The organism is Paenibacillus abyssi, from assembly GCF_014640295.1.
In the GTDB taxonomy this organism is placed as follows: domain Bacteria; phylum Bacillota; class Bacilli; order Paenibacillales; family Paenibacillaceae; genus Paenibacillus_D; species Paenibacillus_D abyssi.
Genome location: NZ_BMGR01000018.1, coordinates 1 through 57,671 on the forward strand (window position 1 = coordinate 1; position 57,671 = coordinate 57,671).

Below are 57,671 nucleotides of genomic sequence, written 5' to 3' on the forward strand. Positions count from 1 at the left end.
GCCGCCGCCCAGGCCGCCCGCGGGCGCGGCCGCGGCGAGCCCGCCGCCGCAGCGCCGACGCCAGCGGCGCGGCTGCACGAGCGCGAGCGCCGCGTCGCTGGCGCGCTCGCCGCGCTGTTGCGCCAGCCGCAGGCGGCTTGGGCGGCGCTGCTGGCGCAGCCGCCTGCGGCTGATGCGGCTGACGCGCGCGAGCGGCTGCGCGAAGCAGTCGACGCGCAGCTAGACGCATTCCGCGATGCGCAGGCCCTTGCCTCGCAGCGCGAGGAGCTGGCGCACGAGCTGCAGCGCTTGCGTGCGCTTGAACAGGCACGCGGCGAATCCGAAGCCGCCGCACGCCGGCATGTGCAGCGCCTGGAGGAACAGTGGCGCGCCTGGCTCGCAGATCGCCGGCTTCCCGAGACGTTATCGCCTGAAGCGGCATTGGAAGTATTCGAGCTGGCGGAGCAGGGGATGCAGCAGCTGCAGTCGCTGCGACGCATTACGGGGAAGCTTGCAGAGATCGATCGCGAGCTGGCCGCTTTTGAGGCTGCGGTGTCCAGGCTGTGCGCCGACCATGCGCAATCGCATCGCCAGCTGTCTCCCGATCCGGTAACCGCGCTTCGCATGCTCTTAATCGAGCTTCACAAACAATCGGAAGCGGCTGGTGACGCCGCAAGGCTTCGCAAGCAGTATGTGGAACTGGAGACAGAGCTAAAGGCATGTAACCAGCAGCTGGCAGCACTGTACTCTGCGGCTTCCAACTGGTTTGAGGAGGCGGAGGTGGAAGGCGAGTCTGCGTGGAGAGAGCTGCTCGCCCATGCAGGCAGAGCCAATGAGCTGGATGCGGAACGGATTCGCTTGGAGGTGGAGATCGGTGCCGGCATGCAGCCGGACAAGCGGGAGCGGCTGGAGCAGCTGCTTCAGCAGGCGGATCGTGAAGAACTGCTCGTCCAACGTGAAGCTGCCCAGCGCGAACTGAAACAGGCGGAAGAGGAGCGCAAGCAGCTGCTCGAGCTTAGTGGACGATTGCGCCAATCGCTTGAACAGCTTGCAGGCCGTCAGGATTCCCATCAACTCCTGGCTGAGCGGGAGCGTTTGATGGCGGCACTCGGACAGAATTACGATCGCTATGCGGTGTTAACCCTGGCAAGCGCCCTGATCGAATCGACCAAGAGCAAGCTGGAAGAGGAGAGGGAGCCTGAAGTGATGAAAGCAGCTTCCCGTTATATGTCCATCATGACCGGAGGCCGGTATCAGCGGATTATGACGGCGCTTGGCCAGCCGACGATCCGGCTCGAAACAGCGGACAGGCGACTGGTGGAAGCGGAGTATTTAAGCCGTGGAACGGCTGAACAGCTTTATTTATCGATGCGTTTTGCGCTTGCCGATGCGGTTGCGCCTGCAGTTGCGTTACCCGTTCTGCTTGACGATGTGTTCGTCAACTTTGATATTGATCGCCTGACGGCCGCCTCCCATGTAATCCAGACACTGTCGGAGCGTCATCAAGTCATTCTGCTAACATGCCATGATCATGTGAAAGATACACTGAGCAGGCAGATTCCTGAAGCCCGTATCCTCTCGCTGAGCTAAAGATAGACTGGCGACAGCAGCAGGCAGCGGTTTCACAGCTTTGTCTGCTGCTGTCTGATCATAAGTACCAGCCAGCCGAGGCTGATCAGGCCGAAGATCGGATAGAGGGTGGAGAGCAGAACGCCGAAGCCGACTTGGCTGAGCAGGAAACAGAACAGCAGAATGAGCAGAATGATCAGCTCGCGGGGCCATTTCAACTTTTCCTGCAGCTGGAGGCTCAGTCCATATACATCGGCGATCAGGGTCGTGAATATTTCAGAGAAAATAAGAAAAATATAGATCCACTGCACACTCTGTGCGAGCTGCCTGGCAATGCCGCCCATCGGGATAGCGAACTGTGTAATGCCCGGCATATGTACTGACAGTGCGATATGGCCGACCAACAGCATGAAGCCGATGCCGATCCCGCCGATCCAGGCTCCGACTATAATCGTCTTGCGATCTTTGATCTCCGCGCCCAGCGGTACGAGGACCGCTTGAGCCATCGACAAATTAAAGGCGGTGTAAAGAAACGGAGAAGCCCATGCCGCGAATGGGGAGTAATCGCTTGTCAGCAGCAGCCACCGGTCCGATCCGGGCGTTTTCAGTGTATCGATCATGACTAATACGGTAAAAAACAGCATGATGGGAACGACGATCGCATTGACAGTCAGAATGGCATTTAACCCTTTGCGCAGCAGGAAGAAGCAGGCGAACAAGGTGACGAGCAGTCCGGATTGATAAGAGACACCAAGATGCTCTGAGAAAATAGAGCCTGCGCCGGCCAGCATGACCGCTGTGACGCCAAGCAGCACGACAAGCATAAAATAGCTGATTAATTGTCCATAACGGGGACCGAAGAGGACTTTGTTCAGATCTACATAGGATTTGGCGGAAATTTCATTGGCGATCAGCATCATCTTGGCTCCAAGCCAGATGAACATAGCGGTGGACAGCAGAATTGACAATGCGCCGATAAAACCAAAACGGGTGAAAAACTGCAATATTTCCTGCCCGCTGGCAAACCCGGCGCCAACAACTGTACCCATATACGTTAATGCGACCTGCAACACTCTTCCTGTTCGTTTCATCATCACGTCCGTCCCTTCGTTCATTCCTCTTTAATAAGGTATGTCCGAGTAGGGACAGGCATGACATCTAACAAAAAACCAACGCATCGCCGGCTATACCCTGTAAGGGATACGAAGCGCGGAAGATTGCGTTGGCTGATTAAGTCAAGCTCTTACAAACAATTTGATGGACAATATTTCACCGTTTCTCGGATCCAGATCGAGCTTAAGCAGCGCTCCGCTGGCTCCATAGCTAAGCACATTTGCCGTTTGGCTTGTTGGCTTGCCGATCGATTGTATGGCCGCTTCACCTTTTTGCCCGATACGTAAGCCGTTTAACCCGGTCATCACGGAAGAATCATAGATCTCGATAAATTTTAGCTTGTCTTGTGCGTCAAAGCCGACCGAGAAGCCGTTGTATTCGCTCACATGAATTGTTTCGTTTTCATCTACCAGCTGATAAGCATCCAGCGGCTGTCCGAATCGTTCATTGATCGTTTCCAAACGGTCTCCTATGGCCATTCCATTTAGCTTGGGAAGCGTCCGATCCCATTTTGCCTCCTGCTCGGGTTGTTCGTCAGGTTTGGAACCGGTTTTGACATTCTCGCCCGTGCCCTGCGCCTTTGCGCTTTGATCGGGTGGCGTTATTACTTTTGTGTCATCGGCGATGCCTTCTTTTTGAAGCATATTATAAGACTGTTGAGGGCTTATCTGTTCCCGCAGCCCTGTGGTTTCAGTGATGGATGGAGCGGCGGACGGTCCCGCTGCTTGCCCGGTAAGAGAACTTGGAAGGTCTGAGCAACCTGCGATTGTTAGGATAAATAAAACCGCTGCCGCGGATTGTGACAGCTGTTTGGCCATGTGTCTCATCACATCGGATCCCCACCTTCTGCCGGAAAATGTCGAATTTCTCCGACTCTATATAACTAGACGTTTAAACAAGGGAAAAAGTTGCATCCGCCCATTATATTTTTGGGGTTGCACGCAACCATGAGTTGCGGAAACAGCCTTACCTATGGTAATTTAACGAAAAGGGTCTACGGTGAAGGGAATGTGAGAACGATGGAAAAATTAAAAGAGAGAATATTAAGCGAAGCATCGATTTTGTCAAGCGATGTGTTGAAGCTGGATGGTTTGCTTAACCATCAGGTAGATCCTGAACTGACGATGGAGATGGGAAGGGAATTTGCACGTCTTTATGCGGAAGAGCGAATCACAAAAGTCATTACCGTTGAGTCCTCGGGTATTCCTGTCGCATTTGCGACTGCATTGACCCTCGGGGTGCCGCTGGTGTTTGCCCGCCGCAAGAAAACGCTGATCGCCGATCCGGACGCGCTGACTGAGCGTGTGCCTTCATTTACAAAAGGAATCGTCACTGATATTATGGTGTCCAGGCAATACCTGATGCCGCAGGATCGTGTCTTGTTTATAGACGATATTATTGCCAATGGCGATGCCGCCCGCGGATTGATCAAGATCATTGAACGCTCCGGCGCCCAGCTTGCCGGTCTTGGCATCGTAGTGGAGAAATCATTTCAGGCTGGAGCCCGGACGCTGAGGGAACAGGAGATTCGGGTGGAGTCGCTCGTGCGTATCGCATCGCTTGAAGGCGGAAAAATTACGTTTGCGTAGAAAGTTCCAGTCAACCATCTCTTTTCTCGCGAGGCTTTTTACTTTATAATAGTTATTAAGTGGCTGAGGGGAGGCAGAAGGATATGAATAAATTTGAGATTTCCGTTGATTTTTTTGAGACGAAGTTGACCGATGCCAAAGTGCATTTCGAGCGTGCTCTGGATTGCAAACATACCGAGTTTGATGATCTTTATCCGTATATGATCGAGCACCCGCAGTTTTTTTGGTACAAACGTTATGTCGCGTGGTCTGAGCTGTTGACGGTAGTTAAGCTTTGCGAGGAACTTAATTTCGGGTGGCGTGAACAGTTCACGGAACGTCAGGCCGAGTATATCTCGAATCGTGTCATGTCTTCCCGCGTGTTAGATGAATGGTATGAGACGAACGATTCGAAAGAGCATGTAGGTTAAGCGAGTTAGTCCGCACTCATTGATAGGGATACACAAGGGACCTCTAGCGCCGGATTTTGCGGCGAAGGGGTCTCTTTGCTATAATAAAGAAGTGCAGCAAGAGCTAAAGGAAGGGGATTCGCCTTGATCACCGATGAGCAACTGGATGATTTACGGGTAACGGGAACCAAGGTCCGCGTCGTGCGCGACCATCTTGAAATGAACGACGTTGTCGGCATTGTGGTGGCCTGGGATGATGAGCAGGTTATGGTTCGAAGGCCGAACCGGCGAATCGTAAAGCTTAGCCGCAGTTATCGTTACGAGCTTGCATCGGAAGAACGCGGAGAGCCTGTTGAATGAAACAAGCAATAGAAAGTAACTAAAGATAATGTCGGAGGTGTATCGATATGAAATGTCCGATATGTGAAGATGTAAGAATGCGTGAGGTTGAGAAGGACGGTGTTCTTATTGACGTTTGTCCGGATTGCAAAGGGGTCTGGCTGGACCGTGGAGAGCTGGATAAGCTGATGAAGGGTGTTCGGGAGATGCGTCAGGAACTGGAAGAATGGGAGCAGCAGCCTCCTGTCCAGCCAGGATACGCAATGCCGCCGCAGGGCGGGGTTGGCACGCCGCCTCCACAGCCTGGTTACGGAAACCAGCCTGGATATGGACATCCGCCGGCCAACCAAGGACAGTATGGCACGCCGCCAGCTAATTATGGTAGTTATGATAATCGGGGATATGACCAGCGTACGCATAATCAAGGTCAATACGGCTATGATAAACGCGGCTATCCTTATAAGAAGAAAAAGAAAACGGTACTGGATGTTTTTGGAGACCTCTTCGATTAATAACTTCATAAATAAGCAAATAAAAGACCCGAGCGGGTCTTTTTTTGTTGTTTAGCCAGAAAATTATGCATAACGGTCATCAGCGCGCTATTTTGTTTTATTTTGGCGGAAGTGGGTAATAACATCTAAATGGAATGCATACTCTAGTAGAAATACTAAATTTTGCAGATGAGAGGTTGATATAGATGATGAACCACACTATAATGAACAACACTAAAATGAAAGAATATTTGGAAGAGTTGTTCGAGACGACTGGAGATTTATTATACCGGGTACGAATCTACGATAAGGATTTGCAGAATTCGGAAGAGATTATGGCGATGGACGACGCTTATTCCACGATTGAGAAATCGAAGTGGATGATGCACAATGAAATCTGGCTTGAGAAAACGATCGATAAGCTGAAGAACATGAGATACAGGCTGCTCACGATGATGGAGAATTTATTGTATACTGCTTAAGTCTTGAATGTATGAACAGATAGACGCCACTCATACAAGGAGTGGCGTCTATCTTTGTGTTGGCCGGCTAATTAACCGGCCATGATTTTATTCCATTGTCTTCGATTAACCCAACGTTTACATCCGATATATCCGGATCAGCAAGCAGTTTGCTGCGGACAAGCAATTTAATGTCACTTGCATCTGCAAGCGTCATGTCGGGATGAAGCTCAATGGACGCTTCGACATGATAAGTGCGACCTTCCTGCGTAATGCGCAGCCTGTATATATCCTTAACTTCGGGTTGAGTGAGAATTAAGGAGGCAACCCGCTCCTCAACATCCTTTGGAGCAGCTACACCAATTAAGCCGACCATGTTGTCATATCCGACTTTGAAAGCTACGCCGATCATCAAAAATCCGATCAAGATTGTTGCGATGCCATCCAACGCTTTCACGTCTGAAACTTGGGTGATGATGACTGCGACAAGAGCAAATACCGCGCCGAGTGTTGCAACAATATCCTCATAGAACACAAGTCTTGTCGGCGGCGCAGCCCGCCCGGCGTTACGGAACGCTGCCGGGAGAATGGATAGGCCTTTGGCGGTTACGCGGGTCTCTTTCAAAATTTCTTTCATCGCCTTAAGCAGGATGGCTCCGTCGATTATAATCGCAATCATTAGTACCACGAAGTTAATCCAGAAGTTCGTGGCTTCTTCGGGGTATTGAAGCAATTTGAAGCCTTTGAGTATCGTTTCATAAGCCATGATCGTGACAACGATAACCGCTATCATACAGAACAGATTAATGACTCTTCCGAACCCGGTAGGGAAACGCCGTGATGGCTTTCGTTCCGCCAGCACGCTCCCTATAAAGACAAAACCTTGATTTACCGCATCGGCGACTGAATGCATAGCGGAAGCAAACATCGTACCGCTGCCGCTTACGGATGCGGCGATCGCTTTAATGATAGCCAGCCCCGTGTTTCCTAATGCGGCAGTAGCCGAAGAGGTATTGCCTTTTTTGATTAGCCCGATCCAATTGCCCACATATGCGCCTCCTAATTAACCTGCTATATTAGTATAGAACATTTAATATTTAACCACAATTTCACAATTTAATCTTGTTATTGCAAACATGATGTTTTTATAATAGTGTTGTAACAATGTGTATCATATAAACTGAGGTGAAAGATGGAACAAATTTTATTGGATTTTATCGAGTTTTTTAAACAATTGTCGTACGCCGGAATTATGATTGCCTTAACGTTTGAATTCGTGCCTGCCGAGTTAGTGCTCCCGTTAGTAGGATATTGGGTCTATCTTGGGGATATGAATTTATATTGGGCTATTCTTGCAGGCAGTATCGGAGGCGTGTTAGGTCCTCTTACGTTATATGCTTTGGGCAGATATGGCGGTAGGCCGCTGGTATTAAAATTCGGCAAATACTTCTTCATCCGGGAGAAGGAAATGGATAAGGCGGATCGGTTCTTTCAAAAGTATGGCGCAGGGGTTGCATTTTTCGGCCGTTTCATTCCGGGGGTACGCACCGCGATCTCGATTCCATGCGGCATCGCCAAGATGAATGTATGGAAATTCTCGATTTACACGTTTTGCGCTATGCTGCCAATTACGGCCTTGTATGTAGTGCTCGGCATGAAATTCGGTCCCCAATGGCGTGAGGTAGGGGCGCTCGCAAAATCTTATTTGATGCCTGTCAGTATTGTAGTTATAGCTATTTTGTTAGTCTTTATTGCATATAAAATGTGGACGAATAAGAAAAAGAAAGTACAGTCTTGATTCCAGTCAAACACGAAACAGCCCTATGCGCCGCCGGGTAGAATGGCGTTTAGAGCTGTTTTTTCGTTTGATCGTGGTACAGAAGTGCATCTTATGCCCGCCGGCTGCCTGATAACAGCCCATCCAGGCTAAGTATAAAGTAATGTAATGACAAGCAGCTCGTAGAGAACAAGGGGCAATATCACATTATCATAGTAACCGGAAGGGAAGAAAGGGCTGAAAAAGCGTTGATCGTGAACATGCGGATGTGATGCGGAAACCATCACATACACACACCCGCCTTTAATATCAACGATGTAACCCTCACATATAAATCCGTCAAATGTCTGGATTCGTACACGTTGATTTACGCATTTACTGCACACTTCCTTTATTTTCTCCCTCATCTGCATGAGATTATTTATCATATTCGAATCGGCTTGATGAACCACTTGCTGCTGAACCTGCTTGTTCTCCATGTCAATTAGACCTCCGCATAACATGTATTTCTACAGCATATGCGAATGCCTATTGATGGGTTCTACAAGGTTACGCTTAGTCAACCGGTGTGCGATCATATTTAGGCTTCTTTGCATTTTGCCATTATTATTGCTTATTGCTTTAATTTTTTATAACGATTAAGGCCGATAACGCCAAGCGCAACTCCGATCACTAAAAAGGCGATGCCGACCGCTTTGTTCAAATACATGTAATCTACCACACCAAATACAATAAAAAATAAACCGACAACGGATAGCAAAAGCGGATTTTGTTTCTGTTTCATCAGGCACCTCGAATTGTTTTATACGATTTTAGCATATCGAATGCATGAATGGGAAGTAAATTGACATGATATGCGCATCGTATCGTGTTCAAGCACGAAACAAAAAATCCCCTACAGGCCTTGGCGGCCGGCAGGGGATAAAACTGACGTGTATTATTCCTCAAAACCGGTGATGATCCATTTATCCGACAGCTCGGTTTCGGAAATATCACCGTTTAGGTAGTCGATGTAATCATTCGTTAAAATGGAGATCGTGCCTATCTCCACATACTCGTCACCCTCATAAGATTCATAGATCACCATGGAATAATCGGCCCCGAATCCGACAAGCAGTTCGAAAATCATCTCAATATTAGCCGAGTCAGCTTCGATACCATCGATTTGTGTAAATGATACTCCAGCGGTTGTTTCTCCCGCTTCTTCAACGATCGCCAGGTCTTGGCCGCCATACTCGTTGATTTCCAATACGGTCTCAGCCGCATTGAACGAGTAGCTGTCAACTGTGACTGTATTGGTCTTTTTCGTGTAGCCTACTTCAGCGCCCAGCAATTCAGCCGCAGCCCGCAAAGGAACGTAAGTGACCCCTTTAATCAGGATCGGATCAACCTTGGCAACGCTGCCATTTACAATCAGCGTCATTTTTGTTGCAGCATAACTTCCTGCAGCAACCGACAACAGTAAGGCCAATGAGATGATGGTGGATAAAAAGATTTTTTTTTTCATTTTTCCGCTCCTTAGTGATCTCCATCGGATGAAGGTATGACTTCATTTCATCATTATATGATACATAATGTATCGATTATAAGGCGAAAGATAAATAGATGTCAATTTTTATTCCTGCAAAATGATTAATTTCTTGATTATTCCATACAAAAAAGCCCTTGATATATCAAGGGCTCACTGTGTTTGAAGTTGGTGCGGTCGAGAGGACTCGAACCTCCACGGCTGTTACACCACTAGAACCTGAATCTAGCGCGTCTGCCAATTCCGCCACGACCGCATATGAAGTTGTGTCATGCGATTTCACTGCTTGGGTCTCGCAATCACGTTTTTTATATTAGCATGGGCCAAAGGTGAAGTCAAGCGATCGTTCAATGTTCTTTCAAAGTTGGAATTTTCACGCAATACACATAACTTCAGAGCTCGATAATATGACAAAGCAGGGTTGTGCCGGCCGCATACATATTTTACCGATCTATGTCGCACAATGAGGATACTACGATACACAATAAGAGAAAAGAGGGCCCAATTACATGCAAAGGATAACAATAGGCGTATTGGCCGCTGTTCTTGTCATCAGTACTATGACAGGAGCGGGCATGCCAAAAACAGACAAACAGGAGAAGCTGGTTGCCATCGTCATTGACGATTTCGGCAACCGCATGAGCGGGACGGAGGAAATGCTTAAGCTGCCGATCCCTTTGACAATGGCAATCATGCCATTCATGCCGACGACGAAGCAGGATGCGGAAGCCGCTTTTCAACGAGGACATGATGTCATCGTTCACTTGCCGATGGAACCGAATAAAGGCAAGCGGGAGTGGCTGGGCCCCGGTGCGATTACAACTGATCTTAGCGATGAAGAGATAAGGAAACGGGTCGAAGCGGCGATCGATGATGTTCCGCACGCCGTAGGGATGAATAACCATATGGGCTCCAAAGCTACGGCTGACGTACGGATCATGCGGGTCGTTCTTGGTGTCTGCAAGGAGAGAGGGTTGTTCTTCCTCGACAGCCGCACAACGTACAGAACAGTCGTCCCTCAGGTTGCCGCGGAGCTTGGCGTGCCGCTTTTGTCCAACAGCGTATTTTTGGATGACGTATCCACTTTAACCCACATTACCCGTCAGCTCGGAAAGCTAAGCGATGAATTGGAGTCGAATGCCGTCTGTATTGCGATCGGTCATGTGGGCACGCCCGGCAAAAAAACAGCTGCAGCAATCGAACAATCGATTCCAAAGCTGCAGTCCAAGGCCCGGTTCGCCCATGCAACGGAGCTGCTGCCCTCAGCCGCCCGTAACGATCAAATATTGCCTTAAGCCCGTCGCGATTGCTTCGGCAATATGGGTCTGTCCATGTGGATTCGTAAGCATCTTCAGGTCATCCGGATGGCTGATAAAGCCCATTTCAACGATGACCGCAGGCTGCTCCACCTTACGAAGCAGATAGAACGGTTTTCCGAGCCTTGGCAGCGTGCGGGTGCCCTGCTGGTTATTTAACGCATTTTGAATAAAAAAGGCCAGCAGGGCGCTGCGGCCCTCGCTCTGATGTAATACGACGGGCCCCTTCGCACTGCGGTTGCGGGACCAATTCACATGCAGGCTGACGAGCATACGGAGGTTGATCTCTTGGGACAGCTGGCTGCGCTGGGATAAATCACGTCCGTGCCGTGAGCGGGTAGCGTGCCAGCGATTGTCGTCGCTCAGCGCATAATCTGCGGTGCGGTTCATGACCGTACTGATGCCCTGCGCATTGAGCAGCAGATACAGCTTCTTGGCTACCGCCAGATTGATGTCTTTCTCCAGCACGCCGCCTTCATGGGTACCGCCGTCAATTCCGCCGTGTCCAACATCGATGAGAATCTCCGCCTCGGGAAGCGCCCACTGATCATCAAGCGGCTCCGCTTGGGCTTCGGGACACATATTCTTGCCGCATAAGCTCATTAGAAACATTAAACAACATAGGATTACACCTCTTTGAATCCGATAGCTCTTCAATTGTCTTCCCTCCAGGTGGTCTGGTCTGCTGCGTTGAATCACTTGTATGTTATAGCGTGACTCAATAATGGCAATCTCATGCATGTTTGTCCTTTGCTGTTTCCGGCCACACTAAGGATAGTAAAAGGCGATTGGAAAGGGGGGAATCCAGGATGGCGAAGAATGGAGCGGAATATGTAAAATATGTGACAGAACGCGTTGTTCATTATATGGAAACACCGAAAGAAGAAAGACACCGGCGTAGAGCGGAGGCGAAGGCGCATAAAGAGCCATGGTTAACACAATGGTTTGGCGTAGCGCCGCTCGGCTTAATGATATGGTGGAATGGCCGAAAAGGTCGGCAGCGCAAATAACCGCCTGCAGTATAAAGAGCCGGCCGGCATCCCGTGTCAAGATCCACGTGTGCCGGCCGGCTCATTGTACGCCAGCGGTTCTACTCGTTTAATCGTAAAAACTGCCTGCCCCTGTTAGAACGTGAGATGGAATGAAACGGGCGCCTTCCTGAGCAACGGCAATATATAACCGGCCATCATCCCACTGCTGATATCCGATCACGGGCCATACATATCGGACAGTCTTCCCGTAAGGCTCCGCGCTGTACCACACCTTCTTGCGCTGCTCCAGGAGAAGGGACACCTCATTTATGACATTGCCCTTTATCGGCGGTTTGGTTAACCAAGGAAATCGTTCATAAACATCAAAAGCCGGATTTAACTGTTTGGCAACAATGGTCGAAATTGGTGAAGCCGGCTTTTTTGAAGAAATTTCCGCATGTATCGTTTTCTTGACGGACTGGTCGGCTTTATCCCATTCCTTCTCTGAAATCGGCAAATATTCGCCCGTCTTCGCATCAAAATAATGAACCGTTTTTTGCTCCTGACGCATTGTAACTTTCCACACGGCCAGCAGGGGAGAGAGATACATTTGTTCCAACTCAAATAACGGGTTGTGATTATTATTTTGCGGCAAGCGCTTAGGATAAGTTGAAGGGATCAGTTCGAGCTGTACCATGGAGCTGTACAGCGGCTGCAGCGTAAACAACGGTTCTTTGCCATAACCGTATTCGCCTAATTGGTACCCGCCTTCAGGCTTGGCATGAACAACCATATAACCAAGCGGTGCATTGTCAGCGGTGAACGTAATGAGCCACCCGTGCGTGCCCGGGCCAAGAGCGGATATATGATACTCAGCAGATTTCCAGTCTTCAAAAGGCGGCTGCTTGGACAGCTCGTTCACCCAGAGGTCTACCTGCTGCTTGAGCCCGTTGTCCGCTGATAGGGCTGATTTGATGGCTGGAGGGTGCTCGTTCCGGGCTGCATAGACCGGATGGAGACTCGTAAAGAGCAGCACAGCAGCCGCATAGATCGGAATCCATTTGCGCATGATCGTCGTTTCACCTTCCTTACTAGTCGTTGCAAGCGATTGATTGTGTGAGCGTGTTACGTAATTGTATCGGACAAGCCCCGAAAAGGCTGTTGGAACCTGTCGCGCCCTCGCAGACGAGCAATGTTCTATTTTTGTTGGATTGCTGCGAACATCGTCTGAATAACCCCTAATCGATGCCGGCCAGATGAAAGATACCGCAGTTTATGGCAGATACAGTCACCCGGGGCCGGAACTGCCAGTCGATCTCAGCTTTGCGGTTATTGAATTGCTCCATGATCGCTTCGCGCCGTTCTTCCTCTGCCGATTCCAGGAGCGGTTCATAATAATGATTAACGACCTCCAGCTCTTCCTTAAGACGCGCGGCAGCGTCCTCAGCCCATCTGTAATCGTAGGTGCGAAGCTTTCGCTCCAACGTCGATTCTGCGATTGTAACGGCTTTGCCCAGTGTAATGCCATTACGGGTAAGATGGATGTTTGGCGGGAGCCGGGGCGTCATCTTCAGCGCGTTCAGCCGGTCCTGGAAATTCTCCACACACTGTCCGGTCGCCAGGGAGACGCCAAACGAATGCAGCTCCTCGCGTTTGCGGTCGCACTGAAACTCTACCCTCAGATTCACGCCAAGCCAAGGCGTATAAGCCGTAGACTCAAAAGGAGTGCTTGAGCGCGCGTCGGGCTCCTGAAACAGACAGACGTAGCTGCCGCTCGATTGGGCGGCATCGAACAGCTGCTCGAGCCTTTTTGAGCCGTAATACAAGTCCTCCCGCGGCATCCTGCCGGTAGCCAATGCGCCGCCATGCACAAAGCCGTAGGACCGGCTAAGCGCTGACTTTGCCGCTTCGTCAGTCCGGTTCATGCCGCCGGGATTGGCCGCCGTGCCGCTGGAGGCTGACTGTTCTTTCGCACTGTCGTATTTCTCCTTGTTGGTGACGAATAGATACGACATCGTCTCCGGCTCGGCGCCTGTCCGGTCAACGAAGCTCCAATAATAAGGCCGCCCGGTAAGCACCCGATCGGCTTCCGGAGACAGCTTAACCGTAAAATGATAGGGAGATTTCTCTATAATGCTGCAGTTTGTCGCATCGAGATAATGCTGGACGAACCGATGGATCTGCTTCGAATTCATGGTCTCACCTCCACAGTGCGGCTCACCTTGTCAAGCAGAACTCCGATGGCCGGCGCTTTGCTCTGTGCCTCGTCAGGTTCCGGGAGCGTCTCCATCACCTGTCCGATCGTTTGTCCGAGCTGATTAAAGCGGCTGCGCAGATCCTCCTGTCCGGACGCTTCAAGCATCATCTGCGCGATCTGCTTCTCGATCGGCTTATCCCCTTTTTCGAAACGTTCCAGGATGTGGTCCAGCTGGCCGATAACCAGCTCGAACAGATTGATTTTCTCGTGCAGCAGGCTGACGATATGCTCCTCGATCGTCCCGAGCGTACACAGGTTATAGATTTTGACGTCCTCGGTTTGCCCAAGGCGGTGCACGCGTCCGATCCGCTGCTCGACACGCATCGGGTTCCAAGGCAGATCAAAGTTGATCATATGGTGGCAGAACTGCAGGTTAATGCCTTCGCCGCCGGCTTCCGTTGCGATCAGCACCTGCGCCCGACCCCGGAACAGATCCATCATCCAATCCTTTTTGCCACGGTTCATGCCGCCCCGGTACGGTACGGCTACAAGGTCGTGGCTGCGGAAAAACTGCAGCAAGTACTCCTGTGTCGCCCGGTACTCGGTAAACAGAATGACCTTTTCGTTCATTTCGCGGATTAGCTCAAGGGCTTTCTCGGCTTTCGTATTTTCCTTGATCTGCCTGATGAACTCGACCAGCTCCCATATTTTCGGACGCATCGGAGAGTCCTCGGCTGTTTTCTTGAACAGATTGACCAAGGTGAGAAACACCGCGTCGCGGCTGCTGCACACTTCGCGCTGCAAGGTAACAAGGGAGAGCATGCTCGTCAGGTCACCGCCGCTTTCGTCATAGCGCTCCCGTACAAAGCCCGTCACAGCGTTATAGAGCGCCTGTTCTTCGGGGGAGAGCAGGAGCGGAACATTCTTCACGACACGTTTGGTAAAATGAATGCCGCCGTCGCCGCGCCGGTTGCGGATCATGACAGTGGATAATGCTTCCTGCAACTGGTCTTCATTTTTAGGAAGCCGCTTGTCAACGACAAAGTTCGCTGCGAATTCCCGCTGACCTCCGAGTTGACCGGGCTTTAGCAGGGTAATGAGGTTGTAGAGCTCGTCCAGATCGTTCTGCACCGGCGTGGCGGTGAGCAGCAGGCAGTATTTTTTGCGGAGCTGGGTGACGAACTGGTAGTTTGTTGTCTTCTTATTTTTAAGCTTGTGAGCTTCATCAATAATGATCAGGTCGTAGTCATTGCCCAGCAGAATATCGCGATGTGGATCCCGCTTGGCGGTATCGATCGAAGCGACCACAACGTCGTAGTGCCAGGTATGCTCTTTCTTTTGCGCGACGGCGGATATGCCGAACTTTTGGTTTAGCTCCCGCACCCACTGCAGGACGAGTGAAGCAGGGACAAGAATAAGCGCGCGTTTGACAAGTCCGCGCACCATATATTCTTTGAGCACAAGCCCGGCTTCGATGGTTTTGCCAAGTCCTACCTCATCGGCAAGAATGGCCCGTCCGCCCATCTCATGCAGCACCTTGCACGCTGTGCTGATTTGATGCGGCATCGGTTCGAAGGAAGGAAGACTGCGAATGCATTGTAATTCATCAAAACTTCCCACCAGACGGGACTGCCGGGCTTCAATCGCCAGTTGATAGAGGGTCCAATCGTCCCAAGGGCCGTTGCGCCCCAAGCGGGCTTGAAGTTCATCATGCCAGCCGCGATCGAACTGCAGATCTACCAGCGGGTGCAGCCTGTTCTTTGCATTTTGCTGTAAGGCGCGGCTTGGAATGGAGTTGGAATGTATAGGAGTGTCAGCCATGGATGGCTCCTTTCCAGATCAAGGAATCAGATATACTTAGTATGACCCCAATGCCAGGGAATCATAAGATCATGCTAAAAAAAGAGCAGCAGGAAGAAAACGAAAGCAAAGCGAATGTTGAATGGGGTTGTCTGAGTTATTTCGACAATTTCTTATTAGAATCCCAATATCTAGTGTAGTATAATGATAAATGCACACAATATATTGTATCGGTTACATATACTATATTTGACTTATTGTGGCGTAGATTCGGCAATTGACGGGAGGCGTTTGGTTAGTGGAAACAACTCGGAAGAATCGGTTGGAAGGCTTGAGCGAGAAAATATTCTTGGATCGGTATGCATGGAAGAACGCGGATACGAGCAAGACCAAGGTGGGTGATGTCGTATTGGTCTTGACGAAGGATGACCCGAAATTTCCTGCAAAGGAAGTAGGGGAAGTCATCGCCAGGGAAGGGAACCGGGTAACGGTTCGCACGCGCAGCGGAGAGAATGTCGATTCCACCGTAGAGAAGCTAACCTTAACAATAGAGAAAACACCTGAAGAAATGTGGAACCGCCTTGCAGCTGCAATGGCTTCGGTTGAAGAGACGAAGGAGAAGCAGCAGGAGTGGACGGAACGTTTCCGATATATTCTGGATGATTGGAAGCTCGTGCCTGGCGGACGGATTGCAGCCGGCGCAGGGGCAAGCGAAGAATTGACATTGTTTAACTGTTACGTTATTCCTTCGCCGCATGACAGCCGCGGGGGCATTATGACGACACTGACGGAGATGACGGAAATTATGGCGCGCGGGGGCGGAGTTGGTATCAACCTGTCGTCTTTGCGGCCAAGACGTTCGGTTGTCCAAGGCGTTAACGGTTCCTCGAGCGGTGCTGTATCATGGGGCGGGCTGTTCAGCTACACGACCGGCCTGATCGAGCAAGGCGGAAGCCGCCGCGGCGCATTGATGCTGATGATCAATGACTGGCATCCCGACGTTGAAGATTTTATTACAGTGAAGCAGACAATGGGTCAAGTGACGAACGCTAACCTTTCGGTATGCGTGAGCAATGATTTCATGCGCGCCGTGAAGGAGGATCTGGACTGGGATTTGGTGTTCCCGGACACGAAGGATCCGGAGTATGACAAGCTGTGGGACGGCGATCTGGAGAAATGGCGCCAGCTGGGCAAGAAAGTGATTCATTACCGCACGGTCAGAGCGCGCGATGTATGGCATACGATTATCGAGTCTGCGTGGAAATCGGCCGAGCCGGGTGTTGTCTTTATGGAATATTACAACCAGATGTCGAACAGCTGGTATTTTAATCCGATTATTTGTACGAATCCGTGCGGCGAGCAAGGCCTGCCGGGCTGGGGCGTTTGCAACCTCTCGGCGATGAACCTGTCGAAGTTCTATGATGAAGCCAATCATGATGTCGATTGGAAAGAGCTCTCGAAGGTGACGCGCTGGTCGGTGCGTTTCCTGGACAACGTCATTGACAAAACGCCTTATCATTTTGAAGAGAATGAAAAGAACCAGAAGAAGGAACGCCGCGTCGGCCTTGGCACAATGGGGCTGGCTGAGCTGATGATCAAGCTGGAGATCCGTTATGGCAGCCCGGAATCGCTTGAATTCCTGGATAAGCTGTATGGCTTCATCGCGAAGGAATCCTATCTGGCATCGACGGAGATTGCAGCAGAGAAGGGCTCATTCCCTGAATTCATCGCGGAGAAATATCTCCAAAGCGGTTTTATGAAAAACATGGCAGAAGTTTACCCTGAGGTAGGCGAAGCGGTCAGCAAGCGCGGTATCCGCAACGTAACGGTCATCACGCAGGCACCTACCGGAAGCACGGGCACCATGGTCGGCACGTCGACCGGTATTGAACCTTACTTTGCGTTTGAATATTTCAGACAGAGCCGGCTAGGCTTCGACAAGCAGCTCGTTCCGATCGCCCAGTCCTGGAAGGATGAGAATCCAGGCCAGGAGCTGCCGGATTACTTCGTCACAGCGATGGACTTGTCGGCGAAGGATCATATCCGTGTGCAAGCTGCGATCCAGCGTTGGGTCGACAGCTCCATCTCAAAAACGGCGAACTGCCCGAGCGATTTCACCGTCGAAGAGACTAAGGAGTTGTACGAGATGGCCTTCGATCTCGGCTGCAAAGGCGTGACCATCTACCGCGACGGCAGCCGTGATGTGCAGGTCCTGTCCACGGAGAAGAAAGATGGCGAGAAGGCAGCTGAGACTGCTGCTGAGAACACGACTGAGGCAGAGGTAGAAGCAATTAGTGCTGAACCGTTTTCGGCTCTGAATCAGGCGCTTAACAGCACGGTTGCGCCGCAGGAGGAGCTGGTATTCGACAAGCAGTACAAACGCCGTCCTCAGGTACTGCGCGGCGCGACCTACAAGGTAAACACGCCGTTCGGGATGGCATACATTACCATTAATGACCTGAACGGCTCACCGGCAGAGATTTTCCTAAATGTCGGCAAAGCCGGCTCCGACGTGTTCGCGATGGCCGAGGCGCTCGGCCGCGTCTGCTCGTTGTTCCTGCGTTACGGGGATCACGGCAACAAAGTGACGCTGTTGATCAAACATCTGAAGGGCATAGGCGGCAGCGGAGCAGTAGGCTTTGGCACGAACCGCGTCGAGTCGATCGCCGATGCGGTGGCCAAGTCGTTAGAGATTCATACCCAAGCTGGCGAAGAGTGGGCTGCAAGCGCTGAACCAGCGCCAGCGTTAAGCGCGACAGTCGAGGAAGAAGCCGTACACTTGGCAGCCGTTAAGTATAAAGCGGAGAACGCCTTGTCCCGGGACCTTTGCCCGTCATGCGGCTCCGCTTCCCTGCTGAACATCGAAGGATGTAAAACCTGCAGTAATTGTGGTTATAGTAAGTGCTCATAGGGTTAAAAAGTGACTAAGCGTGGTCATGTGTTTATGAGGAATCACCAAAGCTACCAAAATGAACACAACTGTTAATAATTTTGTATCACGAAAAGTGGAAGAAAATACGGATATACAACACAATGTATAAATATACACTTTGTATAAAGCATACATTGAAATGAATAAATATTTACCTCAGGGAGCGGTTAGGCAATTTGCCAACTGCTCTTTGCTTTGTTTTGAAGTGAAATTCTGAATTCGATCAGGTGGGGTTTTCATATGAGGAAAGCAAGGTATGATTTTTCCAACGAATATCGAACAAGTGCCGCTTGAAATGATGTATAATAAGAGGGTCTTATGAGATATGTATTTATTGGAGGACTTATTAATGAATCACAAATTACATAATCAAATAGTTAATTTTATATGGGGCATTGCGGATGATTGTTTGCGTGACGTATATGTTCGTGGGAAATACAGAGACGTAATTTTGCCAATGACAGTTATTCGTCGTCTAGATGCGGTTCTTGAGCCGACAAAAGAAGCTGTGCTTCAAATGAAGGCTAACTTAGATAGTGCTGGTGTGATAAATCAAACTGCCGCGCTCTGTAATGTAGCAGGTCAAGCTTTTTGCAACTCTTCACCCTTCATGCTTAAAGACTTAAAATCAAGGGCAAAGCAGCAGCAGCTTAAAGCAGATTTTATTGAATACTTAGACGGTTTCTCCCCGAATGTGCAGGAAATACTTGAGAAGTTTAAGTTTAGAAACCAAATTGACACGATGATTGAAGCAGATATTTTGGGATTAATTATAGAGAGGTTTGTAAGCCCAACTATTAACCTAAGCTCTGAGCCTGTACTAGATGATAACGGTGAAATTAAACTCCCTGCACTTGATAATCATTCAATGGGAGTGATTTTTGAGGAACTTATTCGGAAATTTAACGAAGAAAACAATGAAGAAGCAGGGGAACACTTTACTCCCCGTGATGTTGTTGAGCTTATGGCAGATATCGCTTTTTTGCCGGTCGCAGATAAAATTAAAGATAGTTCATATTTAGTTTATGATGGTGCTTGCGGCACAGGCGGCATGCTGACAATTGCAGAAGAAAGGCTTCACCAGCTGGCGACAGAACATAACAAAGAGATCTCCATAAATTTGTTCGGCCAGGAGATCAACCCTGAAACTTATGCTATCACTAAAGCAGACATGCTGCTTAAGGGTGAAGGGTTGCAAGCTGAAAATGTTGCTTACGGGTCAACACTTTCCAATGATGGATTCCCAACGAATAGCTTCGACTTTATGTTATCAAATCCTCCTTATGGGAAGAGCTGGAAAACCGATTTAGAACGCTTAGGTGGCAAGGGAGATATCACAGATACTCGGTTTGTCGTAACGCATAATGGTGAAGCTGATTTTAAAATGATCCCCCGCTCTAGTGATGGGCAATTGCTGTTTTTGGCAAATAAAATAAGTAAGATGAAACATAATACAGAGCTTGGCAGCCGGATTGTAGAGGTACACAACGGCTCCTCATTATTCACAGGTGATGCAGGGCAGGGTGAGAGCAATCTCCGCAGATATGTCATCGAAAATGACTGGCTTGAAGCTATTATTGCACTTCCTGAAAATATGTTTTACAACACTGGAATTGCAACCTATATCTGGGTAGTAACAAATAGAAAAGCACCACACCGCCGCGGGAAGGTTCAACTCATTGATGCAACAAGCTTAAAAAGCCCTTTGAGAAAAAACTTAGGCAATAAAAACTGCGAATTTACACCTGAAATAAGAACACAAATTACCAATATGCTTATTGAATTTGCTCAAAATGAGCAATCGAAGATATTTGATAATAAAGAATTTGGGTATTGGAAAATTACGGTTGAAAGGCCGTTGCGGTTAAGTGTGGATTTAGCTAGGGAAAAGTTAGCTGATTTCAATTCGATTTGTGTAGCTCAAAAAGAAACGGAGATTATGACTGTAATTTCAGAGTTAGCCGAGAAACTTCAATACACAAAAATAAACGACTATAATTTGTTTGTTTCAGAATTAAGCAAGGTTGCTGATCGAATAAATGTCAAACTTTCCGCTAAACGATTGAATCTCATTAGGAATAGTTTAGCTCAGACCGATGAGAACGCTGAAAAAGTTATTAAGAAAATTCACAAGGCTGGAAAAATAGATGCTAATGATTTGTATGGTTTGTTTACTATTGATGTTGATGGCAAAACATGCATTGTGGAATATGAACCAGACGTGAATTTGCGTGATACTGAGCAGATCCCATTATTGTATATAGGAGGCATTGGACAGTTTTTAAAGGATGAAATCTTATCTTTTGCTCCTGATGCCTGGGTTGACGAAAGCAAAACACAAATAGGCTATGAAATCAACTTTACTAAATATTTTTATAAACCAGTAGAACTACGAACACTTGTTGAAATAAAAGCGGAGATTTACGAACTTGAGATTGAAACTGAAGGTTTATTAGAGCAAGTTATTGGAAGGAGAAAATGATGCTAGATGACCTTTTCCCATATTCGGAGTATAAAGATTCTGGTTTGCCGTATTTTGGACTAATCCCAACTCACTGGAAAGTCCTTAGGAATGGTCAAATCTTCTCACAACGTAATCAGACGGGATTTCCTGATTTGCCAATATTAGAGGTATCATTAAAAACGGGAGTTCGAGTGCGAGATTTTGATAATTCTAAGCGCAAACAAATTATGAGTGATCGTGGAAAGTACAAACGCGCGGCCAAAGGTGATATTGCCTACAACATGATGAGGATGTGGCAAGGAGCTGTCGGAGTTGCACCTGTCGATGGCTTGATAAGTCCAGCATACGTTGTGGCAAGTCCTTTTTCGGGAGTGGATAGTCGGTATTACTCATACCTTTTTCGAACTCAATCATATATGAATGAAGTAAATAAATACTCACATGGAATTGTTGCAGATCGTAACAGGCTATACTGGGATGAATTTAAACAAATGCCGTCATTATTCCCTCCGAGTGATGAACAAAAGAAAATTGCTGATTTCTTAGATGCCCATGGTAGGAAAGTCTCCCGACTCGTCCGGATTAAGAGAAGGCAAATTGAGCTACTCAAAGAATTAAAGCAATCTGTCATAAACGATGCGATATCGCGAGGAGTTAATACAAATATACAGTTAAAACCTTCTGGTATTGATGGGCTTGGGGAGATACCAGAACATTGGGAACTGGTTATGTGTAAGCGAATCCTTACTCTTTTAACTGATTACACTGCAAATGGCTCATTTGGTGATTTAGCAAAAAATGTGACATATCTTGATGCGGGATATGCTAGAGCTATTAGGCTAACAGATTTAAGAACCAACTTATTCAATCCAGGAGTATATGTCTCGGAGCATGCGTATAATTATTTGAAAAAGTCAAAATTGTTCGGTGGCGAGTTTCTCATCGCAAATGTTGGTGCACATGCTGGCTATGCATGTATAATGCCAAAGGTGAGTTATCCCGCAACTCTTGCTCCAAATATGATGATGGCAAAATTTAGGCAAGACAGGATATTGATAGATTTTATCGTAGAAGCGGTTAATTGTAATTATGTACAAGCCCAATTAAAAATTAAAGCAAATAAATCGGCAGCACAACCTAAAATAAATAAGGATGATTTTAAACAAGTAATTCTCGCAATTCCGAGCCTAGAAGAGCAGATCCAGATTTTGAATTACATCGCTTTAAAAACCGAAAAATTGAATAGGAGTATCGTAAGTATCGAAAATGAAATCAGCTTAATAATTGAATTCCGATCACGTCTTATCGCTGATGCAGTCACAGGCAGAAAACACATTGGAGAAATCGTTATAGGGGAAAGTTTAAGTGAAGATTCAGACCTAGACATAACTAATGATGATGCATTGATTGATAATGAAGATGTTGCAGATTTGGAGGAGTGTGAGGTGTAGTGCCAACCAACACCAAAGAGAGCGGACTTGAAACTCTGATAATAAATTATCTTGTGAACCAGAATGGATATGAGCAAGGTGAAAACAACGATTATAACAAAGAATATGCCATCGATGAAACACGATTATTTAGATTCTTGAGGAATACTCAACCTGAGAAACTAGAGACACTGGGTGTATTCAATAGTGATATCAATAAGACAAAGTTTCTAAATCGTTTGCAAGGTGAGATTGCAAAAAATGGCATCATTGATGTTCTAAGAAGCGGTATCAAGGTTTACCCGGTTACATTAGATTTATTCTACCTTACACCGTCAGAACAAAATAATAAGGCAAAAGAACTTTACGAAAAAAATATTTTCAGTGTCACGCGGCAGCTTATGTATGCAAGAGACAATACAAAGCTTGCCCTTGATTTTGCCATTTTTATTAACGGGCTCCCCCTTATTACTTGTGAGCTTAAAAACCGACTTACAAAGCAAAATGTAGAAGATGCAGTTTATCAGTACAAAACGGATCGGGACCCGCGGGAGCTTTTGTTTAATTTCGGCCGATGCATGGTGCATTTTGCGGTGGACGACAATGGAATCAAAATGTGCACGAAGCTTGATGGTAAAAAGTCGTGGTTTTTACCCTTTAACAAGGGCTTCAATGATGGTGCTGGCAACCCGCCTAATCCCGACGGGATAAAAACGGACTACTTGTGGAAACAGATCTTGAAAAAAGATGAGCTTTCAAACATCATTGAAAACTACGCACAAATCGTTGAGGAGAAAGACGAAGAGACAAAGAAAACTAAACGAACTCAAATCTTTCCACGGTATCATCAACTTTCGGGTGTTAAGGCCATCCTAGCGGACGTGAGCTCTAAGGGCGTTGGGCAAAAATATCTCATTCAACACAGCGCCGGCAGCGGCAAGTCAAACTCTATTGCATGGCTTGCACATCAGCTCGTCGCAGTTACAAAGGATGGGAAAAACATATTTGATTCGGTCATCGTCGTTACGGATCGAATCAATCTGGATAAACAAATAAAAAATACAATCAAGAGCTTTATGCAAGTTGCAAATACAGTTGGACATGCTGAAAGCTCCGGCGATCTTAAAAAGCTACTTCAAGACGGTAAAAAGATTATTATTACAATCGTGCATAAGTTTCCTTATATCCTTGAAGACATCGGAAATGAACAGCGAAAGAATAACTTTGCTATCATCATTGATGAAGCCCATTCCAGTCAAAGTGGTAATATGTCTGCCAAAATGAATATGGCATTGTCCGAAAATTATGAGGACGGTGAAGATGAAACAACAGAGGATAAGATTCTCAAAATATTAGAGGGGCGTAAAATGCTCTCTAATGCAAGTTATTTTGCTTTTACAGCAACTCCAAAGAATAAAACGCTTGAGATGTTCGGTGTCCCCTATCCAGCGGAGGGGAAAACAAAGCACAGACCGTTCCATATCTACACCATGAAGCAGGCGATTCAAGAAGGATTTATTATTGACGTGCTTAAAAACTATACCCCCATCAAAAGTTACTATAAAATTGCGAAAATAATCGAAGACGACCCGTTATTTGATAAGAAAAAAGCACAGAAAAAGCTGCGTAAATATGTCGAGTCGAATGAAACTGCCATTGGACTAAAAGCTGAGATCATGGTGGATCATTTTCACGATCAAGTCATACCCAAAGGTAAAATTGGCGGTCAAGCTCGAGCAATGGTTATTACGAGCAGCATTGAGCGGGCTATTCAGTATTTCTATGCTATCTCAGAGTATTTAGTAAAACGTAAAAGTCAGTATAAGGCTGTTCTGGCGTTCTCCGGCGAACATGAATATGGAGGTAAAAAGCTTACGGAAAGCAGTGTTAATGGCTTTCCAAGTAATGAAATCGAAAAGAAATTAAAGAAAGATCCGTATAGAATCTTAGTTGTTGCGAATAAGTTTCAGACCGGTTATGATGAGCCGCTGCTTCATACGATGTATGTTGATAAAATGTTATCGGATATTAAAGCGGTTCAAACATTATCAAGGCTTAACAGAGCTCATCCGCAAAAACACGATACTTTTGTCCTGGACTTTGCCAATGAAACTGAGACAATTAAAGAAGCTTTCTCCAAATACTACACAACTACGATTTTGTCAGATGTAACGGATCCAGATAAGCTCAATGATTTGGAAAGTGATATTAGGAGCTATCATGTATTTACGGATTACCATATTGATACTATTGTTGAGCTATATTTAAATGGAGCTGACCGGGACAAGCTTGATCCGATACTGGATGTTTGTGCAAAAATTTATGAAGATGATCTTGATGAGACAGAACAAGTCGACTTTAAAAGCAAGTCTAAGGCTTTCACAAGAACCTATGGTTTCCTAGCTTCCATCCTTCCATATGGAAATGCAGATTGGGAAAAGCTATCTATATTTCTATCTTTCCTGATCACAAAGTTGCCTGCACCAAAAGAGGAAGACCTGTCCAAAGGTATTCTTGAAGCGATTGATTTAGATAGCTATCGAGCGGAAGCACAGGCCACAATGTCGATCATTATGGAGGACTCACCAGCTTACGAAATAAATGCTGTTCCCACTTCCGCTATTGGTGTAAAGCCAGAACCAGAGCTTGATTTGCTTAGCAATATATTATCGAACTTCCATGACCTTTTCGGAAATATTCCTTGGAAGGATGAAGATCAGGTTAAGAAGCACATAGCAGGCATCCCAGAAATGGTTGCCAAGGATAAAGATTATCAAAATGCGATGAAAAATTCTGACAAACAAAATGCCAAGATCGAGAGCGAGAAGGCGTTAAACAAAGCGATCATTAACTTGATGACCGACAATATGGAGATCTTCAAGCAGTTTAACGATAATCAATCGTTTAAGAAGTGGCTTTCAGACATGGTGTTTACTGTCACTTATAATAGCAAAGGAGAAATATTTAAAGGTGACACGGCCGTATAGAGTCTCAGCTAACTGAAAGTGGATCGGAGTGTTAAACCTGATGGCAGAGATAAAATATTCGATTACAGAACAAATTGGAGTCTTATCAGAAGGTGCTAAGGGTTGGAAGAAGGAACTAAATCTGATAAGCTGAAATGACCGCGAACCAAAATGCGATATTCGCGAATGGTCACCAGAGCACGATAAATTGGGTAAAGGAATTACTTTGTCCAAAGAAGAGGCTATTGCCTTAAGAGATTTAATGAATAAATTTACTCAGGATTTTAAATCGATTTAAATTAAAGGGTATATCTTTAATGAAGTCCCGCACATTCAGTGGGGACTTTTTTGCTTTCTTGCAGGTAAACAATAAGTTTGGTCGAATAAGAAAAGTTAATGTTGTTAAACGCAAATCAAATGTGATTATTGATTACATAAAGAATATCGTCATATGGTTAAGGATGGCGAATTTTTTACTTTAGTTAGAACGTGATCTAGCGAAGCCCCTTGATAATGATTTCCACCCATGTCCTTTCATGGGATTAGGTGGGAAAGGACCTGCCTTAATAAAAAGTTAAAAAAGTTGTATTCGTCTTACATCCAATTAATGCTGTGTTAAAAGATACCACATTATCGGGGGCAGGAAATGAGATTAGATAAAATCAATATAAAAAATTTCAGATCAATTAATAATTGTACTGTTCAAAGTGGGAAAATTTCTGCTCTAGTTGGTGAGAACAACACAGGTAAATCTGGGGTTTTGAAAGCTTTGAATGTGTTTTTTAACTATGAAAAAGAGGAGTATTCTTTACTTGGAGGGATTCATCAATACTCAAATAAAAGCTTAGTAAAAATTGAGCTCACTTTTTCAGAGGTGCCAGAAAATGATCGATATCGGGATCTTATTAATCACGGTGAACTAACAATTAGGATGACTTATTCTTTTACTACGAAAAAGCGATCCCTGCATTATAAAAAGAATGGAAATTATGAAAATTTAAATGTTGAATTTATTGAATTATTAAAAGAGGATATTAACTATGTCCTCATTCCTCCAAACCGTGATCATAGACATGTCGTTTGGGCTGAAAATGCCTTATTAAAGATCGTTTTAGAGGAATTCCTTAAAAAGCATACCGCACGAAGAGACACCTTAACTCCTAAAGTTAAGGATGCAGCAAGGAATCTGGAACGGACTGCCTTATCTAAAGTCCAAGCTGAAATCGAAAAATATTACTCGATGAACCGGAATTTTAAATTTAAACTTAACTTTGATAAATTAATCGATTATTCTCTTCTACTAAACGATATCACGCTAGACATCGAAGAAAAGGGGCAAAAATATAACATTACCGAAAGTGGAAGTGGAATACAAAGTTTGACCATCATCGCACTTTATCGATATCTAGCAGAATTAAAACATAACAATATCATTTTAGGGATAGAGGAGCCAGAGATCAATTTACATCCTCAGGCTCAAAGGGAATTTATTAAATCCATTAAAGAGAACAAGAATGGTGCATCTAACGAGATCCAAATTGTCTTTACCACACACTCTGCCGTTATTGTCGATCAACTTGAACATGATGAAATCATTTTAATGAGGAAGGTAGAAGATGAAACCCGAGGGTTTAAAACTGAAGCTTATCAGGTTCCGAAAAATTTTTGGGAAAGGCATGAGCTTGAAGAGTTTAAATATTACCAGTTTTATAAGTACCGTAATAGTGAGTTTTTTTTCTCTAAATTTATCGTCGTTGTTGAAAGTAAGAATGATGCAGAAGTGGTGAAATATCTATTAAATGAACGAGATATCGATCCCGATTTGTATGGAGTCAGTATTATTAATTTAGAAGGTGTCACGAATTTAACCTACCCTTATTACCTTCTTAAATACTTAGGAATCCCATATTTTATAATTCTGGATAAAGATTTCTTTATCCCTTATTTAAATGGAGAACTGGACAAAAGCAGAAATGAAAATGGATTTCCTAAATATAAGTATGAATATAAAAACACAGCACTTATTGAAGAATTGATTCCAAAAGAACAAGATCGGGCAAAATTATTGAATTTATTCAAAACCAATCATAGCAAAGCGATGGATCTTCTTGAAAAATACAATATTATATCCATGAACTATTGTCTTGAGGTTGACTTAGTGGCCTCTGGTACAGCAACAAGAGTTTATTATGATAAACTGTTAGTTCCACCCGAAGAACAAGCGGCGAAAACGAAAAAGTATTTATTGACGCAAAGACATAAACAAATTAAAAAGATTGAAATTATTATGAGTGTTTTAAGGGAGCTTGACCATAAAAATCTTCCAAACTCATATAAAAGAATAAAAAAAGTGTTAGTTGAAAAAACACAAAACATGTATGATTAACTAGATTGCTTGAGCCCAGAAGAAAACGTTCAAAACGCTCATTAAATCCATTTTTTTGGCGGTACAGTAATAAAATCGGAAAAAATCATTAAGCTGCCATGAGACTTGGTAGATTGATATGGAATTATTTTCAGTGACCGCCTGAATGGTGGTCATTTTTATTTTAAATAAGTTAAAGATGGAGAATTGATGATTTAATGATTAAGAGTGAAAATAAAGCCAGAGATTTGTCCAAATTGTTATTCAGACTGTTAGTTTAGCATTCTTGACTTGACTCTCGAATTAAATTTGCGGAACGAAAACCAAAAACATCGATATTCAACCGAAATTGGTTGAAAAAATTGTGTAAATATTATTTCTCTATACTCATCACTAAATTTCCTTTTTTGACCACGATTAATTTTATGGCTTAGTATTTAGATTAACCCCAGGGATTTAACTTTGGAGAGAGTGACGTACATGCAAACTAATTGGTATCTGATCACCGGCAATTTAGATGAGATCATGATTGTCAAAACGACAGATGAAAAAGCTGAGCAACTGGCTGAGGAGTTCCTAGAAAGTCTCGAATACGATGTTTACTGCTTAAACGGGCCAGAGGAAGCGTTGGAGCTTTTAAAATCTTCACAATTGGACAGGTCTGGACAAAGAAAGAAATGAGGTAATAATTCGATGGATGATCTTCAAGTATCATTTACTATTACTACTGATGCAGGAACAACGGCTTTTAACACAATAAGTGAACTGGAGCAGCCACTTCAAAGGCATCTGTTGAATAGGTTGAAACTGATAATGCAAACTGCCGCAGAAGCTCTCCTGGCCCAACTAATTGGCAGTGAAGAGGCAGAAAAATACGTTGTGGTCGTATCAGAATAATTATGAATAAAAAACAAAGACATAAGCGGTCCGACTTAACAATAATTTACACCCCTCAGAGCAATTATCAAGAAAGTGAGATAAGGGCGGCGATTAATGAATTAGATAAACCCTTAAAACCGAGGGACGGAGAACGTTAGTTTAACCGGTAGCCGGATTTTCGGAATTAGACTACAAAAACACGAGCAATCAAAGAAAAAAGCAATTCGTTCCTTGCGGAAATGGGCTGCTTTTTTGCATTGCTCCACGCGCGGCGAATCGGGTGAGACGGGCAAATTTGGCAAGATCCGCGGGTCTTGATGTTTTTTATAGGTAATCTAGGCTGATTTTCTAATTCTTAAATGGGGAGGAACATATGTATAACTATCGATCTTTACAAAAAAATGATCTTGAAACTATTTGCTCTTTTCCGAAAAGCGAAGAGGAATTATATTATATGTTCCCTAAAGCGACATACCCGTTAACACCAAAACAAATTGAGGAAGCCGTTAAAAGTAGATTGGAACCCACTGTTGTTTTGTTTAATAATGAAGTTGTGTCCTACGCTAATTTTTATGATCATGATGGTGAATCTTGTTGGCTAGGCAACGTCATTGTGTCCCAGGATTATCGAGGAAAAGTTGTGTCTCAATTTTTAATTGAAACTATGGAATCAATTGCGAAACAAAATATGAATGTAAATAAACTGAAACTGGTCTGTCATAACACTAATACACGGGCAATTTTATTTTATAAAAAGCATGGGTTTAGACCTTTCGATATCTCTATAAGAGTTAAGCCATCAGGGGAATTTATTGCTGGTATACATATGGAAAAGATTCTTTAAGATTAAACTAACCTCTGGAATAGGCATTTAACGGGATTCTTTAAGGGGCGGCAGAAATGGCAACCACAGTAGCGCTTATTAGGCACGGAGTGACCGTATGGAATAATCTTGGCAAGGCTCAAGGTGTTTCCGATATACCTTTTAACGAAGAAGAAGGAATAAAGCAAGCTACTGCATTGGCTAATAGACTTTCAGGCGAAGAATGGGACATTATTTTCTCCAGTAATCTGACGAGAGCTAGGCAAACGGCTGAAATCATACGGCAATCTTTAGGAGTAGACTCTGTATTCATTGATGAGCGTATTAGAGAAATTAATTGTGGTCTAATTGAGGGTACCACCGAGGAAGAACGCATCGATCGTTGGGGGAGTTAATTGGCGTGAGCAAAATCAAACATACTGATAAAAGAATTTTAATTGTAAGTCATGGGGCATTGATTGGTTTGTCATTGCAACATCTTTTGCCTCAACGATTTAAAAGAACGTTTATTGAGAATACCTCTTTAACCATCCTTACGCACACTAACAACGATTGGGCATGTCAATTATACAACTGTACCAAGCATCTTTAGCAAGTGTGGATTAAGCTACCCCGAAAATTACTCATAGCAGAGACCCAAAAATGGCAGCACGAAACTAAGCCCAGCTTTAATGGTTTTTACAAACTGTGCTTGCTTGGTCGTATGGGAAGTAGAACGTTAAGAGGCTTGTGAGGCAGATAACGCCGCTTGAAAACTAAGATTCTCGAGCTTTCGTAAAGCTTGTCTGACGATCGCTTCTTGCTGCCGCTGTTCGAAGTAATGGCTGCCTAAATCTTTGTAATCCTCTTTACGTGTGAGAAGATAATACACAATACCCATAATGGAGTGGGCGACAGCTACGGCTGCCCGGTGTCTGCCTTTTCGTGCGGCAATCCGCCGGTACTGGGCTCCCAGGTAGTTGTCGGATCTGCATACGGAGTGGGCGACTTCAATCAGTGCCGCTCGGAGATATTTGTTGCCCTTGCGCGTTTTCGGATCTTCTTCGCCCTCGATCATGGCGCCCATCATATCGCGGCTGCTAACGCCCATAATGTCATTTGCATTGCGCGCATATTCAACCTACAGGTCGAAGAGGTTTTCACTTATGAGGGATGAGGGCGCTCGTTTGATCGCGTCTTTTTTTCACTTCCCGATTATCCGGCCGGATTACGGGTAATGGTTGTCAAACCACTATACAAACATGACTCTGGTGCAAGGAGGCGGTTCGATGAATACTAACGCAGGCAAAATTGCGCTGCAGGACTGGGATGGCAAGCTGCGCAAGGCGATGGTGGATTTCATGAACTATCTGTTATCGGGAGGACCGCTGGACAAAATTGTCGAGGGCGCGCAGGCGGCGGTTGAGTATGCCGATGTGCATTTTCCGCGCGGGGCTGCTGTCCGGTATCGCCAGTCGGTCGGCGGCATTTTCACCGCATGGGAGCAGCTGTGCGATTTGCCGGGCATCGGCCCGAATTGTCTTGAGCAGCTGGCTTATCTGGTGGACGGACTTGATCTTGCCAAGCTGGATGCGCTTGTGCCGGACACGACGAGTAACAACCGGGTCGAGGCTTTCGTTAACGGGCCCGATAATCTCCGGGTGCTGCTGGAAGAGATCGGCCGGGCGAAAAGGTACATCCACCTGTCTGTCATGCTGTTTTACAACGACCGGTCAGGCGCTCTTGTTGCGGAGGCGCTGCTTGCGGCGCTGGCCCGCGGCGTCAAGGTGAGGCTCATGGTGGATTACGGGGTCACGGCGTTTGGCTATAACAAGAACCTGAAGGTCGGTGAATTCGGCGGCCTGGCGGAGAAGCTGGAGAAAGCCGGCGCGAAGGTCATCAACACGTTCAAAACCTGCTACGACGGCGGCGAATGGCCGGCCAAACGCGCGGAGCTTGCGGAGAAGGGCGTGCCGGAGAGCCACCTGTTCCTCCAGGATTTCGTCCAGGAGGTCATGGTGCTGGGCCTGAACGTCGTGAACCATCGCAAGTTCATGATCGTCGACGGCGTGACGTCCGTGATCGGCAGCATGAACATTGGGGATCAATACACGTACGAGACGCCGATCCGTGAAACGCCTGGAAGATTCGCCCAGGGCCGCGCGTTAGGCGTGCCGTCGGGCGAAGAGGAGTGGCATGACGGCTGTTTCCGGATCCGGGGCGCATGCGCGGGATCGCTCAACCGGTTGTTCGCGTTCCAGTGGATCGTGTTGGGCGGCGACATTTTCGATCCGAAGGATGAATTCTATGCCGCACAGGAGGACCTGCATTTCGGTGACGAGGAGTGCACGCTGGTAGCCAGCTTTCCCGGCAATCCGGTGAATCTGATCCAGAGCTATTATCTTTCGCTGCTGGCTCATGCCGGGGACGAGACGATCATTGTCAACCCGTACCTGATCGACGAGAAGTTCTGGGAGCAGCTCAAGTCGTTGGATGCGGAGCAAGCGCAGCATATCACGATCTGCAACCCGCTCCATGTGAACGATCACCCTACCAACCTGGCCGCCGTACGCAGCCATATGTACAGGCCGTTCCGCAAAGGTGTTTCGTTCTACGACTATAGCAAGACGGAACGCTTCGCTCACTGGAAAATCACCTACGACAAGCGGTCCGACTGCGTCTTCCACGGCTCATACAATATTAACGAGCGCAGCGCCTGCCATGACTTTGAGCTTGGTGTTCTGGTCCGGGGTCGGGCGTTTGCGGATACCGTCCGCGGCATGATCGCCCATGACCTGGAGGTGTCGGAGCGGATCACGGAAGACAAGGCGTTCTTCAAGCATCCCGCGCTGCATCTCACCACGTACCTGAATAAGTGGACGAAGGATTTGACGTAGCGGTTGCCGGTCACATGGGAGGGTCAACGCACAAATCAGCCTCGCGCCGTCTCCGGCGTGAGGCTGATTGATTGTCATGCGCGATTCTTCTTTCGTGTTGATTGTCACAGGAGACGCTGTAAAAGCGGAGCGATTTTTAAAATCCCGCACGGTTTGGCAAATGCCTTGTATCTCCCGTACGTAATTGAGTTTAATAAGAAGGCGGACAGTAAGCGGTATGCGGATATCGCAAGAATGCTGGGCCTCAGCGGCAGTACGGACGACCAGTTAGTTGACACATTAACAGATTTGCTTCGCCGGTTAAACAAAGCGCTGAACCTCCCGTTAACACTTCCTGCAAAAATGATTTTGACAAAAAGATTCAGGTTTAATTTGAATGCCAGTTGAATTAATGTATAACCTTTTGTATAATGTTTGTATAATTTAGGGAGGTGGTTTTCTCCCTGAGTTATGCAATCATTGTGATCCACCATATTTACAGAGATTATACAAATGCGAGAGAGGGAGTAGAAACTGGTGAATATTTACGACTTTAAAGCAACAGCTATGAATGGCAAGGAAATTTCATTAGAAGCGTATAAAGGCAAGGTTATTCTTGTAGTAAATGTTGCAAGCCGATGCGGATTTACCTTTCAGTATAAAGAATTGCAGGAGCTCTATGAGCAGTACAAGGATCAAGATTTTGTGATTCTCGGCTTCCCTTGCAACCAATTTGCCGACCAAGAACCGGATGATAACGAGAAGGTTCATGCGTTCTGCACGTTGACCTACGGCGTTAGCTTCCCCATGTTCCAGAAGGTGAATGTGCGCGATGAAGATGCTCATCCCCTGTTTACATACCTTGCAGATTCCAAGCCATTCGAGGGATTTAATGAGGGACATCCTGTTGCCAAAATCTTGATTTCGTTAATTAACGAGAAACTGCCTCATTATATGGAGGGCAATTCAATCAAATGGAATTTCACGAAATTCCTTATCGGTCGCGACGGTCAAGTCCTCAATCGATTCGAATCCACAACAGAGCCTTATGAAATGAAACCTTTCATTGAAGCGGCTCTGCAAAAATAAAAACCAACCTATACCACGGCGGCCTGACTTTAGGCTGCCTTTACCTTTATGTTCTAACGGGATATGATCATTCAGAGCTGCCGGATAACACCGGCAGCCTTTTTGCCTTTCTTGTTACCCGCCCCGGCCTGAGTTTATTTTTTGTTAATAGTTTATTTAGATGGATTCAATAAGCCCCGTATATAATGAAATACAAGGAGACGTTTCCCCAATATGAAATAAAGGAGATCCGAGATGAAACTTAGCAAAAAAGCAGTAACCGCCCTCTCATTTACGATCGGAGCATGTGTTTTTATATCGACGGCTTTTGCCGATATGGCGCTTGGCTCAGGTTACGACCAATTAAAGGGCAGCATCAAAAATACCGCCGCGCAGATGGAGAAGGGCTTGAACAACTACACGATCGAGACCCTCATTACGCTGAAGGATAACGGTCAAACCATGGTTCAGACCTCCACATTAGAAAAGATCGATAATGAAAAGCAGGCGTCGGAAAGATCGACAACGACACAACAAACGAATGGCGAAACCAGAACCAACTACTCTTATACCGATCAGAAGTTCTCGGTTTGGAAAAGCGGTGAGGAGGACAAATATTATGTCATGGAATACCCCGTTGATTCGAGCAGGGAGAACTGGAATCGGTTTGATAATCCTTTTAACCAAAGCGGAGCAGCGGAAATCGAGAAAATCGTTGACGCATTGGTTGGCGGTCTAAAAGATTATGTACAGGTTGAAGAACGGCCCGAGGGAGGACGGGCGTACTCCGGAAGCTTGTCCGAGGCGCAGGTGCCTGCCGCAGTAAACGCCGTCTCTTCTTTCGGGATCAAGCAGCTCATTAGTGACCAAAGCCGCATGGAACGAGATTCGAAGCTGCCCCAAATGGAAAGCGATATTTTCGTTAAAAAGGTATCGGGCACAGCAGTTGAGAACAACGCGGGACTGCTGGAAAAAATGACGGGAGATGTTACTCTCTCCGGCATAGATAAAAGCGGAGCACAGCATGATATCACGCTGAACGTCGTTCTCAAGCTGTCCGATATTGGAAATACACAGGTTGCAATGCCCGATCTGACAGGCGCAAACATCGAGAAGGTAAGCCAGTCCGGCGGCTTCAGCAGCAAGCATGTGGGAACATATCAAAATAACATCGTGATCGAAAAAGACGGGGAATTCGTGAAAATCGGCGAGCGGATTCTTGAAATTACAAGTGTGGAAAATAAAAAAGTGACAGGCAAGTATTACGAAACGGTGAAGCCCGGATTCGAAGCCGAATATCCTAATGCGTATAACTTCAGCTTTGAATATACGCCGGACAATTCAAACCCGATGTCCTTTTTCACGTATACGAATGCGCAAGGGGAACAGGAGAACGGGCAAATTCATCCGAACGACCTCGGAATGCTTTACCTCGATCTGAACGTTGAAATTATGGATGAGCACTCTTATAGATCCAACGTTGATATCCAATATTTCAACGGCGAATTTAACCGCGTATTTGAAGAGTAACAAGGGGGCTGTCCCTGAAGTGGACTTTTCGCTTCAGGGACAGCCGTGCCCAATTTATTGGAGGATGCGATCATTGACGAATAAAGCGATTGAAATAACCGATCTAGCCAAGGTCTATACGAACGGCAGGGGAATCAGCGATTTGAATTTGGTTGTCGATCAAGGCGATATATTCGGTTTTTTGGGGCCCAACGGCGCCGGAAAGACGACCGCGATGAAAATGATGACGGGTCTTATGAAGCCCGACCGCGGCGATGTGAAGATTTTTGGCGCAAGCATTACCGAAGACTATGTGAACGCGATGAAGCATGTGGGCTGTATTATCGAAACGGCGGAGTCGTATCCGTATTTAACGGCTAACGAAAACCTGAAGTTGTTTGCCCGGTATTATCCGGGGGTCGATCAGCGAAGAATCGACGAATGTCTCCAAATTACCGGGATGTTAAAATATAAAAATGAAAAATCGAAAAAGTTCTCGCTTGGCATGAAACAAAGGCTCGGTGTGGCGGCTGCGATTCTATCAAAGCCGAAGCTGTTAATATTGGACGAACCTTTGAACGGACTTGATGTCGAGGGTATGCTGGATATGCGGAAAATGATTAAACGGCTAGCCGAAGAAGGTACAACGTTCTTTATTTCCAGTCACCTGATTCATGATGTGGAGCTTACCTGCACCAGAATCGGAGTGGTATACGGCGGGAAGCTGGTCAATGTGGAATATACCCGCAACATCCTAACCAATTATTCGTCGCTCGAAAATTATTTTGTTAGCGAGGTAGACCGAAATGGCAGGGTTTAAGGCTGCATTTGTAAACGAATCCATCAAGTTGTTGAAGAAGAAAAAAATAATCGCGGCCGCCGTCCTGTCCATCTTTGCCGTTTTGATTGGACAAATTGCCGTAACGGCGATTAAGCATGGCTTTGGATTAAGAGTTGTAGGCAGTACCGAATTTCCTCTAGTGGTTCTGTCGGGATTTACATACACGATCCTGCCGCTTTTTGCGATCTTTGTTGCGATCGATATGTTTAACGGCGAATTTTCATCCAATACAATGAAAATAACGCTGGCAAGGCCGGTTTCCAGATTCGGCGTTTTCAGCGCGAAGGTATTGAATTTGGCCCTGTTCATTGCGGCGAACCTGCTGTTTGTGATGATCATTGCATTACTTGCCGGATTCATCTTTAATCCTTCGTCCGCCAGCTTGTCGGGGATCGTAAGCGTCGTCTTGTCCTATGCCGCAACGTTTTTTCCTGTTTTTGTATTTGCCCTTCTCGTTGTATTGCTGTCTAATATAATAAGGGGAGGACTGGCGGTATTTTTTCTCTCGATTATGGTGTACATCGGATTTAACTTTATAGGCATTGTTTTTTCCAATTATTCGAGTTTTTTGATGACCTCCATGTTTGACTGGTATACGCTCTGGATTTCGGAAACCGCCAACGTTTTTAAAATTTTCCGCCAGATCCTTATTCTTTTTGGCTGTGGTATCATGTTGTTTACGGCGGGTTATTATTTGTTTGACCGCAAGGATGTATAGTATAGAAAGGTAATCCACATGCAATTAACCAAACGTTTTTTTATGATGAACGCGCTGACCGTGCTTGTTTCAGTAACCGTAACTGTTTTGGCCGTTATTATATTTGTTGCCGCTTATACGAAAGTGATTGGCCCGGAAGCGGATATGGGCGAGTTGAAACGGATTTTTGAAGTCCGGTCGGGGATCGGCGAGATCATAAGGTCGGCGCAGACCCTCGAGTTCGAACAGCTGCTTGATACCGGGTTTCAGCGGGAGCTGTCCGATCATGTCCGTGTTTTGGGCGCGAACGCCGTTATTTTGAAAAACCGGGAGGTCCTGTATTCCACACAACCATTCAAAGCGATCGATATTGAAAAAAGCTTGATGCTGTCCGACAATACGCCTAATCAGGATACGCTGGAGCTCGACGGCACAACCTTTATATTCGCCAGAGCGGACTATAGCCTTCATTTGGGAGATGAAGGCGTTTTGCTGCTGCTTGCGCCGATCGAGCTTAATACGGGCTTTTACCTGTTTCTTGGCATTTTTACGGTCGGTTTTTTCATTCTTTCGTTTTTGATCATGAACTTTTGGGTTTCCTACCGCTTCTCGCGGGGAATCATTACACCGATTTCCAGACTGAGAGACGCCTCCGCTAAAATTAGTGAAGGCGATTTAAGCTACGAGATTGCGGAGGATGGCGATGATGAGGTCAGAGAACTGAGCAGAACGCTGGAGCTCATGCGGATCAAGCTGAAGGAGTCCGTTTATTTGCAGCAGAAATACGACGAAAACCGGAAATTTCTGGTGTCCAGCATCTCTCACGACTTAAAGACCCCCGTTACTTCGATTAAAGGGTATATCGAGGGCATTATCGACGGGGTGGCCGCAACACCGGAAAAAATGGAGGAATACCTGGAAACGGCGCGGTCCAAGACGATTCTGGTGAACGCCATGATTGACGATCTTCTCCTGTATTCCAAGCTGGATTTGAACCAAATTCCTTATCATTTTGAGCGCACGAATCTGGAGCAATATTTCGAGGATTGCGTTTCGGACTATCGTCATCAATATGAAAGGGCTAATATAAGACTTGATCTTATCAGCGAGTTGAAGGAAGTCGTCCATGTCTTAATTGATAGAGAAAGGTTGAAGCGGGTCGTTCAAAACATTCTGGATAATGCCGAGAAGTATATGGGGAAGACGGACGGCCAGGTTGCGATTCACTTAAGGGAAACCCGGACGTCCGCTATAATCGAGATCAGGGATAACGGAAAAGGAATACCCGAGAACGACCTTCCGCATATTTTTGAACGCTTTTACCGCGCGGACCCGTCAAGAGGGAGCGCGGACGGCAGCGGCCTTGGGCTGGCGATTGCCAAACAAATTGTGGAAGGCCACGACGGGAAGATCTGGGTTAGAAGTACGGTCGGGGAAGGCACCGGTATGATGATATCTCTGAAAAAAGGTTAGTATTTTTGGAGGCTGCGATGAGAAGGATACTGATTGTTGAGGACGATCCAAGTATTGCCAATCTGCAAAAGGATTACCTGGAGCTGAGCGGCTATACGGTTAAGATCGTGAATAACGGAAGCGACGGTTTGACAGCGCTTCGGGAGAAAGCGTTTGACCTTATTATTCTGGACATCATGCTGCCGGGGATAGACGGGTTTGAGGTTTTGAGGACCATCCGGGAGAAGGAAGACATTCCCGTGCTTCTCGTATCGGCGAGGGCGGAGGAGATTTATAAAATTAACGGTCTCGGTCTCGGCGCGGACGATTACATTACAAAGCCGTTCAGTTCCGGTGAACTGGTTGCCAGGGTGAACGCCCATCTGAAGAAATTTGAGCGGATGAAAGAAAGGTTCGGCAAGCCTGACGAAGGGGGCAAGCTCCAGGTAAGGGGACTGGAGATCCAAAGGGATGCCAGACGGGTTTTTGTGAACGGGAACGAGGTCACCATGGCGCAAAAGGAATTCGACCTGCTCCTGTTTCTGCTGCAAAATGCCAATCGGGTATTCAACAAGGAAGAGCTTTTTGAACGGATCTGGGGCATGGATGCGCTGGGCGACGCGTCGACGGTTACGGTACATATCGCCCGGATCCGGGACAAAATCGAGGAGAACCCGTCCAAGCCGCAATATATCGGTACGGTTTGGGGATCGGGGTACCGGTTTATGGTTTGAACATTCCCGCAGCCTTTAAAGGAGTGGGAACAGAAAATAAAAGAAATGATTCCTTCATATGGCGAGACTCTGCTCAAAAAAAAGAGACAAGCAAGATAAAATCTTGCTTGTTCGTTTTATTCATTAACTTCTGTTATGGCTTGTACAAAGACACTGTATCCGGTTTCTTTTTTTGATAATGAAAACGAAGCCACGACTTTTGATTTTTCAATGTAGTACAAGATTTAAGAAAGCGGAGCGGTTCATTGACGTGGAGAGGCGGACATTGCAAGCTGTCCTGCTGTCAGCCCCTAAACGTAGCGACCCAACGGGGATGGCGGCTGAGCTCACTAACAGTGTCCAATAGAGGCTCCAGGTCAATGATACTTTGAAGTATTCATTCAAGAAGTTAATGTTAGGGGCAGTTACGTAATAATTAGTAGTCAAGTGTAAAAGGAGGATTTTTACAGTTCAATTTCGAACATAACAGCATCAGGCTTCGCGATTGAATGGGGGTTAAAAAATGGCAGTTACAAATCATTCGTTTTACAAGGATACACCTACGAACGTGAGTATGAACTATCAATTGTTTTTACCACATGATTTTGAACCAAAAAAAGAAAAAAAATATCCATTAATTCTGTTCTTACATGGTGTCAAAAAACGTGGGGAGGATATTAGCCTATTAAATAATTACGGGCTTACTTGGATTGCAGAAAGTAAAACGGACTTCCTTTTATTGTTGTTACCCCACAATGCCCAACAGATTCAAATTGGTCATTAGAATATCGCCTGGTCATAGCCTTAGTTGATGAAATAATCTCAAATTATCCAGTTGATTTAGACAGGGTGTATTTATCCGGATTTAGTATGGGTGGGAACGGAACATGGGACTTTGCTTCAAGGTCGCCAGAACTATTTTCAGCCATAGTTCCAATTTCAGGGTGGTTTGAGCCCGATAAGGCTATGTTACTAAAGAATGTCCCAATATGGGCATTTCATTGTGTGGACGATGATGTTGTCCATGTTTCAGGAACAGAAAATATGGTAAAGGCTTTAACAAATATAGGAGGGAATATCAAAGTCACTTATTACTCCGGATTAAAACACGACCATAAAGTATTCCATGAGACATACAATAATGCTGAACTTTATACTTGGCTATTAACTCACAAAAAATAGTAATCATCACTTTGGGGATTCATGGTTAGCTTGGAATTCACCGCCTATTGATTATTAGGGCGGTTTTCTTTTAGTCAAAAAAGAACTTCAAACAATTAAAAGCTTCTGAATTGACGGAGGAAATGGTCAATTATACTCTTGAAGAGGTGTCAGATGTCGAGAAATCAAAAATAAATCTTTTTTAGTCTGTTTTGAGAAAATAAATCGGAATTTCGCGCAAATCGGATTTTCTATTTTGTTTTATTGCTGGCAATGAATTGTTGATTCAATCGCGTGAGGAACTAAAGAAGCAAGAGTTAATTAGTGTGCTTGCCGAGCTTATTAAAAACTATACCCAAAAGAAACAACAAGGATAAAAACAATCAAAGCCGCACGAGGCTCAGGAGGAAACAAAAATGTCGTTTTATACATCAGTGGTAGTCAAGAAAAAGAGAGTAGCAATTTACGTCAGGGTGTCTACAGAAGAGCAAAAGAAAGAGGGATTCTCTTTAAGCGCCCAAGAAGAAGCATTAAGAAAATAATGCGAGGCTAGGGATATGAAGTTTATTATGTGTACGTAGATGGTGGGTGGTCGGGCAAAGATTTTAACCGTCCCGGGATGCAACAAATCTTGATAGATTTAAGAAAGGACAATTTGCATCCACTTACAACAGGTTATCGGAGAATGTGAGGTTGAACTATCCCAAGTTCAACAGATTATCCGAAACCTAGAAAGAGAGATTGACAAAGCAAGAGATGCGGTAAACATCAACAAGGAATTAATTATTGAGGCATTGAAACAATTTAACGAGTTGTTCAATGGTGCTTTAAATGAAGAGAAAAAAACTTTGCTTCGTGCATTAATAAAAGAAGTACATATGGAAAGCGATAGAAAGACCCTTAAGAAAATCGTCCTCTGGTTCTTGGAGGACGATGATTTCACGGAATGTGGTTTACCAGTCGGTGAGAATGGGAGAACCGTATCATAAATAACGAAGTTTTTATAACAGCTCATAAACTACCAGGACGAGGCTGCCGCCATAACCGGCGGCTTTTTTTTACCTGATTGGCAGGATTAATTAGAATGAATCCTACCTTGTCCGCTTTTTACGAATAATGGTGCTTCTTTCTAATTTTTTGTGGTACTCTTGTATAAAAAAGTAGAAGTTTGTCGAATAACGGGGTAATGCTATGAAAATTAAACTGGAATTTATATTTAGCATTCTGCTGATTCCCGTTCTGCTGTGGGGAGCGGTATCCGTACTAACCGAGAAAAAAGAAGAGACTCCCAAGGCCAATCGAGGATTTCTTGACTTAAGCGGTTATCATTTTGCGGGGAAAGACCCGATCGCATTAGACGGCGAGTGGGAGTTTGTGCCCGGCTCCTTGGTGGATACAGCATATTTCAATAGGGAAGGGGAGGGGAAGATCTATGTGCCTGTTCCTTCGCTGTGGTCAAAGTACAAGCTTGAAGGTCAAAAGGTCCCTCTCTACACGAGTGCCAGCTATCGATTGCGCATAAAGCTGCCGGACAACAATCAGGTTTGGGGCATTAAAACGACAAATATCCGCATGTCCAACGCAATCTATGCGAACGGAGAACTGATTGGACATAGCGGGATGCCAGAACGCGACCGTTCTTCTTATATGCCGCACAATACGCCCTATGTTGCCTATTTTCATAACGGAGACGATCAGCTGGAATTGGTTGTGCATGCAGCCAATTTCGATTATGCCTCCGGCGGAGGCATCGTTGCGTCTATCTATTTGGGGGATGCGGACAGCATCAACCGGTTTCGAGAGAAAGCGATGGCCTATGATTTTATTATGATGGCTTCCCTCATGATCATGGGACTATACTTTCTCGGATTTTACGCGCATCTTCGCAGGGATATCCATTTATTGTTTTTCTCGCTTTTTTGCTTTGCTATGGTCTGCTATTCCGCGACTCACGGTGAAAAAATATTGCACCTGATGTTTCAGGCTATGCCGTATGGTTTGTTCTTAAGGCTTCAAGGCATATCAACTTTGCTGATCGGGCTTTTTTTGCTGTTATATTTTCACTTTTCCTTAAAGCCGGTTTCCGCCCCAAAGGCAGTGAAAGGCTTAACGATAGCCGGCATCCTGCTCGTGTGTTCGATGTTCCTGCCTATACGCATAAACTCCATGCTGGAAGTCGTTTGCTTTATCTACTTGATAATGATCATCCTGACTATTCTATTTATTCAAGTCAGGGCAATCCTGAACCGCACGACCGGCAGCGTGTACTTAATACTAGGCACCTTTACTATGATACTGTATTTTCTAACGGGAACTTTAAATCTGATCGCCAATCTCAACATTAATGCGCTTCCTCCCTTTGTGCCGTATATTTATCTGCTTATGCTTTCTTTATTTATGGCACATCGGTTTGCAGATACATTCAATAAAAATAAGGAGCTTTCCGAACTCCTGATTCGGGCGGACCAGTTCAAGGATGAATTTCTGGCCAAAACGTCACATGAATTTCGTACGCCGCTCCACGGGATGATTGCGATTTTACAATCCATGCTTAGCCGTTCGGACAGCGGCTCTCTCACAAAAAAGCAGAGCGAGAAAGTAAATTGGGTTGTCGACATCGCCAAGCGGTTATCCGCGCTGGTCAATGATATCTTGGACCTCTCAAAGCTGAAATACGGTGAGCTGAGTATCGAAATCAAAAATGTGGACCTTTTTACCAATACATACATGGTCACTGAAGTATTTTCGTACATGCTGCAAAAAAAGATTGAGATTAAAAATTCGGTTTCACGCGACCTGCCTTATGTGAGAGCGGATGAAAACCGGCTGCGGCAAATATTATATAACTTGATCGATAACGCGATTAAGCATACGGAACAGGGTGTTATTGAAATTACAGCTTATGAGAAAAACGGCTTCATCACGGTTTCCGTGAAAGATCCGGGCTATGGGATTGAGAGAGATAAGCTTGAATCTATTTTTGATCCTTACCGGCAGTCGGGCACCTTGGAGCAAAACAAGCAAGGCATTGGTCTGGGACTAAGTATTTCCAAGCATCTGGTGGAACTGCAGGGCGGAGAAATTTGGGCCGAATCCGAGCCGGACAAGGGATCTTCCTTTATCTTCCGGATTCCTTCTGCGCCAGCGGGAGAAAGAGTGGAGCCTATGGGCGAGAACATCCATTATGGAGCTGCCCATGAACAGACAGGCTATTCTGATTTTCCTGTTATAGCGGGAGATCCGGAAGGAAAAAAAGTGATTATAGCGGACGATGACGATACGAATCTTAAAGTTCTGATCGAAACGCTGGAACCGGAGGGTTATTATATCATCGGAGTGAACAATGGGGCGGATGTGCTGAAGCAGCTGACCGAACATGCCGATGTGGACTTAATTCTTCTTGATATTATGATGCCGGGAATGTCAGGCTATGAGACCTGCCAAAAAATAAGAGAAACCTACACGTTGCCGGAGCTGCCTGTTCTTATGCTGACAGCGGCTATACTGCCGGCGGACATGGTAGCAGCCTTCCAATCCGGCGCCAATGATTTTTTGCATAAACCGTTCGATTCGGTTGAATTGAAAGCTAGAATCAGCAATTTGATTATGCTGAAACAATCGGCGCGAAGAGCGGTATCGATGGAGGTGGCGTTTTTACAAGCGCAGATTAAGCCTCACTTTCTATATAATGTGTTAAATTCCATTCTATCATTAAGCTATATGGATATTGATAAAACAAGAAGCATGATTACGAGTTTCGCCGCCTTTTTAAGAGGAAGCTTCGATTTCAGCAATACGAACCGGCTCGTGACGCTGGAGAAGGAGCTCTTCCTGGTTCATACGTACGTTGAAATTGAAAAAGCGCGTTATCCGGAGCAATTCACCTTTGAGCTGGAGAAGGAGACCGGCATCAACTGCCTGATCCCTACGCTGCTATTGCAGCCGATTGTGGAGAACGCGATACGGCATGGCGTGATTAAGAAAGGCGATAACGGCAAGGTGAAGCTGACTATTCAACGAGCGGGAAAAATGGCCGTATTTAAAATTGAAGATAACGGGGCGGGGATGTCCGAGGAGCAAGTGCATCAAATATTTTCCAGTCACGATCTTGGAAGCGTCGGGCTGTTAAACATCTCCAAGCGGATTCATCAGCTCCCGGAAGCATCCTTCCTGGTGAAGAGTGAACCGGATAAGGGCACAACGATTACGATTACAATACCATACTATAATCCAAATTGAAGAGAGAGTGATTATTCTGAGAGCTGTCTTAATAGATGATGAGGTGCTGGCGATCAGCCTGCTGGAAAAGCTATTGCTGGATATCGGGGGGGTTCAGATTGCGGGAAAATTTACGAATCCCAATGCCAGTATGGAACTGATTAAAGACTTGAATCCGGACATTATTTTTCTGGACATCGAAATGCCGAATGCAAACGGCATTGAGGTTGCCGAACGCTTAAGCCAATACGGCATGGATGCGGATATCGTTTTTGTCACCGCTTATAACCAGTATGCGCTGGATGCTTTTAATGTCCACGCACTTGATTATGTTTTAAAGCCTGTTGAACGAGACAGATTAAGAAGGACGATCGAGATGATATTGAAAAGAAGGAGGACATACACTTCTTCTGTTCCTTATAACGACGGGTTTAGAGCGCGTTTCATGGGCCATTTTGAGCTGTATGACGCTCAGGGTCAGCCATTGAAGTGGCGGACAAGAAAGGTGAAGGAGCTGTGCGCATATTTGCTGCACCATGCAGCCCCGATGCACAGAAGCCAAATCATAGAAGATTTATGGCCGCAGGAATCGCTGGAGAAGGCGTCGATTCTGCTGCACACGAGCATTTATAAACTGCGGAAAGAATTGAAAATACAAGGCAATGATAATCCGATTATCTATCAGGATGAGCGCTATTCCATTCGTATCGATCAGACAAGCGATGTGGAATCACTGCTAGAGGCAATAAATTTCTTCAAACCAAACAAAGAAAGCCTCGTTAAGCTGCTTGATTTATATCGGAACGACTACCTTGACGGAGAGGATTATCATTGGTCGATTCCGCATAAGGAAAAAATAAAGGAAAAGTTTAAGCGATTATTGGAAGGGGCAGCGTTCCGGCATGACAATGGGCTGGCCAGGCCGGATTATTTTAAAGACATTATGGATAAATTGCTTGAAATGGATCCGTTCCAGGAGCGATATTCTAGGGAATTGATAAGCTATTACCTTCAATCGGGTGCAGAAAGACAAGCGGCCGAGGTTTACCTTAGACTGAAAGAGCAGCTTTGGGCAGAGATGGGTGAAACGCCTGAAACAGAAACAGAGGAACTCATTCACAGCTATCTTGTATAGTTCAGATTGAACAAAACTACCTGTTCTTTTTGGGGTAGTTTTTATGTTTATGTCAAACTTTGATGAAAATGTTCAGAATTTGTCCAGTGCCTTGCACTAGAATGGTGGAACGTAAATGTTAACTACTATTTTAGAAGCGGAGACATGAGAAAAATGAAAAGAAGCTTATCGTTGTTAGTTATTGCGGCCATGATTGTTTCTCTTTTTCCAGTCCTTCCGGCAACTACGCAGGCATCGGCTATAGGCGGTGCCCGGGCTGTATTTGGCGGCGAGGGAGGAACGGAGCTGTTCCTGGGCGGCAATTATATCGAGCTGGGAATCAGCAACTGGGGTGATTTCGGCACTAAAGGCGCAAAACCGGCCAATTTCCGGGGGACGGATGGAAATCCGGGTGTAGGCATGAGTGCCGACCACGATGGCTATGGGCAAGGTCTTGATAAGCCTGTCGATTATTATTTGCCCGGAACGCCGGAAGAGCGTTTTGCTGTTGGATACAAGGTTGGAGGAAGCACCTTTGCCCAATCCAATTCATCCCTCATGAACACAAAGCAAATGCCCACTACGGTTACGAATAACTCTGATCTGGAGAATGGCCTCCTGAAGGCAACAGTCGTCTCGACGTGGGCGGGTAAGATGGAGATCACTCAGGTCATCAGCTTTAAGGTCAATGACAAGTATTACCGTAATGAAGTTACGATTAAAAACTTGTCTGATCAAACCTATGAAAGCGCCCGTTTTATGCGAAGCCTTGATCCGGATAATTCGGTCTTTCAGGGAGGCTCCTACAGTACTGCGAACACCGTTACTCACACGGCAGCCGAAGACGGCAGAGCGGTAGTGAAGGCAGAAACCTTTGATAACAATGATCCGATGTATCAAGCGTTCAATTCAAGAATTCCTTTCTTCTTTTATTCCAGCGATCCGCGGGCTGTCGCATCGGTATTTGGCTTTTCCAATACAGATCCGTATGCAGCGGCAGCTTACGACACACCAAGCGCAAAAGGAAAGACAATACAATTAGATATCGGCATTACAATGACATGGGATTCCGCAGAACTGGCTCCCTCTCAAAGTAAAAGCTTTGTCTACTTCACCAGCTTGGATGAGCGCGATTTTTCCGCGGTAGAAGCCGAGATTATCATCGGCGAAGGCGGAGGCGCTGCAGACATCGTAGAGTCGTCTAACAATGACGGATCGTTAACCGGAAAACAGAAGGTTGTAATCCGCGGTGCCGCGTTCAAAGAAGAGCTTGATAAAACCGGTATTCGAATCAACAATCTTCCTCCAGGATTGGATTTTGATTTTGTTAGAAAAAGCAGTACGGAAATTGAAATTAGTTTCACAGGCAACGCCGTCAGGCATAACCGCGAATTTTCGGTGAAAAATGCTTCCGTTTCGATTGGGAAGGAGAATCTGGTGGATGCGGCAAAAGGACTCACCAGCGAAACGTTTAATATCACGTTTTTCGATCCGGCCCGCATAGTTGCAGACAACAGTGTTGTGTCCGAAAGCGTATACGGCTCCGGGGTTATTACGGATTCCTTATATATTACGTTAGCCAACGGCAAGTTTGCCGCTGACATTGCCGCTGCCGATGTGCTTGTCAACCATTTGCCTGAAGGCTTGGGCACAACGGTTACTAGAGTGTCGGACTCCCAAATCAAAATTGATTTTACGGGAACTGCAAATAGTTTGAATGATGTTTTTAATGCAACGGTTACCATCAATTCCGAAAAAATTGCAGGCAGCCATGCACCGTTAACGACCAATACATTCAAAATCAATTTTGAGGAAGCGGAGCCGTTTCTAACGGTACAGACGCCTGTTTTGTTCGAATCTGACCGGAATGATGGAAGTGTATCGGACAAACTGATCATGAATCTGGTAAATGGCACCTTCGGAGAAAGCATTAGCGCAAGCGATGTGAATCCGATCGGCTTCCCTTCAGGATTAAGCGTTGGAAGTGTAGAACGGACCGGCAGTACGCAAATCACTATCTCGATCGCCGGAAATGTACCGGGCCATAGTGTGACGGAGAGTGTATATGACGCACAAGTAAGTGTCGCGGGCAATCAGATTATTTCTCCTCTCACGGAAGGGTTGACGGAAGGAATCGAATCCAATACGTTTGCGATTCTGTTCCAGGAGCCGCTGCCGATGATCGAGGTATCTCCGGATGTGATTGGCGATAACGAAGATGGCAGCATCTCTGAGACCATAACCGTTTCTTTAAAGAACGGTACATTTAAAGAAGATGTAGCCGGCGGAATCGTTGTAAACAACCTGCCGGAGGGACTGGAGATTTCGGTTGTGCGAATAAGTGCGACCGAGCTGAAGGTGTCCTTTGTGGGCAAAGCGACAAAGAAAGATATGTCTTCCGCGTTTGCGTCGATTACTGCAGATCAAAGTATTGTAGACGGAGCGGAAGCTTCGATGACGTCAAACAACTTTAATTTGGACACGCCAAAAGATTCAAGAATTGCGGCACTAGATAAGGACCATTTGACTTGGGAGCTTATAAGAAAAGCCAATCTGATTCCAAATGGGGTAAAAACAGAGCTTGACCTCATTACGGCCGGCAGATACGGCAGTGCGATTGTCTGGACTTCCAGCAACGAAGCTGTGATCAGCACAGCGGGAATTGTAACGAGACCCGCATACGAGGAAGGCGACAAAACGGTCACCTTGAAAGCGATCATTGCAAGCGGTGACGTTACAGTAGAAAAAGAGTTTACAGTCACTGTAAAGAAACGTATCGATACGGATGAGCAAGCCGTAAATGAAGACAAGTCGTCTTTGACCTGGGATGTCATTAGAGAATTAAATGAACGTCCTAATGCCGTAAGAACAGCATTGAACCTTCCTCAAGCAGGCGAGAACGATACCGAAATTACCTGGACATCCAGCAATGAAGATGTCATTAGCGCAACAGGTACGGTAAACAGGCCGACGCACACAGATAGAGATCAAACGGTTACCTTAACGGCAACGATCAAAAGAGGCGACGTTGTTCAAACGAAACAATATGTACTGACAATCAAAGCTGTGCCGGCGGATGCAAAAACATGGCTGGCGGAAGATGCGGATCTCCTCGCCATCGGGTATGCGGAAGGTGATCATGCGGATTCCGTTACGCAGCATGTAACGCTGCCCGCAGCAGGCGCGAACGGCACGAATATTGTATGGACCAGCAATTACACGGATGTGGTTAGCGCTGCCGGCGTTGTGAACCGCAAAGCCGGCGATACGAAAGTACGGCTGACGGCACGGCTTTCGATGGACGGATTTTTCCGCGATAAAGATTTTTATCTGCTTGTAAAAGGTACCAGCACTTTTAATTTAACAAACGATGCCGATCAGCTGGAAGTTATTTTCAGCTCCGGTGATGACGCCAATCATGTAACGAAAAATGTATTTTTGCCGAGAAAGGGCGAGAGCGGCTCTGATATCGAATGGAGCGCCACACCGGAAGGAATGATTGATCCGTTAACAGGAAAAGTCACGCGTCCGGGTCCCGGTCAAGGCGATCAGACGATTACCCTTACCGCAATATTAAAAAATCCGGCTAATCCGTTGGAGAGGATTACTAAGGTGTTCGTCGTAAACTTGAACGAGATGTCAAATTCAGAAGCAGTCAAGGCTGCGGCCAGAAATTTAACGATCGCTAATGCATTTAGTTTCGGGGCGGACGATACATGGGAAAGCATTACGACCAACTTTCTGCTGCTGCAAACAGGCGATTATGGCGCAGCCATTTCCTGGTCCTCCAATAATGAAAATGTCGTAGATTTTGGCGGCGTGGATGTAAGCGGAAAATTAAACGCCGACGTCAATCGTCCGCAAACACAGGATGCTACTGTTATCTTAACGGCAACCCTTACGGTTGGAGACGCTTCGGTGTCCAAAAACTTCCTGCTTGTTGTTAAAAACAAAAGTGTGAACAAAGAAGCATCGAGTACAAGACAAATCAACCGTACATCTGCTGTAAATACAGGTAATACGGAATCTCCTTCCTTTAAAGAGGAGCTCGTGAATGTTTTAAGAACGACACTGGATGACGGCCGAAAAGTGGATGCCATCATTATGGATGGCGCTCAAATCAATTCTTTAACCGAGAGAATCAATCCAACGGATCCTGATGACCGTAACCGCATTGTAACCCTTTCAATGGACCAGCCTGCAAGCGATAAATCGGATGAAATGGCATTCGAAATTCCAAGTTCATCGGTATCGACGATGGCAGGACGGAATGCAAACCTTGAAATTGCAACCGAAGAGGCATCCATTCGTTTACAAAGCAGTGTACTTGCCGAACTGAGCGAGCAGGGTTACGATCTTTACTTCCGGATCATACCTGTCATGATAGAGACGGAACAGAGAGAAGCATTGACCCAGGTTCATGTGAATCCGCTCGTACATCAAGCTGCAGCGGGTAAGGAAATCGTTGTCTTAAGCCACCCGAGGAAGATTGAAACGAATTATAAAGGGTTCAAGACGAAGGTAGTATTCCCGTTAACGGATATTGAAGTGCCTTCCGATACGGCTCAAAACCGTGACGATTTCTTAAACAGCCTGCGAGTATTTATTGAGCACAGCGACGGAACGAAAGCGCTGCTTGCAGGCGACATCGTATTTAACCAAGCCGGTGAGCCGACAGGCATTGAAATTGAGATCGAAAAGTTCAGTAGATTCCAGATTATCCAATTTAAACAGAATAACGGATTATCTGCCGTTACTCCGCAGCAGCCGGCTAGTCCCGTTGGAGTAACTGCCGAACAGGCAGATCAAAGCGGCGTCACATTGAAATGGAATCCGGTACCGGGAGCGACATCGTATAATATTTACGTTGATGGTGTTCGTATTGCTTCCAATGTAAATGATTCCAGTTATAATGTAACGGGACTTGCTGCAGGCAAAACCTATATCTTGACGGTTACGGCCGTCGTTAACGGCGTGGAATCCAAGCAGTCGGAAAGCGTGTCGGTTACAGTTCCTACAGCGGCAGGTCAGCATATGAAGTATATTGAAGGTTATCCAGGCGGCATGTTTATGCCTGAACGGAATGTGACCCGTGAGGAAGTAGCCGCTATCCTGTTCCGGATTTATCAGCTTGCTGATGCTGATCTAACCGGTTCGGAAATCGCGTATACGGATGTAAGCAGCATCAATTGGAGCGCGGATGAAATCGCCGCCGTTACGAAAGCGGGTATGATGAACGGATACCCGGACGGTACATTCCGGCCGAAACAACCGATTACCCGGGAAGAAATGGCAGGTCTTGCAGCTCGTCTTAAGCAGGTTGAAGGTAATGGAGCTGATCGCTTCTCGGACATTTCGGGCAGTTGGGCACGCGATGCTATCAATGCTGCAAATCAAGCAGGCCTGATTACCGGTTATACGGATGGAACGTTCCGTCCAAAAGCGAATACTACCCGTGCTGAAACGGTAACGTTATTCAATCGTCTGTTGAACCGGGGACCATTAACAGGTGTAACTACGCCATCGTGGACAGACGTCAGCGCAAAACATTGGGCATACGGCCACATTGAAGAGGCTTCAACGGATCATCATTATGTTATTGAAGAACAAGGAGAAGTGCTCTCTAATTAGTAATTGCGTATGTATCTGAAAAAAGAGTTATGTTCATTCCTCACTTGCGGATGAACGGAAAAACGGAGCCGCGCGCATGTGCAGGCTCCGTTTTTTATTTCGCTGGACCGTGATACCAATAAAGTCATTGGCCTCTTTATATGCTATGAAGAGCTTGTAAATTTTTTCGGAGGATATTTTGGACTGTCTTTATATTTCTCACCTTTCTGAGGTTGCCACTGTTACACACATCTGATACATTGGGCTCAGGGTCAAACAATGTTCGTTCCTGCGCGCGGACCGATCCGACAGTACAAGCTTCGGGAGGTATGGGATTGATGGACAAAATTCATCATGAGACGTTTTTGCTGGATTTAGGTGAAGGGCTGCGGCTTCGGGGGGACGTGAGGCTCGCGGCGGAGGGAGAAGGACTGCGTCCCATAGTCATCTTCGTTCACGGCTTCAAGAGCTTCAAGGATTGGGGTTTCTATCCTTATGTGACAGAGCGATTCGCGGCACGGGGCTTCTATACGGTCACCTTCAGCTTCTCGTGCAGCGGGGTGAACGAGACGGATTTCGACGAGCTGGATAAGTTTGCGGTCAATACCTATTCGCGCGAGCAGCAGGACCTGGGAGTACTGCTGCAGGCGATAAAGGAGAATCGCCTGCCGATGGCCGAATCGGCTGATCTGGCGCGGATCGGACTGATCGGTCACAGCCGTGGCGGTGCGAACAGCGTCATTTTTGCAGGGGAGCATCCGGAGATTGGGGCCGTTGTTACCTGGAACGGAACGGCCTACGTGGATTTGTTCGACCAAAAATTCAAGGACGAGCTGCAGAAGAACGGCGTTGCCTATATCCCGAATACCCGGACGAAGCAACAGATGCCGATCAGTCCGGTATTTTATGAGGATTTGGAACATAACCGGGAGCGGTTCGATGTGATCCGTATTATGCAAGGGTTGCACACGCCGGTGCTGGCTTTGATGGCGGAGCAGGATGGAGCCCGTCTCCGGCGGGGATTCGATGAGCTCCGGGAGCATGCACCTCAGCACCGGTATAAGATCATTCGGGAAACTGGACATACGTTCGGAGCGGTGCATCCGTTTGCCGGTTCGACGCCGCAACTGGAAGAAGCATTAAGCTTATCCTTCGATTTTCTGCGGGAGAAGCTGGGTTAAGCCAAATTACTTTTGGAGGCTTAATATGGACACACCTGGATCTTATTATAAAAATGCGCAGTACCGTTTCTTATTGATTTCTGGGCAAAAATTAAGTAATCTATTTCAGTAAGGTCGGTATTAGAAGTGGCGTGGTCCGATAATTTAATTCAATTTAGGAGGGACACTAGTATGAATTATGTTACCCTAAACAATGGTTTAAAAATGCCCCAACTCGGGTTTGGCGTTTGGCAAGTAGAAGATGATGCGGCTGAAGCAGCTGTCTCCAAAGCGCTTGAAGCAGGTTACACGTCCATTGACACTGCGATGATTTATAAAAATGAAAAAGGTGTCGGGAGAGCGATTCGACAATCGGGTGTTCCTCGTGAACAGTTGTTTATTACAACAAAAGTCTGGAACAGCGATCAAGGCTACGATAACACCTTGCGCGCATTTGATGAAAGTCTTGAAAGATTGGAACTCGATTATATTGACTTGTATTTAGTCCATTGGCCTACTCCTCAATATGATCAGTACATTGATACATATAAAGCTATGGAAAAGCTGTATCGTGAAGGGCGAGCCAAAGCGATCGGCGTATGCAACTTCGAAATTGAGCATTTGGAACGCTTGCTTAACGAATGTGAAGTGAAGCCTGTTTTAAACCAGGTTGAGTGCCATCCGTATCTTGCTCAGAATGAGTTAAAAGAATTTTGCGGCAAGCATGATATTTTTGTGGAAGCATGGAGCCCTCTGGATCAGGGAGGCGATGTGTTGAAGGATGAAGCTATCGTGAAGATTGCCGAAGCCACTGGCAAAACACCGGCTCAAGTCGTGCTGCGCTGGCACTTGCAAAGCAACTCCATCGTGATTCCGAAATCCGTAACGCCATCACGAATCGAAGAGAACTTTAACGTGTTTGATTTTGAGCTGACCGCGAATCAGATGGAACAAATAAATCAACTCGACTGCGACCGGCGCAAAGGTCCGAAGCCAAGTGAAATGAATGTGCGATAAATTGATTAAATAAAAAATGGTGCTTATCAGCTGGTCCTATGCCCCAAGTAAAGCGGTTATACCGTGTTTATTTGGGGCATGTCCTTTTGGGCTAAGATCCCAGGGAATTTAAGGATGATTCTAAAGTCCGCACGCACCACTAAAATGCGCAAAGGTTATAAATTGCTGTGATGCCTACTTTTTTGCGCGGTTCTAGACTATTTGCGAACCAGTACTTGCTATAATAATATTAAATTCCAAGTTTTTAATATCTAATCATTTTTTTGGAAATGAGGTTTTTATTAATGAACCGATGGATTTTGCTTAGAATTATCGGGTTTGGCGCACTAACTTTTTTTCTTTTGAGGTATACCGTAGACGGACATTTCAATCTATACGATATAGTTCCAGCCGTTATACTGGTTGGAATTGCAACGAATGAATATTTTATAAGACAGCGAAAAAACCGCACGCTACCGAAAAAGTAGCATACGGTTTTTTGTTACCAGAAGATCATCACGTCGACGGATCAGGAGTGGAATGACAGGTCCGGATTGGATTTCCGGAGATCGTGACAGGTTTAAGGGCGGACGGCTGCGATTGTTATCACTCATCGTTTTTGACCATCGTGCAGACCGACCGGGGGGGTTGAGAATTTTCCCGAAGATGATAGGATGGAACTAGTGCATATGATATAGGGGGGGCGTTGGATTTGCGTAAAACGGCCATGATCGTACTGGGACTGATCGCCGTCGTCCTTTGCTATTTTACATTCGTATCGGCAGGGGAGGCATTTCGTGCCGATTGGCCGCTGCCGCGCGCCTTGGACGAACAGCAGGCACGATATCGCCTATTGCTGATTACGCAGGAGCTGGAAACGCCGTTCTGGAACAAAGTCGGTGACGGTGCGCTTGAGCAAGCGAAGAAGGTAGATGCAAATCTGCAAGTATGGGGGAGCTACGGCAGAAACGAGGACGATTTTCTAAAGAAAATTGAAATTGCTATTACGTCCAAAGTCGACGGCATTATTGTACAAGGGTTGGACACAGCCGAGTTCAAGGAACTGACGAAAATTCAAGCCGGTTTATACGGTATACCCGTCATTACGGTGGCCAACGACGTTCCGATGCAGGAAAGTCTGAGAAGGACGTACGTCGGATCCGATCATTATTCGGCCGGGCGGATGATCGGGAGAGAGCTGGCAGCCGACATGGGACCGGCGGGCACGGTCGTTCTGATCGGCGACAGCCGACAGCAGTATTACCAGAAACAGCGGCTGGACGGCATTCAAAACGTGCTGAAAAATTATCCGGATATCGTAACGGTATACGCGGAAACGGCTGATGCGAGGGAAAGTGTCATTGCCGCAGCCGGGGACGTCATGAACCGATTTCCCGACACGGACGCTTTCATCGCGGTGAATGCCAACATTGTGGAGGCTTTGGTCCAAGCGATCGGAAAGCGCTTTCAAATTAAACCGTACCATATATATTCCTTTGACGACAGTCCCGAGTCGTTGTCATTGTTGAAGGAAGGGAAGCTGGACGGCATGATCGAGCAATCGCCCGAAGTGATGGGTAGACTGAGCGTGGACCTGATGGTGAAATGGCTGAACGGCGAGACGATCCCGCTCGATATGAACGGCTATTATACCGACATTCATATGTTGAAGGCGATGGACGCGCCATGACCAGCATTCAGAAGAAAATATGGCTACTCGCCTCGGTCGTGCTTAGTATTATGGCGGCAATATGGATCGCGCTTACGTATTATAACCAGAAGTCGCAAGACCAGTACAACGATATATTACAGCGCTATTTGCGCATGAACGAAGTGACGATCGCTAGCCAGCAACTGGTCGCGGCGCTGAATAATTATCTGCGCTCGCCGACGCCGAAGCAAATGGAGGAGTTGCAGGCGCGCGAAGACACGCTTCGTCAAACGAAATTTGAAGTGCAGAGTCTCCGAAACACCGACAACGACTTTGAATTAAGCAATTACGTTCATTTGATCGACAGCCTCGTCGGGACGACGGACCGTTCGCTTCTGTTGTTTCAAGAGGAGAAAGACGCCGAAGCGTCGGGAAAAGCGTTCTCCGAAGCGACGCGCATTGCCATGTATATTTCAGAAATGACGCTCACCTTGATCGATAAAGAGTTAAATACATACGACCGGTTTTACCGGGGGATCATTGAGCAGTCGGAGGCGCTCAAGAGGCTCGGGATGTGGCTGCTCCTGCTGATCACGTTCTTGCTCGCGCTGTTCACGTACTGGTTTTCTTTAAGCATTACGAGGCCGGTGTTGACGCTGATTCAGGCGGCCAAGGAGCTGTCCCGGGGGCGGTTCGACCTGAAGATCGAGGTGGCATCGAATGACGAAATATCGTTTCTTGCCAAAATGTTCGATCGGATGCGCATCAATATTAATAACTTGATCGTGGAAATTCAGGAGAAGGCCCAGCTCGAGAAGGAGCTTCAGCAAAGCAAGCTGCTGCTCCAGGAAAGCCAGCTGCGCAGCCTGCAAAGCCAGATCAACCCGCATTTTTTGTTCAACACGCTCGATACAATTTCCAAGAAGGCGTATTTGGAAGGATCGGAAGAAACGAGCGATCTGCTCGTCAACGTCGCCGACCTCTTGCGCTACAATCTCAAGCGATTGGACCGCTCGGTTACACTTTATGACGAAGTGAGAGTGCTGCGGCAGTATATCGAGATTCAGATGGCGAGATTTTCGGAGCGGCTGCAGTTTTATACAGAAATTGACGAGTCGTGCCTGCATGTGCAAATGCCGGGTCTTACGCTGCAGCCGATCGTGGAGAATGCCGTCATTCATTCGATCGAGCCTCGTGAGGAGGGGGGCGTGATCTGGTTCCGGGTTATCGACGGGCCGGACCGGGTGACGCTTGAGATCGAGGACGACGGGCCCGGTATCGCGGACCATAAAGTCAGGGGGATTATGGAGGAGCATACGTTCGAAACGGAGGGGCATTCGACGGGCATTGGATTTAGTAACGTCGTCAAGCGGTTACGGCTGTTTTACGGTATTCCGGACGTTCTGGACATCGAGAGCGTCGCGGGTTCGGGCACGAAGATCGTATTGAAACTACCGAAGATAAGGGGAAGCGAAGCGTATGTTCAAGATCTTGATCGTGGATGATGAACGGATCGAGCGGGAAGGGCTGCATGCGATCTTGAAGAATGGACTGCCCGATGTTGAGATCGAGGAAGCTCCTAACGGAAAAATCGCGTTGACATTGGTCGGATCGTTCCGGCCGGATTTGATTTTAATGGATATTAAGATGCCGGGGCTGAATGGCCTCGAGACCGTAGAGCGGATCGCTGCGGAGCATCCCGACATCCGATATATTATGGTTACTGCATTCGATACATTCGATTATGCGCTCCAAGCGATCAAGCTCGGCGTGAAGGATTATTTGCTGAAACCGACCAAAGCGCGCGAAATCGTGGAGACGGTCGGCAAGGTGCTGAAGCAAATCGAGGAGGAACGAAGATCGATTCAGGTCAGCATGCTTCAGCAGGTTGCTCTGAAGAAGGCGATGCCGCTCGTCGAAACCGACATCGTGACACAGCTGTTGTTCGACCATGTTCACGAAGTGCATCTGGAGGAGCTGGTCGGGCTTTTGGACATTCGAACGGCGAACGAGATGTTCACGATGAACGTCATGCTGCCGCCGGCCTCGGAATCGTTGTATTCCGCGGTGAAGGAGAAGGCGCGGCGGGTGGAAAGTTGCTTAGTCGGCGCGATGAACGGTCGGCAAATCCCGATCATCGTATTTCGCGAGCCGGACCGATCGTTCCGTTCGCAGGCGATGTCCTTGGCGATGGACATCCTGTCCGTGGCGGGATCCGTCCGCGGAGCGGGGTGGTTTATCGGGATCGGCAACGTTTGCGGCTCCCTGCACCAAATCCGGCAATCCTACCAAGAATCACTTATCGCTTCCATGGATACGTCGCCGGCCGTTAAATACCGGCTTTACGAAGACGTGCCGGCGCAGGGCGCTGCCAGCGTGCCTATCGGGCAAACCGGAAAACAGCGGGAGAAGCAGCTGTTCGATCACATCCGGCTCGGGCAATGGGACTCGGTCCATGCGATCGTAATCGAGATTATCGGGCGGTACGAGCACGAAGGTGCGAATTTGGTTCAGACACAGCAGCGTATGCTGGAGCTGCTGTGGATCGCGTCACGAATGTTGAGCGATATGGGCGTTGAAACGCAAGCGCCGATGTACACGTTCCAAGCGCAAGATTTTCGGCAGCTGAGAGCCGAAACCGGCAGCATGCTGGACCGGATGGAGAAGTCGTATACAGCGTATTACAGCCGGTTGGCGCCGGATACGATTCATCAAATCAAACAGTTTATCGCAGAACACTCCCACGAGAACATCTCACTTGAGGCGATCGGCAAACGAGTGGGACTCAGCCCCTTTTACATCAGCAAACTGTTCAAGGAACAACTCGGCATCAACTATATCGATTTTTTGACGGAGTGCCGTATCGAGAGGGCGAAGATGTTGATGGCCAATCCGGAGAAAAGCTTGAAGGAAATTACATTCGAGGTCGGGTATCATGATCCGAATTATTTCAGCAAAGTATTCAAGAAAATGTGCGAACTGTCGCCGACGGAATACCGAAAAGCGCTGCTGCAAGGGAAGAAAGGCTAAAGGTTGAAAATGTTACGAATGAGAGGGGGGCGAGCGGTGGAACGATTTCGAACTTCTATCAGGATGATTCTGTTCTTGAGTTTGCTCTTGCTTGCGATGGCCGGTATCCTTGCCGCATGCGAGGAAAACGACGACGGCGGCAGCGGCGCTGCTTACCAAGTCGAGCCTGCCGCTTCTCTTGCGGTGGAAGCGGCGGGCGGAGAAAGTCCGACTGCGCG

Annotated in this window: 50 protein-coding genes, 1 tRNA gene and 1 pseudogene (1 of these 52 running past the window's edge); 40 read left to right on the forward strand and 12 right to left on the reverse strand. The window is 46.5% G+C overall.

The genetic code is table 11. The features are described from left to right. A partial coding sequence (locus IEW11_RS21620; RefSeq protein WP_373289364.1) for an ATP-binding protein occupies nt 1-1,569 on the forward strand: 1,569 nt, incomplete at its 5' end. A 32-nt stretch (nt 1,570-1,601) separates the two neighbouring features. Here the strand turns inward: IEW11_RS21620 and IEW11_RS21625 are convergent. Beyond that, nucleotides 1,602-2,639, reverse strand: a complete 1,038-nt coding sequence (locus IEW11_RS21625; RefSeq protein WP_188533255.1) for a YkvI family membrane protein — start codon at nt 2,637-2,639, stop codon at nt 1,602-1,604. 144 nt (nt 2,640-2,783) lie between these two features. Next, complete coding sequence (locus tag IEW11_RS21630) at nt 2,784-3,491, reverse strand: hypothetical protein (RefSeq protein ID WP_188533169.1); 708 nt, start codon at nt 3,489-3,491, stop codon at nt 2,784-2,786. 189 nt (nt 3,492-3,680) lie between these two features. Between IEW11_RS21630 and IEW11_RS21635 the strand changes: the two genes are divergently transcribed. From IEW11_RS21635 to IEW11_RS21655, 5 genes are all read left to right on the forward strand, one after another. Next, on the forward strand, nt 3,681-4,250 hold the full coding sequence (locus tag IEW11_RS21635; RefSeq protein ID WP_188533170.1) for a xanthine phosphoribosyltransferase: 570 nt from the start codon (nt 3,681-3,683) through the stop codon (nt 4,248-4,250). 83 nt (nt 4,251-4,333) lie between these two features. Next, nucleotides 4,334-4,660: a hypothetical protein gene (locus IEW11_RS21640; protein ID WP_188533171.1), complete on the forward strand. Its 327-nt coding sequence runs from the start codon at nt 4,334-4,336 to the stop codon at nt 4,658-4,660. A gap of 123 nt (nt 4,661-4,783) precedes the next feature. After that, a complete protein-coding gene (locus IEW11_RS21645; protein WP_188533172.1) occupies nt 4,784-4,999 on the forward strand; it encodes a hypothetical protein in 216 nt (71 codons plus the stop codon). Nucleotides 5,000-5,046: 47 nt separating this feature from the next. Then, nucleotides 5,047-5,490, forward strand: a complete 444-nt coding sequence (locus tag IEW11_RS25395) for a TFIIB-type zinc ribbon-containing protein (protein ID WP_188533173.1) — start codon at nt 5,047-5,049, stop codon at nt 5,488-5,490. A 185-nt stretch (nt 5,491-5,675) separates the two neighbouring features. Continuing rightward, entirely contained in the window at nt 5,676-5,951 is a 276-nt protein-coding gene (locus tag IEW11_RS21655) for a hypothetical protein (protein ID WP_188533174.1), read from the forward strand. A gap of 67 nt (nt 5,952-6,018) precedes the next feature. Here IEW11_RS21655 and IEW11_RS21660 read toward each other — a convergent pair whose 3' ends face one another. Continuing rightward, a complete protein-coding gene (locus IEW11_RS21660; RefSeq protein ID WP_188533175.1) occupies nt 6,019-6,978 on the reverse strand; it encodes a cation diffusion facilitator family transporter in 960 nt (319 codons plus the stop codon). Between the two features lie 144 nt (nt 6,979-7,122). Between IEW11_RS21660 and IEW11_RS21665 the strand changes: the two genes are divergently transcribed. Beyond that, entirely contained in the window at nt 7,123-7,728 is a 606-nt protein-coding gene (locus tag IEW11_RS21665) for a DedA family protein (protein ID WP_188533176.1), read from the forward strand. A 128-nt stretch (nt 7,729-7,856) separates the two neighbouring features. On the opposite strand, the gene IEW11_RS21670 is transcribed toward IEW11_RS21665, so the two are convergent. From IEW11_RS21670 to IEW11_RS21685, 4 genes are all read right to left on the reverse strand, one after another. After that, nucleotides 7,857-8,186 (reverse strand): acetyl-CoA acetyltransferase, encoded by a 330-nt coding sequence (locus tag IEW11_RS21670; protein ID WP_188533177.1) that lies wholly within the window; start codon nt 8,184-8,186, stop codon nt 7,857-7,859. A 134-nt stretch (nt 8,187-8,320) separates the two neighbouring features. Beyond that, on the reverse strand, nt 8,321-8,491 hold the full coding sequence (locus tag IEW11_RS21675; protein ID WP_188533178.1) for a hypothetical protein: 171 nt from the start codon (nt 8,489-8,491) through the stop codon (nt 8,321-8,323). Nucleotides 8,492-8,644: 153 nt separating this feature from the next. Further along, complete coding sequence (locus IEW11_RS21680) at nt 8,645-9,214, reverse strand: stalk domain-containing protein (protein WP_188533179.1); 570 nt, start codon at nt 9,212-9,214, stop codon at nt 8,645-8,647. Between the two features lie 190 nt (nt 9,215-9,404). Continuing rightward, nucleotides 9,405-9,491: transfer RNA gene (locus tag IEW11_RS21685), tRNA-Leu, on the reverse strand. Nucleotides 9,492-9,744: 253 nt separating this feature from the next. On the opposite strand from IEW11_RS21685, the gene IEW11_RS21690 reads away from it, so the two are divergent. Then, on the forward strand, nt 9,745-10,530 hold the full coding sequence (locus IEW11_RS21690; RefSeq protein ID WP_188533180.1) for a divergent polysaccharide deacetylase family protein: 786 nt from the start codon (nt 9,745-9,747) through the stop codon (nt 10,528-10,530). On the opposite strand, the gene IEW11_RS21695 is transcribed toward IEW11_RS21690, so the two are convergent. Next, nucleotides 10,498-11,208: an N-acetylmuramoyl-L-alanine amidase family protein gene (locus IEW11_RS21695; protein ID WP_373289366.1), complete on the reverse strand. Its 711-nt coding sequence runs from the start codon at nt 11,206-11,208 to the stop codon at nt 10,498-10,500. The two genes, IEW11_RS21690 and IEW11_RS21695, sit on opposite strands and share 33 nt — an antisense overlap. A 152-nt stretch (nt 11,209-11,360) precedes the next feature. Here IEW11_RS21695 and IEW11_RS21700 point away from each other — a divergent pair, with 152 nt between their 5' ends. After that, the gene (locus tag IEW11_RS21700) at nt 11,361-11,561 is read left to right on the forward strand and encodes a YqzE family protein (RefSeq protein WP_188533181.1); all 201 of its coding nucleotides are present in this window, start codon (nt 11,361-11,363) and stop codon (nt 11,559-11,561) included. 88 nt (nt 11,562-11,649) lie between these two features. Here the strand turns inward: IEW11_RS21700 and IEW11_RS21705 are convergent, their stop codons facing one another. From IEW11_RS21705 to IEW11_RS21715, 3 genes are all read right to left on the reverse strand, one after another. After that, entirely contained in the window at nt 11,650-12,591 is a 942-nt protein-coding gene (locus IEW11_RS21705; protein ID WP_188533182.1) for a hypothetical protein, read from the reverse strand. Nucleotides 12,592-12,760: 169 nt separating this feature from the next. Continuing rightward, nucleotides 12,761-13,717 carry a YqhG family protein gene (locus IEW11_RS21710; protein ID WP_188533183.1) on the reverse strand — a complete coding sequence of 319 codons (957 nt, stop codon included), beginning with the start codon at nt 13,715-13,717 and terminating at the stop codon, nt 12,761-12,763. After that, the gene (locus tag IEW11_RS21715) at nt 13,714-15,540 is read right to left on the reverse strand and encodes a DEAD/DEAH box helicase (RefSeq protein ID WP_188533184.1); all 1,827 of its coding nucleotides are present in this window, start codon (nt 15,538-15,540) and stop codon (nt 13,714-13,716) included. Before IEW11_RS21715 ends, IEW11_RS21710 begins: the two co-directional genes overlap by 4 nt. A 277-nt stretch (nt 15,541-15,817) precedes the next feature. Between IEW11_RS21715 and IEW11_RS21720 the strand changes: the two genes are divergently transcribed. The 11 genes and pseudogenes from IEW11_RS21720 to IEW11_RS25250 all read left to right on the forward strand — a co-directional run bounded on the left by IEW11_RS21720 (nt 15,818) and on the right by IEW11_RS25250 (nt 29,970). Continuing rightward, nucleotides 15,818-18,430, forward strand: coding sequence for an adenosylcobalamin-dependent ribonucleoside-diphosphate reductase (locus IEW11_RS21720; RefSeq protein WP_188533185.1), 2,613 nt, complete (start codon nt 15,818-15,820; stop codon nt 18,428-18,430). A 370-nt stretch (nt 18,431-18,800) separates the two neighbouring features. After that, entirely contained in the window at nt 18,801-20,933 is a 2,133-nt protein-coding gene (locus IEW11_RS21725) for a type I restriction-modification system subunit M (RefSeq protein ID WP_188533186.1), read from the forward strand. Beyond that, complete coding sequence (locus IEW11_RS21730) at nt 20,930-22,366, forward strand: restriction endonuclease subunit S (protein WP_188533187.1); 1,437 nt, start codon at nt 20,930-20,932, stop codon at nt 22,364-22,366. The genes IEW11_RS21725 and IEW11_RS21730 overlap by 4 nt, the downstream gene beginning before the upstream one ends. Then, on the forward strand, nt 22,366-25,332 hold the full coding sequence (locus IEW11_RS21735; protein WP_188533188.1) for a type I restriction endonuclease subunit R: 2,967 nt from the start codon (nt 22,366-22,368) through the stop codon (nt 25,330-25,332). Before IEW11_RS21730 ends, IEW11_RS21735 begins: the two co-directional genes overlap by 1 nt. Nucleotides 25,333-25,372: 40 nt before the next feature. Beyond that, nucleotides 25,373-25,609 (forward strand): annotated as a pseudogene (locus IEW11_RS21740) (YdbC family protein). Between the two features lie 348 nt (nt 25,610-25,957). Beyond that, nucleotides 25,958-27,697, forward strand: coding sequence for an ATP-dependent nuclease (locus IEW11_RS21745; protein ID WP_188533189.1), 1,740 nt, complete (start codon nt 25,958-25,960; stop codon nt 27,695-27,697). A gap of 459 nt (nt 27,698-28,156) precedes the next feature. Continuing rightward, entirely contained in the window at nt 28,157-28,357 is a 201-nt protein-coding gene (locus tag IEW11_RS21750) for a hypothetical protein (protein WP_188533190.1), read from the forward strand. A gap of 12 nt (nt 28,358-28,369) precedes the next feature. Further along, the gene (locus tag IEW11_RS21755) at nt 28,370-28,573 is read left to right on the forward strand and encodes a hypothetical protein (RefSeq protein ID WP_188533191.1); all 204 of its coding nucleotides are present in this window, start codon (nt 28,370-28,372) and stop codon (nt 28,571-28,573) included. Nucleotides 28,574-28,928: 355 nt separating this feature from the next. Further along, nucleotides 28,929-29,399: a GNAT family N-acetyltransferase gene (locus tag IEW11_RS21760; RefSeq protein ID WP_188533192.1), complete on the forward strand. Its 471-nt coding sequence runs from the start codon at nt 28,929-28,931 to the stop codon at nt 29,397-29,399. Nucleotides 29,400-29,455: 56 nt separating this feature from the next. Next, entirely contained in the window at nt 29,456-29,773 is a 318-nt protein-coding gene (locus IEW11_RS25245; RefSeq protein ID WP_308422759.1) for a histidine phosphatase family protein, read from the forward strand. A 5-nt stretch (nt 29,774-29,778) separates the two neighbouring features. Continuing rightward, the gene (locus IEW11_RS25250; RefSeq protein WP_308422760.1) at nt 29,779-29,970 is read left to right on the forward strand and encodes a histidine phosphatase family protein; all 192 of its coding nucleotides are present in this window, start codon (nt 29,779-29,781) and stop codon (nt 29,968-29,970) included. 126 nt (nt 29,971-30,096) lie between these two features. On the opposite strand, the gene IEW11_RS21770 is transcribed toward IEW11_RS25250, so the two are convergent. Further along, a complete protein-coding gene (locus IEW11_RS21770; RefSeq protein ID WP_188533193.1) occupies nt 30,097-30,468 on the reverse strand; it encodes a hypothetical protein in 372 nt (123 codons plus the stop codon). Between the two features lie 178 nt (nt 30,469-30,646). Here IEW11_RS21770 and IEW11_RS21775 point away from each other — a divergent pair, with 178 nt between their 5' ends. The 20 genes from IEW11_RS21775 to xylF all read left to right on the forward strand — a co-directional run. After that, a complete protein-coding gene (locus IEW11_RS21775) occupies nt 30,647-32,254 on the forward strand; it encodes a phospholipase D-like domain-containing protein (RefSeq protein ID WP_188533194.1) in 1,608 nt (535 codons plus the stop codon). Nucleotides 32,255-32,311: 57 nt separating this feature from the next. Then, complete coding sequence (locus IEW11_RS21780) at nt 32,312-32,641, forward strand: iron-containing alcohol dehydrogenase (RefSeq protein WP_229725562.1); 330 nt, start codon at nt 32,312-32,314, stop codon at nt 32,639-32,641. A 129-nt stretch (nt 32,642-32,770) separates the two neighbouring features. Beyond that, the gene (locus tag IEW11_RS21785) at nt 32,771-33,322 is read left to right on the forward strand and encodes a glutathione peroxidase (RefSeq protein WP_188533195.1); all 552 of its coding nucleotides are present in this window, start codon (nt 32,771-32,773) and stop codon (nt 33,320-33,322) included. Nucleotides 33,323-33,556: 234 nt separating this feature from the next. After that, nucleotides 33,557-34,831, forward strand: coding sequence for a hypothetical protein (locus IEW11_RS21790; protein WP_188533196.1), 1,275 nt, complete (start codon nt 33,557-33,559; stop codon nt 34,829-34,831). 64 nt (nt 34,832-34,895) lie between these two features. After that, nucleotides 34,896-35,630, forward strand: coding sequence for an ABC transporter ATP-binding protein (locus tag IEW11_RS21795; protein ID WP_188533257.1), 735 nt, complete (start codon nt 34,896-34,898; stop codon nt 35,628-35,630). Next, the gene (locus IEW11_RS21800; protein ID WP_188533197.1) at nt 35,617-36,369 is read left to right on the forward strand and encodes an ABC transporter permease; all 753 of its coding nucleotides are present in this window, start codon (nt 35,617-35,619) and stop codon (nt 36,367-36,369) included. Before IEW11_RS21795 ends, IEW11_RS21800 begins: the two co-directional genes overlap by 14 nt. A gap of 18 nt (nt 36,370-36,387) precedes the next feature. Next, entirely contained in the window at nt 36,388-37,821 is a 1,434-nt protein-coding gene (locus tag IEW11_RS21805; protein ID WP_188533198.1) for a sensor histidine kinase, read from the forward strand. A gap of 17 nt (nt 37,822-37,838) precedes the next feature. After that, nucleotides 37,839-38,534: a response regulator transcription factor gene (locus IEW11_RS21810; protein WP_188533199.1), complete on the forward strand. Its 696-nt coding sequence runs from the start codon at nt 37,839-37,841 to the stop codon at nt 38,532-38,534. Between the two features lie 502 nt (nt 38,535-39,036). Continuing rightward, the gene (locus tag IEW11_RS21815; RefSeq protein ID WP_188533200.1) at nt 39,037-39,297 is read left to right on the forward strand and encodes a hypothetical protein; all 261 of its coding nucleotides are present in this window, start codon (nt 39,037-39,039) and stop codon (nt 39,295-39,297) included. A 14-nt stretch (nt 39,298-39,311) separates the two neighbouring features. Continuing rightward, a complete protein-coding gene (locus IEW11_RS25400) occupies nt 39,312-39,695 on the forward strand; it encodes a carboxylesterase family protein (RefSeq protein WP_373289371.1) in 384 nt (127 codons plus the stop codon). Between the two features lie 395 nt (nt 39,696-40,090). Continuing rightward, nucleotides 40,091-40,216 (forward strand): recombinase family protein, encoded by a 126-nt coding sequence (locus IEW11_RS21825; protein WP_188533201.1) that lies wholly within the window; start codon nt 40,091-40,093, stop codon nt 40,214-40,216. 649 nt (nt 40,217-40,865) lie between these two features. Continuing rightward, a complete protein-coding gene (locus tag IEW11_RS21830; protein ID WP_188533202.1) occupies nt 40,866-43,913 on the forward strand; it encodes a hybrid sensor histidine kinase/response regulator in 3,048 nt (1,015 codons plus the stop codon). A 7-nt stretch (nt 43,914-43,920) separates the two neighbouring features. Beyond that, nucleotides 43,921-45,027 carry a response regulator gene (locus IEW11_RS21835; protein ID WP_188533203.1) on the forward strand — a complete coding sequence of 369 codons (1,107 nt, stop codon included), beginning with the start codon at nt 43,921-43,923 and terminating at the stop codon, nt 45,025-45,027. A 153-nt stretch (nt 45,028-45,180) separates the two neighbouring features. Continuing rightward, the gene (locus tag IEW11_RS21840; RefSeq protein WP_188533204.1) at nt 45,181-50,637 is read left to right on the forward strand and encodes an immunoglobulin-like domain-containing protein; all 5,457 of its coding nucleotides are present in this window, start codon (nt 45,181-45,183) and stop codon (nt 50,635-50,637) included. A gap of 317 nt (nt 50,638-50,954) precedes the next feature. Next, complete coding sequence (locus IEW11_RS21845) at nt 50,955-51,797, forward strand: alpha/beta hydrolase (protein WP_229725551.1); 843 nt, start codon at nt 50,955-50,957, stop codon at nt 51,795-51,797. A 171-nt stretch (nt 51,798-51,968) separates the two neighbouring features. Beyond that, a complete protein-coding gene (locus IEW11_RS21850) occupies nt 51,969-52,793 on the forward strand; it encodes an aldo/keto reductase (protein WP_188533206.1) in 825 nt (274 codons plus the stop codon). A 691-nt stretch (nt 52,794-53,484) separates the two neighbouring features. Next, the gene (locus tag IEW11_RS21855) at nt 53,485-54,462 is read left to right on the forward strand and encodes a sugar ABC transporter substrate-binding protein (RefSeq protein WP_188533207.1); all 978 of its coding nucleotides are present in this window, start codon (nt 53,485-53,487) and stop codon (nt 54,460-54,462) included. Beyond that, nucleotides 54,459-55,928 (forward strand): sensor histidine kinase, encoded by a 1,470-nt coding sequence (locus tag IEW11_RS21860; protein WP_188533208.1) that lies wholly within the window; start codon nt 54,459-54,461, stop codon nt 55,926-55,928. The genes IEW11_RS21855 and IEW11_RS21860 overlap by 4 nt, the downstream gene beginning before the upstream one ends. Beyond that, nucleotides 55,903-57,453, forward strand: a complete 1,551-nt coding sequence (locus IEW11_RS21865; RefSeq protein WP_188533209.1) for a response regulator — start codon at nt 55,903-55,905, stop codon at nt 57,451-57,453. Before IEW11_RS21860 ends, IEW11_RS21865 begins: the two co-directional genes overlap by 26 nt. A gap of 36 nt (nt 57,454-57,489) precedes the next feature. Further along, nucleotides 57,490-57,671 carry the 5' portion of a D-xylose ABC transporter substrate-binding protein gene (xylF, locus tag IEW11_RS21870; protein ID WP_373289368.1) on the forward strand. 940 nt of this gene lie beyond the right edge of the window, so the window shows 182 of its 1,122 coding nt (coding positions 1-182); the start codon lies at nt 57,490-57,492; its stop codon lies beyond the right edge, outside the window.

Excerpts from the sequence above, each read along its gene's own strand:
- IEW11_RS21625 (WP_188533255.1), bottom strand. The coding sequence starts at position 2,639 with ATGAAACGAACAGGAAGAGTGTTGCAGGTCGCATTAACGTATATGGGT.
- IEW11_RS21635 (WP_188533170.1), top strand. The coding sequence starts at position 3,681 with ATGGAAAAATTAAAAGAGAGAATATTAAGCGAAGCATCGATTTTGTCA.
- IEW11_RS21640 (WP_188533171.1), top strand. The coding sequence starts at position 4,334 with ATGAATAAATTTGAGATTTCCGTTGATTTTTTTGAGACGAAGTTGACC.
- IEW11_RS25395 (WP_188533173.1), top strand. The coding sequence starts at position 5,047 with ATGAAATGTCCGATATGTGAAGATGTAAGAATGCGTGAGGTTGAGAAG.
- IEW11_RS21655 (WP_188533174.1), top strand. The coding sequence starts at position 5,676 with ATGATGAACCACACTATAATGAACAACACTAAAATGAAAGAATATTTG.
- IEW11_RS21665 (WP_188533176.1), top strand. The coding sequence starts at position 7,123 with ATGGAACAAATTTTATTGGATTTTATCGAGTTTTTTAAACAATTGTCG.
- IEW11_RS21670 (WP_188533177.1), bottom strand. The coding sequence starts at position 8,186 with ATGGAGAACAAGCAGGTTCAGCAGCAAGTGGTTCATCAAGCCGATTCG.
- IEW11_RS21675 (WP_188533178.1), bottom strand. The coding sequence starts at position 8,491 with ATGAAACAGAAACAAAATCCGCTTTTGCTATCCGTTGTCGGTTTATTT.
- IEW11_RS21680 (WP_188533179.1), bottom strand. The coding sequence starts at position 9,214 with ATGAAAAAAAAAATCTTTTTATCCACCATCATCTCATTGGCCTTACTG.
- IEW11_RS21690 (WP_188533180.1), top strand. The coding sequence starts at position 9,745 with ATGCAAAGGATAACAATAGGCGTATTGGCCGCTGTTCTTGTCATCAGT.
- IEW11_RS21700 (WP_188533181.1), top strand. The coding sequence starts at position 11,361 with ATGGCGAAGAATGGAGCGGAATATGTAAAATATGTGACAGAACGCGTT.
- IEW11_RS21705 (WP_188533182.1), bottom strand. The coding sequence starts at position 12,591 with ATGCGCAAATGGATTCCGATCTATGCGGCTGCTGTGCTGCTCTTTACG.
- IEW11_RS21710 (WP_188533183.1), bottom strand. The coding sequence starts at position 13,717 with ATGAATTCGAAGCAGATCCATCGGTTCGTCCAGCATTATCTCGATGCG.
- IEW11_RS21715 (WP_188533184.1), bottom strand. The coding sequence starts at position 15,540 with ATGGCTGACACTCCTATACATTCCAACTCCATTCCAAGCCGCGCCTTA.
- IEW11_RS21725 (WP_188533186.1), top strand. The coding sequence starts at position 18,801 with ATGAATCACAAATTACATAATCAAATAGTTAATTTTATATGGGGCATT.
- IEW11_RS21730 (WP_188533187.1), top strand. The coding sequence starts at position 20,930 with ATGATGCTAGATGACCTTTTCCCATATTCGGAGTATAAAGATTCTGGT.
- IEW11_RS21745 (WP_188533189.1), top strand. The coding sequence starts at position 25,958 with ATGAGATTAGATAAAATCAATATAAAAAATTTCAGATCAATTAATAAT.
- IEW11_RS21750 (WP_188533190.1), top strand. The coding sequence starts at position 28,157 with ATGCAAACTAATTGGTATCTGATCACCGGCAATTTAGATGAGATCATG.
- IEW11_RS21755 (WP_188533191.1), top strand. The coding sequence starts at position 28,370 with ATGGATGATCTTCAAGTATCATTTACTATTACTACTGATGCAGGAACA.
- IEW11_RS21760 (WP_188533192.1), top strand. The coding sequence starts at position 28,929 with ATGTATAACTATCGATCTTTACAAAAAAATGATCTTGAAACTATTTGC.
- IEW11_RS25245 (WP_308422759.1), top strand. The coding sequence starts at position 29,456 with ATGGCAACCACAGTAGCGCTTATTAGGCACGGAGTGACCGTATGGAAT.
- IEW11_RS21770 (WP_188533193.1), bottom strand. The coding sequence starts at position 30,468 with ATGGGCGTTAGCAGCCGCGATATGATGGGCGCCATGATCGAGGGCGAA.
- IEW11_RS21775 (WP_188533194.1), top strand. The coding sequence starts at position 30,647 with ATGAATACTAACGCAGGCAAAATTGCGCTGCAGGACTGGGATGGCAAG.
- IEW11_RS21790 (WP_188533196.1), top strand. The coding sequence starts at position 33,557 with ATGAAACTTAGCAAAAAAGCAGTAACCGCCCTCTCATTTACGATCGGA.
- IEW11_RS21795 (WP_188533257.1), top strand. The coding sequence starts at position 34,896 with ATGCGATCATTGACGAATAAAGCGATTGAAATAACCGATCTAGCCAAG.
- IEW11_RS21800 (WP_188533197.1), top strand. The coding sequence starts at position 35,617 with ATGGCAGGGTTTAAGGCTGCATTTGTAAACGAATCCATCAAGTTGTTG.
- IEW11_RS21805 (WP_188533198.1), top strand. The coding sequence starts at position 36,388 with ATGCAATTAACCAAACGTTTTTTTATGATGAACGCGCTGACCGTGCTT.
- IEW11_RS21810 (WP_188533199.1), top strand. The coding sequence starts at position 37,839 with ATGAGAAGGATACTGATTGTTGAGGACGATCCAAGTATTGCCAATCTG.
- IEW11_RS21815 (WP_188533200.1), top strand. The coding sequence starts at position 39,037 with ATGGCAGTTACAAATCATTCGTTTTACAAGGATACACCTACGAACGTG.
- IEW11_RS21825 (WP_188533201.1), top strand. The coding sequence starts at position 40,091 with ATGTCGTTTTATACATCAGTGGTAGTCAAGAAAAAGAGAGTAGCAATT.
- IEW11_RS21830 (WP_188533202.1), top strand. The coding sequence starts at position 40,866 with ATGAAAATTAAACTGGAATTTATATTTAGCATTCTGCTGATTCCCGTT.
- IEW11_RS21840 (WP_188533204.1), top strand. The coding sequence starts at position 45,181 with ATGAAAAGAAGCTTATCGTTGTTAGTTATTGCGGCCATGATTGTTTCT.
- IEW11_RS21845 (WP_229725551.1), top strand. The coding sequence starts at position 50,955 with ATGGACAAAATTCATCATGAGACGTTTTTGCTGGATTTAGGTGAAGGG.
- IEW11_RS21850 (WP_188533206.1), top strand. The coding sequence starts at position 51,969 with ATGAATTATGTTACCCTAAACAATGGTTTAAAAATGCCCCAACTCGGG.
- IEW11_RS21860 (WP_188533208.1), top strand. The coding sequence starts at position 54,459 with ATGACCAGCATTCAGAAGAAAATATGGCTACTCGCCTCGGTCGTGCTT.
- IEW11_RS21865 (WP_188533209.1), top strand. The coding sequence starts at position 55,903 with ATGTTCAAGATCTTGATCGTGGATGATGAACGGATCGAGCGGGAAGGG.